At 42.4% G+C, this 57,671-nt stretch carries 44 protein-coding genes and 5 pseudogenes (1 of these 49 running past the window's edge); 36 read left to right on the plus strand and 13 right to left on the minus strand.

Going from position 1 to position 57,671, the window contains the following annotated elements:
* The 6 genes and pseudogenes from AC0L6R_RS06100 to AC0L6R_RS06125 form a co-directional block, all read left to right on the plus strand.
* Positions 1 to 7,060, plus strand: a 7,060-nt coding sequence (locus AC0L6R_RS06100; protein WP_473270395.1) for a DUF7507 domain-containing protein, incomplete at its 5' end; no start/stop codon positions are given.
* 40 nt (positions 7,061 to 7,100) lie between these two features.
* The gene (locus tag AC0L6R_RS06105; RefSeq protein ID WP_473270396.1) at positions 7,101 to 9,158 is read left to right on the plus strand and encodes a DUF7507 domain-containing protein; all 2,058 of its coding nucleotides are present in this window, start codon (positions 7,101 to 7,103) and stop codon (positions 9,156 to 9,158) included.
* On the plus strand, positions 9,145 to 10,053 hold the full coding sequence (locus AC0L6R_RS06110; RefSeq protein ID WP_473270397.1) for a hypothetical protein: 909 nt from the start codon (positions 9,145 to 9,147) through the stop codon (positions 10,051 to 10,053). The genes AC0L6R_RS06105 and AC0L6R_RS06110 overlap by 14 nt, the downstream gene beginning before the upstream one ends.
* Positions 10,034 to 10,702, plus strand: coding sequence for a T9SS type B sorting domain-containing protein (locus AC0L6R_RS06115; protein WP_473270398.1), 669 nt, complete (start codon positions 10,034 to 10,036; stop codon positions 10,700 to 10,702). The genes AC0L6R_RS06110 and AC0L6R_RS06115 overlap by 20 nt, the downstream gene beginning before the upstream one ends.
* Positions 10,703 to 10,790: 88 nt before the next feature.
* Positions 10,791 to 11,767 (plus strand): annotated as a pseudogene (locus AC0L6R_RS06120) (PorP/SprF family type IX secretion system membrane protein).
* 2 nt (positions 11,768 to 11,769) lie between these two features.
* Positions 11,770 to 14,175, plus strand: coding sequence for an OmpA family protein (locus tag AC0L6R_RS06125; protein WP_473270399.1), 2,406 nt, complete (start codon positions 11,770 to 11,772; stop codon positions 14,173 to 14,175).
* Between the two features lie 81 nt (positions 14,176 to 14,256).
* On the opposite strand, the gene AC0L6R_RS06130 is transcribed toward AC0L6R_RS06125, so the two are convergent.
* From AC0L6R_RS06130 to AC0L6R_RS06150, 5 genes are all read right to left on the minus strand, one after another.
* Positions 14,257 to 15,312 (minus strand): transporter family protein, encoded by a 1,056-nt coding sequence (locus AC0L6R_RS06130; RefSeq protein WP_473270400.1) that lies wholly within the window; start codon positions 15,310 to 15,312, stop codon positions 14,257 to 14,259.
* A complete protein-coding gene (locus AC0L6R_RS06135) occupies positions 15,312 to 16,373 on the minus strand; it encodes a cytochrome-c peroxidase (protein WP_473270401.1) in 1,062 nt (353 codons plus the stop codon). The genes AC0L6R_RS06130 and AC0L6R_RS06135 overlap by 1 nt, the downstream gene beginning before the upstream one ends.
* A gap of 36 nt (positions 16,374 to 16,409) precedes the next feature.
* Positions 16,410 to 17,132, minus strand: coding sequence for an MbnP family protein (locus tag AC0L6R_RS06140; protein ID WP_473270402.1), 723 nt, complete (start codon positions 17,130 to 17,132; stop codon positions 16,410 to 16,412).
* Position 17,133: 1 nt separating this feature from the next.
* Complete coding sequence (locus AC0L6R_RS06145) at positions 17,134 to 18,252, minus strand: cytochrome-c peroxidase (protein ID WP_473270403.1); 1,119 nt, start codon at positions 18,250 to 18,252, stop codon at positions 17,134 to 17,136.
* A 196-nt stretch (positions 18,253 to 18,448) separates the two neighbouring features.
* On the minus strand, positions 18,449 to 18,823 hold the full coding sequence (locus AC0L6R_RS06150) for a hypothetical protein (RefSeq protein ID WP_473270404.1): 375 nt from the start codon (positions 18,821 to 18,823) through the stop codon (positions 18,449 to 18,451).
* A 160-nt stretch (positions 18,824 to 18,983) separates the two neighbouring features.
* Between AC0L6R_RS06150 and AC0L6R_RS06155 the strand changes: the two genes are divergently transcribed.
* Positions 18,984 to 19,835: a glycoside hydrolase family 16 protein gene (locus tag AC0L6R_RS06155; RefSeq protein WP_473270405.1), complete on the plus strand. Its 852-nt coding sequence runs from the start codon at positions 18,984 to 18,986 to the stop codon at positions 19,833 to 19,835.
* A gap of 233 nt (positions 19,836 to 20,068) precedes the next feature.
* Here the strand turns inward: AC0L6R_RS06155 and rluF are convergent, their stop codons facing one another.
* Together rluF and AC0L6R_RS06165 are read right to left on the minus strand one after the other, a co-directional pair.
* Complete coding sequence (gene rluF / locus AC0L6R_RS06160) at positions 20,069 to 20,800, minus strand: 23S rRNA pseudouridine(2604) synthase RluF (protein ID WP_473270406.1); 732 nt, start codon at positions 20,798 to 20,800, stop codon at positions 20,069 to 20,071.
* 208 nt (positions 20,801 to 21,008) lie between these two features.
* Positions 21,009 to 22,316 carry a peptidoglycan DD-metalloendopeptidase family protein gene (locus AC0L6R_RS06165; protein ID WP_473270407.1) on the minus strand — a complete coding sequence of 436 codons (1,308 nt, stop codon included), beginning with the start codon at positions 22,314 to 22,316 and terminating at the stop codon, positions 21,009 to 21,011.
* Positions 22,317 to 22,837: 521 nt separating this feature from the next.
* Between AC0L6R_RS06165 and aspS the strand changes: the two genes are divergently transcribed.
* Positions 22,838 to 24,592 (plus strand): aspartate--tRNA ligase, encoded by a 1,755-nt coding sequence (gene aspS / locus AC0L6R_RS06170; RefSeq protein ID WP_473270408.1) that lies wholly within the window; start codon positions 22,838 to 22,840, stop codon positions 24,590 to 24,592.
* 336 nt (positions 24,593 to 24,928) lie between these two features.
* Here aspS and AC0L6R_RS06175 read toward each other — a convergent pair whose 3' ends face one another.
* From AC0L6R_RS06175 to AC0L6R_RS06185, 3 genes are all read right to left on the minus strand, one after another.
* Positions 24,929 to 25,957, minus strand: a complete 1,029-nt coding sequence (locus AC0L6R_RS06175; protein WP_473270409.1) for a hypothetical protein — start codon at positions 25,955 to 25,957, stop codon at positions 24,929 to 24,931.
* 260 nt (positions 25,958 to 26,217) lie between these two features.
* Complete coding sequence (locus AC0L6R_RS06180; RefSeq protein WP_473270410.1) at positions 26,218 to 26,610, minus strand: TlpA disulfide reductase family protein; 393 nt, start codon at positions 26,608 to 26,610, stop codon at positions 26,218 to 26,220.
* A gap of 79 nt (positions 26,611 to 26,689) precedes the next feature.
* Positions 26,690 to 26,908 carry a DUF3820 family protein gene (locus tag AC0L6R_RS06185; RefSeq protein ID WP_283413622.1) on the minus strand — a complete coding sequence of 73 codons (219 nt, stop codon included), beginning with the start codon at positions 26,906 to 26,908 and terminating at the stop codon, positions 26,690 to 26,692.
* 133 nt (positions 26,909 to 27,041) lie between these two features.
* On the opposite strand from AC0L6R_RS06185, the gene AC0L6R_RS06190 reads away from it, so the two are divergent.
* From AC0L6R_RS06190 to AC0L6R_RS06295, 22 genes and pseudogenes are all read left to right on the plus strand, one after another.
* Positions 27,042 to 27,527 carry a hypothetical protein gene (locus tag AC0L6R_RS06190; protein WP_473270411.1) on the plus strand — a complete coding sequence of 162 codons (486 nt, stop codon included), beginning with the start codon at positions 27,042 to 27,044 and terminating at the stop codon, positions 27,525 to 27,527.
* A 161-nt stretch (positions 27,528 to 27,688) separates the two neighbouring features.
* Positions 27,689 to 27,945 (plus strand): annotated as a pseudogene (locus AC0L6R_RS06195) (PH domain-containing protein).
* Positions 27,923 to 28,066, plus strand: a complete 144-nt coding sequence (locus tag AC0L6R_RS06200; protein ID WP_473270476.1) for a PH domain-containing protein — start codon at positions 27,923 to 27,925, stop codon at positions 28,064 to 28,066. Before AC0L6R_RS06195 ends, AC0L6R_RS06200 begins: the two are co-directional and overlap by 23 nt.
* A 1,208-nt stretch (positions 28,067 to 29,274) precedes the next feature.
* Positions 29,275 to 29,544 carry a hypothetical protein gene (locus AC0L6R_RS06205; protein WP_473270412.1) on the plus strand — a complete coding sequence of 90 codons (270 nt, stop codon included), beginning with the start codon at positions 29,275 to 29,277 and terminating at the stop codon, positions 29,542 to 29,544.
* Entirely contained in the window at positions 29,528 to 30,064 is a 537-nt protein-coding gene (locus AC0L6R_RS06210; protein WP_473270413.1) for a hypothetical protein, read from the plus strand. The genes AC0L6R_RS06205 and AC0L6R_RS06210 overlap by 17 nt, the downstream gene beginning before the upstream one ends.
* Before the next feature lie 584 nt (positions 30,065 to 30,648).
* Positions 30,649 to 31,416 (plus strand): hypothetical protein, encoded by a 768-nt coding sequence (locus AC0L6R_RS06215; protein ID WP_473270414.1) that lies wholly within the window; start codon positions 30,649 to 30,651, stop codon positions 31,414 to 31,416.
* A gap of 35 nt (positions 31,417 to 31,451) precedes the next feature.
* Positions 31,452 to 31,694: a hypothetical protein gene (locus AC0L6R_RS06220; protein ID WP_473270415.1), complete on the plus strand. Its 243-nt coding sequence runs from the start codon at positions 31,452 to 31,454 to the stop codon at positions 31,692 to 31,694.
* A 38-nt stretch (positions 31,695 to 31,732) separates the two neighbouring features.
* Entirely contained in the window at positions 31,733 to 32,440 is a 708-nt protein-coding gene (locus AC0L6R_RS06225; RefSeq protein WP_473270416.1) for an outer membrane beta-barrel protein, read from the plus strand.
* 199 nt (positions 32,441 to 32,639) lie between these two features.
* Positions 32,640 to 33,140 (plus strand): hypothetical protein, encoded by a 501-nt coding sequence (locus AC0L6R_RS06230; RefSeq protein ID WP_473270417.1) that lies wholly within the window; start codon positions 32,640 to 32,642, stop codon positions 33,138 to 33,140.
* Between the two features lie 113 nt (positions 33,141 to 33,253).
* The gene (locus AC0L6R_RS06235; protein ID WP_473270418.1) at positions 33,254 to 34,408 is read left to right on the plus strand and encodes a BamA/TamA family outer membrane protein; all 1,155 of its coding nucleotides are present in this window, start codon (positions 33,254 to 33,256) and stop codon (positions 34,406 to 34,408) included.
* Positions 34,409 to 34,625: 217 nt separating this feature from the next.
* Complete coding sequence (locus AC0L6R_RS06240) at positions 34,626 to 35,690, plus strand: HAD family hydrolase (protein WP_473270419.1); 1,065 nt, start codon at positions 34,626 to 34,628, stop codon at positions 35,688 to 35,690.
* A 184-nt stretch (positions 35,691 to 35,874) separates the two neighbouring features.
* The gene (locus AC0L6R_RS06245; protein ID WP_473270420.1) at positions 35,875 to 36,201 is read left to right on the plus strand and encodes a sulfatase-like hydrolase/transferase; all 327 of its coding nucleotides are present in this window, start codon (positions 35,875 to 35,877) and stop codon (positions 36,199 to 36,201) included.
* Entirely contained in the window at positions 36,189 to 37,496 is a 1,308-nt protein-coding gene (locus AC0L6R_RS06250; RefSeq protein ID WP_473270477.1) for a sulfatase-like hydrolase/transferase, read from the plus strand. The genes AC0L6R_RS06245 and AC0L6R_RS06250 overlap by 13 nt, the downstream gene beginning before the upstream one ends.
* 466 nt (positions 37,497 to 37,962) lie before the next feature.
* Positions 37,963 to 39,492, plus strand: a complete 1,530-nt coding sequence (locus AC0L6R_RS06255) for an arylsulfatase (protein WP_473270421.1) — start codon at positions 37,963 to 37,965, stop codon at positions 39,490 to 39,492.
* Positions 39,493 to 39,779: 287 nt separating this feature from the next.
* Positions 39,780 to 39,875: pseudogene (locus AC0L6R_RS06260) on the plus strand (AAA family ATPase); the annotation flags it as partial.
* A pseudogene (locus tag AC0L6R_RS06265) lies at positions 39,852 to 40,707 on the plus strand (AAA family ATPase). The pseudogenes AC0L6R_RS06260 and AC0L6R_RS06265, both read left to right, overlap by 24 nt.
* 98 nt (positions 40,708 to 40,805) lie before the next feature.
* Positions 40,806 to 41,741 carry a DUF58 domain-containing protein gene (locus tag AC0L6R_RS06270; protein WP_473270422.1) on the plus strand — a complete coding sequence of 312 codons (936 nt, stop codon included), beginning with the start codon at positions 40,806 to 40,808 and terminating at the stop codon, positions 41,739 to 41,741.
* A complete protein-coding gene (locus tag AC0L6R_RS06275; RefSeq protein WP_473270423.1) occupies positions 41,738 to 42,232 on the plus strand; it encodes a DUF4381 domain-containing protein in 495 nt (164 codons plus the stop codon). The genes AC0L6R_RS06270 and AC0L6R_RS06275 overlap by 4 nt, the downstream gene beginning before the upstream one ends.
* A complete protein-coding gene (locus tag AC0L6R_RS06280; protein WP_473270424.1) occupies positions 42,222 to 43,235 on the plus strand; it encodes a VWA domain-containing protein in 1,014 nt (337 codons plus the stop codon). Before AC0L6R_RS06275 ends, AC0L6R_RS06280 begins: the two co-directional genes overlap by 11 nt.
* Positions 43,225 to 44,964, plus strand: coding sequence for a vWA domain-containing protein (locus tag AC0L6R_RS06285; RefSeq protein ID WP_473270425.1), 1,740 nt, complete (start codon positions 43,225 to 43,227; stop codon positions 44,962 to 44,964). Before AC0L6R_RS06280 ends, AC0L6R_RS06285 begins: the two co-directional genes overlap by 11 nt.
* Positions 44,948 to 45,706 carry a hypothetical protein gene (locus tag AC0L6R_RS06290; RefSeq protein ID WP_473270426.1) on the plus strand — a complete coding sequence of 253 codons (759 nt, stop codon included), beginning with the start codon at positions 44,948 to 44,950 and terminating at the stop codon, positions 45,704 to 45,706. Before AC0L6R_RS06285 ends, AC0L6R_RS06290 begins: the two co-directional genes overlap by 17 nt.
* Before the next feature lie 88 nt (positions 45,707 to 45,794).
* On the plus strand, positions 45,795 to 46,019 hold the full coding sequence (locus AC0L6R_RS06295; RefSeq protein ID WP_473270427.1) for a hypothetical protein: 225 nt from the start codon (positions 45,795 to 45,797) through the stop codon (positions 46,017 to 46,019).
* 283 nt (positions 46,020 to 46,302) lie between these two features.
* Here the strand turns inward: AC0L6R_RS06295 and AC0L6R_RS06300 are convergent, their stop codons facing one another.
* The 3 genes from AC0L6R_RS06300 to AC0L6R_RS06310 form a co-directional block, all read right to left on the minus strand.
* Complete coding sequence (locus AC0L6R_RS06300) at positions 46,303 to 46,605, minus strand: DUF4235 domain-containing protein (protein ID WP_473270428.1); 303 nt, start codon at positions 46,603 to 46,605, stop codon at positions 46,303 to 46,305.
* Positions 46,606 to 46,702: 97 nt separating this feature from the next.
* Positions 46,703 to 47,446 (minus strand): DUF2490 domain-containing protein, encoded by a 744-nt coding sequence (locus tag AC0L6R_RS06305; RefSeq protein WP_473270429.1) that lies wholly within the window; start codon positions 47,444 to 47,446, stop codon positions 46,703 to 46,705.
* Between the two features lie 158 nt (positions 47,447 to 47,604).
* Positions 47,605 to 48,300, minus strand: coding sequence for a lysoplasmalogenase (locus AC0L6R_RS06310; RefSeq protein WP_283413633.1), 696 nt, complete (start codon positions 48,298 to 48,300; stop codon positions 47,605 to 47,607).
* A gap of 458 nt (positions 48,301 to 48,758) precedes the next feature.
* Here AC0L6R_RS06310 and AC0L6R_RS06315 point away from each other — a divergent pair, with 458 nt between their 5' ends.
* The 6 genes and pseudogenes from AC0L6R_RS06315 to AC0L6R_RS06340 form a co-directional block, all read left to right on the plus strand.
* Positions 48,759 to 49,136, plus strand: coding sequence for a carboxypeptidase-like regulatory domain-containing protein (locus AC0L6R_RS06315; protein WP_473270430.1), 378 nt, complete (start codon positions 48,759 to 48,761; stop codon positions 49,134 to 49,136).
* A 1-nt stretch (position 49,137) separates the two neighbouring features.
* Positions 49,138 to 51,981, plus strand: a complete 2,844-nt coding sequence (locus AC0L6R_RS06320) for an outer membrane beta-barrel protein (RefSeq protein WP_473270431.1) — start codon at positions 49,138 to 49,140, stop codon at positions 51,979 to 51,981.
* A 101-nt stretch (positions 51,982 to 52,082) separates the two neighbouring features.
* Positions 52,083 to 53,153 (plus strand): DUF481 domain-containing protein, encoded by a 1,071-nt coding sequence (locus AC0L6R_RS06325; protein ID WP_473270432.1) that lies wholly within the window; start codon positions 52,083 to 52,085, stop codon positions 53,151 to 53,153.
* 193 nt (positions 53,154 to 53,346) lie between these two features.
* Positions 53,347 to 54,132, plus strand: a complete 786-nt coding sequence (locus tag AC0L6R_RS06330; protein ID WP_283413636.1) for an alpha/beta fold hydrolase — start codon at positions 53,347 to 53,349, stop codon at positions 54,130 to 54,132.
* Between the two features lie 17 nt (positions 54,133 to 54,149).
* Positions 54,150 to 55,232, plus strand: a complete 1,083-nt coding sequence (locus AC0L6R_RS06335) for an efflux RND transporter periplasmic adaptor subunit (RefSeq protein WP_473270433.1) — start codon at positions 54,150 to 54,152, stop codon at positions 55,230 to 55,232.
* Between the two features lies 1 nt (position 55,233).
* Positions 55,234 to 57,671: pseudogene (locus tag AC0L6R_RS06340) on the plus strand (efflux RND transporter permease subunit); it runs 626 nt beyond the window's last position.

Below are 57,671 nucleotides of genomic sequence, written 5' to 3' on the forward strand. Positions count from 1 at the left end.
GCCTGTATTAGTAGTAGCGTCACCAGACCCTATTTGCGGTCCAGCTGATATCGATCTATCTGATGCGATATCTGAGGGCACTTCTCAGGGAGCTGATTTTACTTACTATAAACTTGATGGACAGGCTCCAATTATTTTAGGTAATTCTGAAGTTTCTGAATCAGGCACTTATATCATTAGAGCTACTATCGGTGAGTGTTATGTGGAGGAAGAGGTAGTAGTTGTTATTAATGAATGTGCTATCGCGATCACCAAGACGGTGGCACCGACGAACCCGTCAGATGATTGTGTTGAGGCAGGCGATGAGTTGACCTACACATTTGTAGTAAGAAATACAGGAACAGTGACCTTGGGCAATGTATCAGTGACTGAGAAGAGTTTCAGTGGCACAGGCACTGCACCGGCGATCACATTTGTGAGCAGCGACAATGCAGGCGGAGAAGGCGAACTGGCACCGGGCGAGGAAGCGACGTATACGGCGACGTATGTGGTGACTGCGCAGGATGTTGAGGCTGGTTTGATTACCAACCAGGCGACAGCGAGCGGTAAGTTTGGCCTGAATCCTCCGGTGACGGATGATTCAGGTGAGAGCTTCACGACCAATGGGGTGACCGAGTTTGAGCTATGCCAGACCGAGTCTATCGCGATCACCAAGACGGTGGCACCGACGAACCCGTCAGATGATTGTGTTGAGGCAGGCGATGAGTTGACCTACACATTTGTAGTAAGAAATACAGGAACAGTGACCTTGGGCAATGTATCAGTGACTGAGAAGAGTTTCAGTGGCACAGGTACTGCACCGGCGATCACGTTTGTGAGCAGCGACAATGCAGGCGGAGAAGGCGAACTGGCACCGGGCGAGGAAGCGACGTATACGGCGACGTATGTGGTGACTGCGCAGGATGTTGAGGCTGGTTTGATTACCAACCAGGCGACAGCGAGCGGTAAGTTTGGCCAGAATCCTCCGGTGACGGATGATTCAGGTGAGAGCTTCACGACCAATGGGGTGACCGAGTTTGAGCTATGCCAGACCGAGTCTATCGCGATCACCAAGACGGTGGCACCGACGAACCCGTCAGATGATTGTGTTGAGGCTGGCGATGAGTTGACCTACACATTTGTAGTAAGAAATACAGGAACAGTGACCTTGGGCAATGTATCAGTGACTGAGAAGAGTTTCAGTGGCACAGGTACTGCACCGGCGATCACGTTTGTGAGCAGCGACAATGCAGGCGGAGAAGGCGAACTGGCACCGGGCGAGGAAGCGACGTATACGGCGACGTATGTGGTGACTGCGCAGGATGTTGAGGCTGGTTTGATTACCAACCAGGCAACAGCGAGCGGTAAGTTTGGCCAGAATCCTCCGGTGACGGATGATTCAGGTGAGAGCTTCACGACCAATGGGGTGACCGAGTTTGAGCTATGCCAGACCGAGTCTATCGCGATCACCAAGACGGTGGCACCGACGAACCCGTCAGATGATTGTGTTGAGGCAGGCGATGAGTTGACCTACACATTTGTAGTAAGAAATACAGGAACAGTGACCTTGGGCAATGTATCAGTGACTGAGAAGAGTTTCAGTGGCACAGGTACTGCACCGGCGATCACGTTTGTGAGCAGCGACAATGCAGGCGGAGAAGGCGAACTGGCACCGGGCGAGGAAGCGACGTATACGGCGACGTATGTGGTGACTGCGCAGGATGTTGAGGCTGGTTTGATTACCAACCAGGCGACAGCGAGCGGTAAGTTTGGCCAGAATCCTCCGGTGACGGATGATTCAGGTGAGAGCTTCACGACCAATGGGGTGACCGAGTTTGAGCTATGCCAGACCGAGTCTATCGCGATCACCAAGACGGTGGCACCGACGAACCCGTCAGATGATTGTGTTGAGGCAGGCGATGAGTTGACCTACACATTTGTAGTAAGAAATACAGGAACAGTGACCTTGGGCAATGTATCAGTGACTGAGAAGAGTTTCAGTGGCACAGGTACTGCACCGGCGATCACGTTTGTGAGCAGCGACAATGCAGGCGGAGAAGGCGAACTGGCACCGGGCGAGGAAGCGACGTATACGGCGACGTATGTGGTGACTGCGCAGGATGTTGAGGCTGGTTTGATTACCAACCAGGCGACAGCGAGCGGTAAGTTTGGCCAGAATCCTCCGGTGACGGATGATTCAGGTGAGAGCTTCACGACCAATAGGGTGACCGAGTTTGAGCTATGCCAGACCGAGTCTATCGCGATCACCAAGACGGTGGCACCGACGAACCCGTCAGATGATTGTGTTGAGGCTGGCGATGAGTTGACCTACACATTTGTAGTAAGAAATACAGGAACAGTGACCTTGGGCAATGTATCAGTGACTGAGAAGAGTTTCAGTGGCACAGGTACTGCACCGGCGATCACGTTTGTGAGCAGCGACAATGCAGGCGGAGAAGGCGAACTGGCACCGGGCGAGGAAGCGACGTATACGGCGACGTATGTGGTGACTGCGCAGGATGTTGAGGCTGGTTTGATTACCAACCAGGCAACAGCGAGCGGTAAGTTTGGCCAGAATCCTCCGGTGACGGATGATTCAGGTGAGAGCTTCACGACCAATGGGGTGACCGAGTTTGAGCTATGCCAGACCGAGTCTATCGCGATCACCAAGACGGTGGCACCGACGAACCCGTCAGATGATTGTGTTGAGGCAGGCGATGAGTTGACCTACACATTTGTAGTAAGAAATACAGGAACAGTGACCTTGGGCAATGTATCAGTGACTGAGAAGAGTTTCAGTGGCACAGGTACTGCACCGGCGATCACGTTTGTGAGCAGCGACAATGCAGGCGGAGAAGGCGAACTGGCACCGGGCGAGGAAGCGACGTATACGGCGACGTATGTGGTGACTGCGCAGGATGTTGAGGCTGGTTTGATTACCAACCAGGCGACAGCGAGCGGTAAGTTTGGCCAGAATCCTCCGGTGACGGATGATTCAGGTGAGAGCTTCACGACCAATGGGGTGACCGAGTTTGAGCTATGCCAGACCGAGTCTATCGCGATCACCAAGACGGTGGCACCGACGAACCCGTCAGATGATTGTGTTGAGGCAGGCGATGAGTTGACCTACACATTTGTAGTAAGAAATACAGGAACAGTGACCTTGGGCAATGTATCAGTGACTGAGAAGAGTTTCAGTGGCACAGGTACTGCACCGGCGATCACGTTTGTGAGCAGCGACAATGCAGGCGGAGAAGGCGAACTGGCACCGGGCGAGGAAGCGACGTATACGGCGACGTATGTGGTGACTGCGCAGGATGTTGAGGCTGGTTTGATTACCAACCAGGCAACAGCGAGCGGTAAGTTTGGCCAGAATCCTCCGGTGACGGATGATTCAGGTGAGAGCTTCACGACCAATGGGGTGACCGAGTTTGAGCTATGCCAGACCGAGTCTATCGCGATCACCAAGACGGTGGCACCGACGAACCCGTCAGATGATTGTGTTGAGGCAGGCGATGAGTTGACCTACACATTTGTAGTAAGAAATACAGGAACAGTGACCTTGGGCAATGTATCAGTGACTGAGAAGAGTTTCAGTGGCACAGGTACTGCACCGGCGATCACGTTTGTGAGCAGCGACAATGCAGGCGGAGAAGGCGAACTGGCACCGGGCGAGGAAGCGACGTATACGGCGACGTATGTGGTGACTGCGCAGGATGTTGAGGCTGGTTTGATTACCAACCAGGCGACAGCGAGCGGTAAGTTTGGCCAGAATCCTCCGGTGACGGATGATTCAGGTGAGAGCTTCACGACCAATAGGGTGACCGAGTTTGAGCTATGCCAGACCGAGTCTATCGCGATCACCAAGACGGTGGCACCGACGAACCCGTCAGATGATTGTGTTGAGGCAGGCGATGAGTTGACCTACACATTTGTAGTAAGAAATACAGGAACAGTGACCTTGGGCAATGTATCAGTGACTGAGAAGAGTTTCAGTGGCACAGGTACTGCACCGGCGATCACGTTTGTGAGCAGCGACAATGCAGGCGGAGAAGGCGAACTGGCACCGGGCGAGGAAGCGACGTATACGGCGACGTATGTGGTGACTGCGCAGGATGTTGAGGCTGGTTTGATTACCAACCAGGCGACAGCGAGCGGTAAGTTTGGCCAGAATCCTCCGGTGACGGATGATTCAGGTGAGAGCTTCACGACCAATGGGGTGACCGAGTTTGAGCTATGCCAGACCGAGTCTATCGCGATCACCAAGACGGTGGCACCGACGAACCCGTCAGATGATTGTGTTGAGGCAGGCGATGAGTTGACCTACACATTTGTAGTAAGAAATACAGGAACAGTGACCTTGGGCAATGTATCAGTGACTGAGAAGAGTTTCAGTGGCACAGGTACTGCACCGGCGATCACGTTTGTGAGCAGCGACAATGCAGGCGGAGAAGGCGAACTGGCACCGGGCGAGGAAACGACGTATACGGCGACGTATGTGGTGACTGCGCAGGATGTTGAGGCTGGTTTGATTACCAACCAGGCAACAGCGAGCGGTAAGTTTGGCCAGAATCCTCCGGTGACGGATGATTCAGGTGAGAGCTTCACGACCAATGGGGTGACCGAGTTTGAGCTATGCCAGAAGACAGGCATCAACATCGAGAAGACTGCGGACTTGCTCCCAGGCGAAGGCGAAGAGAACTGTGTTGAGGTGATCGCAGGCGAGACTATGATTACCTACACCTTCACGGTAACAAATACAGGCAATGTATCCTTGAGCGGAGTTGCGGTAAGCGACGAGCTTGAAGGTCTGTCTGACATTACATTCATCGGTGGCGACACAGACGAAGACGGAGAACTGGATGTGACTGAGACCTGGACGTATGAGGCGACTTATACCGTGACTCAGGGAGACATCGAGTCAGGTATGGTTGAGAACACTGCTGTGGTAACAACATCCACCCAGGAACGCGACCAGGATACCTTGACGATAGTGATCTGTCAGGAAAGTGGCATCAACATCGAGAAGACTGCGGACTTGCTCCCAGGCGAAGGCGAAGAGAACTGTGTTGAGGTGATCGCAGGCGAGACTGTAATTACCTACACCTTCACGGTAACAAATACAGGCAATGTATCCTTGAGCGGAGTTGCGGTAAGCGACGAGCTTGAAGGTCTGTCTGACATTACATTCATCGGTGGCGACACAGACGAAGACGGAGAACTGGATGTGACTGAGACCTGGACGTATGAGGCGACTTATACCGTGACTCAGGGAGACATCGAGTCAGGTATGGTTGAGAACACTGCTGTGGTAACAACATCCACCCAGGAACGCGACCAGGATACCTTGACGATAGTGATCTGTCAGGAAAGTGGCATCAACATCGAGAAGACTGCGGACTTGCTCCCAGGCGAAGGCGAAGAGAACTGTGTTGAGGTGATCGCAGGCGAGACTATGATTACCTACACCTTCACGGTAACCAATACAGGCAATGTATCCTTGAGCGGAGTTGCGGTAAGCGACGAGCTTGAAGGTCTGTCTGACATTACATTCATCGGTGGCGACACAGACGAAGACGGAGAACTGGATGTGACTGAGACCTGGACGTATGAGGCGACTTATACCGTGACTCAGGGAGACATCGAGTCAGGTATGGTTGAGAACACTGCTGTGGTAACAACATCCACCCAGGATCGTGATCAGGACAGCTTGACGATAGTGATCTGTCAGGAAAGTGGCATCACAATCACCAAAACAGTAGCATCAAATGATGACAAACTCGAGGGTGAGGTAATCTTCGACATAACCGTGACCAACACAGGTAATGTGACACTCTTCAATATTTATGTAGAAGATGTGACTACGGGTGAAAGCTGGATAGTTGAAGAGCTTGCTCCTCAAGCACAGGATACCCGTCAAGTGATTGTAGAGATTACTCAAGACTTGATCGATGGCGGTTGTTATGAAAACACAGCTATTGCTGAGGTAAGAGAATACTTTGAAGAAGAGCAGTCTCCAAATGACCAAATCGCGGTTGAAGAAGAATATAAGGTAATTCTTGAAGATTCTGCAGATGCAAGAGCATGCTTCACTCAAGACGTAAGTCTATTGATCAACAAGGAAATTGTGGGTACAACTACCTATGAGAAAGTGGGTGATCAGATTGAGTACAAGTACACAGTGACCAATACAGGTAATGTTACTTTAACAGCCCCAATTCAGGTTACTGATGATAAGATTGCCAATATCGCACCGATTCTAGGTGACCTTGGAGTTGGAGAGAGCGTTAGCACGACAGCAACATATAATGTTGTAGCTGGTGATCTTCAATTTGAGAGCGTAACCAATACTGCTTTTGCAACAGCCTTGGCTGGTGGAGAAGAAGTGAAATCTAATGAGGATCAGGAGACCGCACTTTACTTAGGACTTGAGTTAGAAGCTCTTGAAACTTTCTGTTTAAATGACGCTCCGTACATCCGATGGGATTTAAGAGGTATCAACCTTGAGTTACTACCTGAAGATCCTGGACCAAATCCAGTAACCATGATTTGGATTGATAAGAATGGAAACGAGATTGTTAGGTTTGAGAACCTTGGACTCGAAGGAGAGATGTTGTTCCCAGGAGCAGAAGTTGATGAAAATGGCTTTGCAACGCAGTGGCCAGGATGGGATCTTCAGAATGGTCAGTGGGTAGCTGGTGACTTTAGATTTGCAGCAGTACGAGATGGTGCTTCCGTAAGATTCGAAATTAATCCAGAAGTAACTACTGATGTAACTTACCCAGGTGCTAATGCTGAATGTAATCCTAATCCAAATCCACCGCTAGCGGTAGACGACGATATGACTGGAACTCCAGTGGTAGCTGAATTGGGCTTCACAAACATTGTGAATGTATTGGACAATGATCAGTTGAATGGTAATACTGGTTTGACTACCCCAGGTGATGTGACCATCACTTTGGTAACTGAAAGTAATCCAGGTGTATTGACATTGGATGTCAAAACTGGTCTTATATCAGTAACTCCAGGTACACCGAGTGGTATCTATACATTAGAATATAAGAATATGTACAAATCCTAATCCAACAAACTGTGATACTGCAATTGTTACCGTATTGGTAGTGACGCCAAGTATTGAAGTTGAGAAGGATGGAGTGTTTGTAGATGGAAATAATGACGGCTTCGCTCAAGTAGGTGAAACGGTAAGTTATACCTTCAATGTCATCAATACAGGTGATATCGAGCTGACCAATGTTACGATTGAAGATGACAAAGTGGATGTGCAAGGTGGCCCAATCAATTTGGGAGCAGGTCAAAATGACAACAGTACCTTTACAGCATCTTATGTCTTAACTCAGGAGGATATTGACAAAGGCTTAGTTTCTAACATTGCTACGGCAAGAGGTGAAGGCCCAGGAGGATATCCTGTAGAAGATCAATCTTCTGACCCTACTCCAGTAGATCCAGAGATTACGGATCCTGAGTGCGAGGGTGACTGTACGATCACAGAGATTCCACAGAATCCAGAGATTGAGATTTTGAAGGATGGAACTTTCAATGATGAGAATCAGGATGGATTCGGAAATGTAGGAGAGACGATCACCTATACCTTCACCGTGACCAACACAGGAAATGTGACGCTGACAAATGTGATTGTAGAAGATGATAAAGTAGACGTGATGGGCGGTCCAATTGCGAGCATGGCTCCAGGAGCTAGTGACAATTCGACTTTCACCGCGACCTACGTCTTGACTCAGGCAGATCTTGATATGGGACTAGTTTCCAACCTTGCGACAGCAACGGGAACTGATCCTAATGACGAACCTGTAACTGATGACTCTTCTGATCCTACTCCAGTAAGTCCAGAGGTTACAGATCCTGAGTGTGAGGGTGATTGTACAATCACTGAGATTCCTCAGAATCCAATGATCGAGCTGTTGAAAGACGGTGAATTTGTGGATGGCAACGAAGACGGCTTTGCTCAGGTGGGTGAGACTATAGTGTACACCTTCACGGTGAAAAACACTGGAAACGTAACCTTGACGAATGTGACTGTTGAAGATGAGAAAGTAACTGTAGTTGGAGGACCTATAGCAACGTTTGCTCCTGGTGCTGAAGACAACACGACCTTCACTGCAACATACGTCTTGACGCAGAGTGATATAGACAAAGGATTGGTATCTAACGTGGCACTGGCTACGGGTACAACTCCAAAAGGAGATAAGGTAACTGATGATTCATCCGATCCTACTCCTGTAAGTCCAGAGGTAACAGATCCTGAGTGTGAAGGAGACTGTACAATCACTGTGATTCCTCAGAATCCAATGATTCAGATTGTGAAATCAGACAACGGAGCTGAGATAGATGGTGCAGGTGATGTAATCACCTATACATTGACAGTGACGAACACTGGTAATGTAACCTTGACCGATGTGATGGTTACGGATCCATTGACTGGACTTGATCAAAATGTCGGAGTATTGGCTCCTGGAATATCTACTTCTGTAAATACAGACTATGTAGTGACTCAGGCTGATGTGAATAGAGGATCGGTGCTCAATACAGGTATTGTAACTGGGGATGGTCCAGGAGAAGAAGATCCTAAAGATGAGGATGAGGTGACCACACCAATTACCCCTATGCCAATGCTTGAACTTGTGAAAGTTGCAGATAAGCAAACTGTATCAGAAGAGGGAGAAGTGATTACTTATACCTTGACGGTAAAAAATAGTGGAAATGTAAACCTTTCTAACGTTGAGATTTCCGACCCGATGACTGGCTATGAAAATACCATTGAGGTATTAAATCCAGGTGAATCTGAGTCCTTTACTACGACCTACTCTGTGACGATAGAAGATATAGCATCACAGCAGCCGATTGTTAACTTGGCTACAGCGAAAGCGCCTAATCCTATAGAAGGAGGGCCACAGATTGAAGCTGAAGCTATGGAAACGGTAGAAGTTGCCTGTGTTGATGGTACTTTAATAACTGGCATTGTATACAACGACATGACAGGTGAGCCATTGGCTGGTGTGCCAGTTACTTTGGTTCCACAAGAATCTACCCCTGGTGATATCCTGATCTTAGTGACAGGTGCTGATGGTCGCTATACATTTAAAGATTTCGCTCCTGGTCAATACCCTGGTACAAGTACAGGATGCAAACTTGAATGGTGCTAGAGGATTGTATCCAGTAGAAAGTTCCTTGTTCTTCACCTTAATCGAGACTTGTAAGTATCAAACACATGACTTCGGCTACGAAACCTATGACGGAATTGTTCTTGGAGACTTTGTATGGTTTGACTTGAACGGCGACGGAATACAGAACGAATGGTTCGATGCAAATAACGATGATCAGGTAACTAAGAATCCTATAAACAGTACTCCTATCAGTATTAGAGAATGGGAATGGTTTGATCTAAATGGTGATGGTAGATATGACGGTCCTGAGAATGAAGGCGAATTGAATAAAGCTGGATTCGGTAATGATCAAAGTGCAAATATCATTGTCACTGGACCTAACGGCTACACTGATGATGTAATTATCGGTATCCTTGGATACTGGAGATCTAGACCTGAAGCTGGGCTAGGGGACTATACAGCAACTATTGAAGTTGATGAATTCTTAAGTCAGCAAGCTGTATTCATTAGAGATACAGGTTTGATTAAGATCTTACCAGATCCAGGTGCTAGAACACAAGGTATCAATGAAGGTATCAGATTTGAAACTAGATGTGGTGTAACGACTGATAACTCTCATACAAGAACTGCCACTGCATCTGAAGTTGTATTCCTTGATATGGACTTCGGAATCAGATGTCTAGAAGCTGAGGTTAGAATTATCGCTAATGACGATGACTTCGGTACACACTTCTTGAGCTTCGGCGGGCTTCTAGGAAATATTCTTGACAATGATCTGCTTGAAGGTCAGCGTCCTGATCCTGCTGATGTGGACTTTGAATTCACAGAACTTGACGGGATCGTAGGTCTATTGATCGATGAAAATGGAGAGTTGAGCTTGATCCCAGCGAGTGAACGAAGCAAGAGAATATACCTTGAAGTATACTCTTCGTGAAACAGCATTCCCAGATAACCAAGATGATGCCTTAGTTGTATTCAGATTGATGAATGATGAAGTGGATCTTGGAGTAACCAAAACATCCTTTGATGCTGAAATATTTGAAGGTGACGAATTTGAGTATGAGATCGTCATCACCAATGGAGATACGCCTGCGACGAATGTGGTTGTGACAGATAACCTTCCTGCTGGAGTGACTTACATCAGTAACACTGTAACTGCAAATAGTACAAATGCTACGGTTAGTGATAATGTGTCAGGAAGCGTTATTACTTGGACAATCCCTACACTGGAAGCTGGAGCTGCCATTACTATAAGAGTTAAAGTGAAAGCAGAAACGCCTGGTATTATCACAAATACAGTAGTTATAGATTCTGAAGAAGATGACATAGATGAATCTAATAATCAGGATGACGATGTGAATACAATTAAGCCATTCCACATACCAAATGTGATCACTCCTAATAATGACGGAGATAACGATACTTTTGAAATAGAAGGAATTAATATATTTGTAAGCACAGAGATAACTATCATTAATAGATATGGTGACCATGTTCTAGAGCAGAAGAATTATCAAAATGATTGGAACGCTCCAGGTCGAGACAGCGGGTACCTACTTCTACATACTAAAAGGTGTAGATAGAAGTGGTCGAGAACATGAGTACAAAGGTTGGATTCAAGTAATTAAAAACTAATCATTGGTCCGCAGACAGGAAGAAAATAATAAGCATATGAAAACTACTTTTAAAATCATTGGAATGACCTTTCTGGTGGCCATTTTGGCCACCGGGGGGACTTTTGGACAGCAGCTTCCGCAGTTCAGCCAGTATATCTTTAACGGGTTACATATAAACCCAGGGTATGCAGGCTATAAACAGGAGGGCTACATTCAGTCTACTTTACCGCAGCCAGTGGGTTAATTTCCCTGGGGCTCCCGAGACCTTCACAGTTACAGCAGATTTGTCTGCTAACGAAGGGACAATGGGATTCGGGGTATCGTTTCTGAGTGACAACTTAGGACCGACAAAAAACCACAGGCGGCTTGTTGACCTATGCGTATCGTATACAGACAGGAGCTAATAGTCAATTAGGGCTAGGAGTCAGTGCAGGGTTTTCACAATATTCCATTGATGGAAGTATGCTAGATCCTAATGACTATCCTGATAGCGAAATTCCTGATGGAAGAATCAATCTAACCACTCCAAACCTGAATTCAGGCTTGTTTTTCAACACTAAAAAGTTCTATGCAGGTTTTAGTGTTTACAACATGATTGGTAAGAAGTCACTGGAGAAAGAAGATGTTGCCTTAGCCTATCATGATTTTCACTATTATTTAACCGCAGGAGCACTGTTTGATTTGGGCAAAACTGTCAAATTCAAGCCAAGCTTCTTAATTAAGGAAGTCAAAGGAGCTCCTACCAACTATGATATCAATGCGATGTTTTTATTCGCTGAGAGGATTTGGGTAGGAGGGTCTTACAGAAGTAATATCAAGATCTGGAATGATAATTTGCAGGAGAATCTAAACAGTCGAAATGCAGTTGCGGCGATTGTTGAGATCTACGCTACCAAGCGTTTAAGATTAGGTTATGCTTATGACCATAACCTCAATGTGCTTAGCAACTACAGAAATAACTCTCATGAGCTATCTGTAGGTTACTATATCACTCCAAAAACAGCAGTAATGAAAAACCAAAGATGGTTCTGATTATGAAAAAGACATTTACAATACTCAGTATTACCGCAGCCATGATCTTTGGATCAGTTGGAGTTACAGAAGCGCAGAAAAGCAAAATCCGATATGCCGACAAGCAGATGGAGTTGATGAACTACACCCATGCTTTGGAAGTGTATGAGCAGTCCTATGCTAATAAGCCAAATTATGAAACTGCTAAAAAAGTAGCTGGTGCAGAGGATATCATCCGTGATTATGACAAGTCTTATGAGTGGTGGAAGACTACAGTAGGATATGATGAAGCGACTAATTCTGATTATGCACAGTTCCTTAGAGCTGCTCAATTAACAGATAATTTTGAAGAGGCAGTAAGTATCATAGAAGCTAAAGGAGTATCGGCAGATAGTTTGGACGTTGCTAAATTATTGACGCTTCAGAGTAAGAGAAAGGTTAAGTTAGAACCTGCTGAAGGTTTAAATTCTACAGGTTCGGATTTTGATTTGGCTGTAGATTCAAATGGAAATAAATATTTCGTTTCGGATCGAGGAGGAATTTATCCTAGTGAAATGCCAAGCTTAAGGTTTGATGCTAAGAATAAGTACTTCAGTGATGAAAAAAGTGATTATACAGATCGCGAATATTTTTCAGTTTACAAGCAAGATACTACCGGAAATGTAACTGAGCTTGTTTCAAATGTGCCAGGAACATACAACTTCTCTGATCCAAGCTATGATAAGGGACAGGGTATTCTTTTCTACTCTATCACAAGAGATATTAAAAAAATTAAGAAGAGAGATGATATTGTTGTTCAGCCAGAGATTTACTACAGCAAATTGAATGAAGATGGAACGATGGAAGGTTTCTACCCAGTTCCCTTCAACGATTCTATTAAATACGCTGTAATGAACCCCTATGTAGATGAGGAAGCTAAGAGGTTGTATTTCACTTCCGATATGCCAGGTGGTATGGGTGGAACGGATTTGTACTATGCTACCTATGATGCTGACATGACATTTGGAGATCCTGTTAATTTAGGGTCTACCATCAATACTTCGGGTAATGAATCACATGCTTTCAGAAAAGATGATAAGTTTTATTTCAGCTCAACTGGACATCCAGGTGTTGGGGGAATGGATGTGTTTCAGTCTGATTACACTGCTACCCAATTTAGCAATGTGCAAAATATGGGAATGCCTATTAATTCCCTAGCTGATGATTTTGCATATCGTGAAGTGTTAAATGAAAAAGGTAAGGAGGAAGTATATCTTTCTTCTAATAGAAAAGGTGGACAAGGCCTCGATGATATATACACTATCCAAGATGTTTATAAGCAATTCCTAGCAAGAGTAATTGACTGTGAAGGTTTGGTCATCACGGATAGTTACATGGCTACCTTAAGAGATAAAACTCAAAATGGTAATGTGCAGACTACTAGAGGAGCTACTGGTGAGCTTCTAGCCGAACTGGAGCCAGATAGTGACTTTGGAATTGTAATTTCGAAGCCAGGATACTTCAGCGTGACTGACGAGAGTATTACAACGAAGGGTTTTGAAGGAGATACGGTGAAGAGGGAATATACTTTAATCGCTATTCCTTACCAATTGCCAGTATATGTCGATATAGTTTATTATGATTTGGATAAGTTTAAAATTAGAGATGATGCAAAACCAGCTCTTGATAAACTAGGGGAGATGATGAACAAATATCCATTCCTGGATTTACTTGTTGCTTCGCATACTGACTCAAGAGCAAGCGATGAGTATAACATTATCCTTTCTAATAACCGAGCAAAAGCGGTGACTGAGTACATGGCGCAGCATAATATCTCTGCCGATAGAATCAGACTAGAATGGTTCGGTGAGCAGGAATTGGTGAATGATTGTGGAAATGGTAAGCCATGTAATGAGGCTGATCATCAAATGAATAGACGATCAGAGCTTATTTTGGAGGCATTCCCTGATCCAAGCAAAGGATACGAAATTCCTGAGAGCTTTAAAGACCTAAATTTCTGCGATCCAGAAACTCTTTTTGAAGATATACAAAAAGAGCTTGCAGCGATTCCGACAATCTACTTTGACTTTGATAAATCAATGTTGAGATCAGTGCATAAGAAGGAGCTAGAACGTACAGCGATTATGTTGAAGCGTATGCCAAACTTAATGTTATACATAGAAGGGCATACAGATCAAAGAGGTTCTGACGAATACAACAAACCGCTATCAGAGCGTAGAGCCGATGTGGTTAAGAAATATTTAATTCAGAGAGGAATCGAAGACAATAGAATGGAAGAGACATGGTTCGGAGAGACTAAACCAGTCAATGATTGTAATTCTATCAGCTGTACAGAAGCGATGCACCAGTTGAATAGACGCACCGAACTTAGGGTAGGAAAAACCTCCTTCACCTATACAGGGAGGAAGAAGAAAGTTGATACGTTGTAATACGTGATTGATGTGAATAGTAACCTGTAAAAAGAGTCCCGCATTTGTGGGACTCTTTTTTGTTGTACAACTCTATATTGGTTATAGCTTGAAATTCCTGACAATCCCCACACTCAATCTGCTCGAATGCATGATCTGGTTACCATTTAGGTTTTGGGAAATGGGATACTGGTATACTAAATTTAAAGTAGTTTGAATGATATTAAAATCCATTCCGATCTGCGCAAAAGCTACTTTTCCACCTGTAAGATCCTGCTTTACATCATCCCATAGATCTTTTTGCGAAGCCTCATAATATACTCCTGCATTGGGAGCTAAAAGCACTTTTTCACTAGCCTGGAATTGATGGAAATATATCGCGTAAGCATTAAAACTGTTGCCTGCCTGATAGTCCTGAGCTCCCTCGGTACTGAATTGATAGCTTGCTCCCGCATTTACGCCTTGATTGTTTAGAAACCACTGATAATTTAATCGTGGTATAAATGCAAAAGCATTTTTCCCAGGCTGTATGATGGGGTCAAAGTAATCCTGGTTTTCATTATCTGACCGAACCAAAGCCTGTCCTGTTGGTAAATTCATGGCAAATCCTGGGCGAATGGTATGTCTGGATTTTTGATTGTAAACCATCCAAATGTAGTCGCCTGCCAAAGTCAAATCCCCCCATCCTTGAACAAACAAGGTAGTGTCGCGGCTAGGGTTAGGAAGGTCAAGGTAATTTTCATAGTACACCTTGTTGAATTCATAAGGCAATACTACCGTGAAGTTCCATTTATTTTTTACAGTAAAATTCCCTCTCACCTCGACGGTTTGATAGGTTTCAAAGTCTTGTTTTGATTTTTGCACATAAAGATTGTTTCCCTCAGGCTCATGCATGATAATGGGATAATTCCCAGGTAGTAACTTAGTCGATTGCTGCTGTGGATAAGTCAAAACGGCTTGGGTAGCCGGCGTGATGGAAGTATAACTTTTATAGTCATTGAAGCCTCTGTATCTATAGAATACTCCCAAATAACTTTTGTTTTGGAGAAGGCTATACTCGAAGAAATTGCAGCTATCGCAAGCATAGCTTTTTTGCATTCCGAGAAATGAAATGCAGATAAAACTTAGAAGTGTTATTTTCTTGAAGAATGATTTCATCAGTTTGATTTTGGATGATGATTATGAATAAATAGGGAGTCGGTCAGAGTAGCCAAAAATGCAAGCAATGCTTCTCGTTCTTGCTGATTTATTGCAATTCCATTTGTTAATTGTGAAGCCAGCGATTCATTGAGCTGGATGCCATTTTGATAGTGGTCGAGCACCTCTTCCAAAGTCTGGAATCTTCCATCGTGCATATATGGTGCTGTTAGGGCAATATTGCGAAGGGTTGGAGTTTTATATGCTCCCATATCCTGAGGATTTGAGGTGATTCTAAAACGACCTTGGTACAAACCTTCCAGTTCTGGAGGATTGAGATAGGTTTTGTCTAGTCCATTGTTGTGAAAGCTTCGGTCAGTGAAAAGCCCCTCCTGATGGCAACTAGAGCAGTTTTTTTGGTAAAGCTGATATCCTTTGATCTCTAGATCAGTCAAAGATTCTTCCTTCCTTTGCCAGCGGTCATACTTGGAATCTTGGGAAATCAGCGTTCTCACGTATTGACTAATCGCCCGGCTTACTTGTGCACTTTCAATTTGTTCTTCAGGAAAAACTACTTTGAACTGCTTCTTGTATGCAGGATCATGCTCCAGATATGTAATTATTTCGTCAAGATCGGCTCCCATTTCGTCTGGATGAGTCAGTGGACCAAAATTCAAAGACTCCAAATCATGTGCGCCGCCATCCCAGAATAATCCTTCAGTTTGCCAGGCCAGATTGAAAATCGCCGGAGCTGTGCGGTGCAATTTTTCTCCCGAAACACCATGTTCAGCTAGGCTCACTCCGTCGGTAAAAGCCAATTCTGGATTATGGCAGCTGGCGCAGGAAACCTTGCCATTCGCAGATAGATTTGGGTCAAAGAATAACTTTTTACCCAAGTCAACACCCTCTACTGAAATCATATTCCGCTCCGGTTGTGGAAATCCAGCTACCTGAAGGGTAGGAGATAGCTTAGGGACAAAGTAATTGACCGCACTGATTGGCTCTGTAGGATCTACATCCTGGGCGCAGGCGGTTGCCAGGCTTATGGCTGTTAGCAGAAGAAATTTCTGATAGGTTTTCATACTAAAACCCGGGGGATAAAGCCCCCGGGATAGGAATTACTTCACAGTGATAAAACCTTCAGAATAATTCTCAGCAACTTTGGCAGCCATCTCTCCAAACATGATCGTAGTACTCTCCAAATCGCTCAATTGAAGGGTGTTCGGATCTTTGAATAGCTCATCCAGATCAGCAGCAAGGATTAAAGAGGTAGCTTTGCCAGCTCTGACTCCTGTGAGCGGTTGAGTGATAGTTTGGAAATTAGGATTAGTGCCAATATGCATGATAAGTCCTTGTCTTTCAGTGGTGTTTTTGTTTGTGAATTCACCTTCGAGCACCAGAAATTTGTAACCTGTGTTCCAGTTCCAAGCCATGTCGGAGTTAGGATCCAAATCGCCGGTCTGGTCAGTCTTACCATTTGCCACTTCGTCCACGCCTATGGAGAAAGTCAGTTGGTTGTAATTGGCAGAAGGGATCATTCCCAGGTCAATGCTTTTGTTTCCGTCTTCAGAGATGAGGTGGTAGCTATCCATTTCCTCATACATTTCTCCTGTCTGAGTGTTGGTGAGTACTACATTCGAGATGTAGTATTTGAATTTTTTCGGAGTGAAATCTTCACCAGAAGGAAGAGTAAATGACTTTCCATTAAGTTCTAAAGTTTGGCCATCTAGCACGTGCTCCATGGTAATGTCCATCGCCATGGTGGCTGGAATTTCCTCGTCTTTACAGGAAGAAAAGAGAGCCAATGAAGAGAAAAGTGCTATATAAATTAGATTTTTCATTTTAGTTAAAAGGATTAGAGAATTTTGAATTGGTTATAAATTGCTGATCCGTAAGTGTGTGGAGAAAAGCAATAATTGCTTTTTTTTCTTCCTCACTCAGATGCAGCTTCACGGCTTCGGAGCCGTTTGGAAGTTCATTGCTGGCTTCCAAAATCAACACATCCAGCGTACTGCTGTTTTGAATGTGATCATTGTAGTGATCAAGTACTTCTTCCAAAGTTCTGAATCTACCATCATGCATATAGGGAGCTGTCAGGGCTATATTTCGTAAGCTGGGCGTTTTGAACTTTCCCTTATCAAAGGCATTGGATGTGACTTCCATCAGACCTGAAGCTAGGTTTTCTTCCGTATCCAGACCATTATTGTGAAAGCCAGCAATTCCATTTGGATCCCCTGCCGTAAGAAATCCCAGATGACAATCGCTACAATTCCCACCGCGAAGCTGCAGCTTGGGATCAGGATGCGTGAAGAAAAGCTCCAAACCCAATTTTTCTTCAGGGGTAAGTTCTACTTCATTTCTGATCCAGGCATCAAACTTTGAATTGGCAGAAACCAACGTGCGCTCAAACTGAGCCAACGCTTTCCCTATCAGTTCCGGAGTGATTTCCTCCGTGCCAAAAGCACTTTTGAAAAGAATTGGATACTGACCATCAGCTTGTAACCTATTTACAGCCTCTTCTATTGGAAGATTCATTTCCCTTGGATCTTCGATCGGCTGTACCGCCTGTATTTCAAGCGAGGCAGCCCGGCCATTCCAGAAGAATTTATTTTGCCAGTGAAGATTGGAAAGTGACATAGCATTCATATCACCTCTGGAGTTGTTGATGCCAAAGCTGAATTGATTGCCATCAGAAAAGGCTTTTTGCTGCTGGTGGCAAGAGCCACAGGAAACAGTACCATCAGACGAAAGCTTTTTTTCATAGAAAAGCATCCGCCCAAGTTGCACTCCTTCCTCAGTTAGCGGATTGTCGGTGGGCATGGCAATATTCCCCGGAAAATAATCCGGTGCCTCCAAAGAAATCTGAGTGGGCCCATCTATAGGGTTTTCCTCAGTAGTCCCGCAGGAAACTAAGCCACACACGCAGACCAACCCTAGCCAAGCAGGGAATTGAAATCGCATGAGTTGAAATTTTGTGGTTTAAATCCGCTTTTGTCAATGAAATGGGAAGAGTGTCTAGTGTTTGATGGACTTTAGCCTCAGGGCCACTTTGGTCCCCCTTCATTGGTCTTCCGTCTACCAAAGCAAAGAACTAATGCTTCCGGCATCCTTGCGGATAAACATATATTTATAAGAAATCTGTTACTCGATCAAAAAATCACGCCTGGGGCGGATGGTCGATTTCTTTAGTGTTGGTTTGGCCAAACCAGTTTTGGTAAAAAGATTGATGAGCAAAAGGCTCAGTGGAATTTGAAGGATGCTGATAGCTCAAAGCTGAATTTGAAATATACACTCCAAAGTCCTGATTGAAGGTTAAGGCCGGGGTGTTTTCCTGTCTTTCTTGCTCCTCTTTGAGCTTTGTCGCGAGGTAACATTTTCCATCACAGTTCATCATTGGCTTGTCTGTATTGATACAGAAATTGTCTATGATGTATTTCTGATTCATCGTGAAACTCACTTTGATCACCGAATACACCATGCTGTTCATGATTAGAACAGCGCAAAGCCATATGTAAAGTGTGCTTTTAAGCATTTGGCACAAAGGTATATCAGAATCCGTTTTTGTGCTATTAATTATACTTTTTATTGATCAAATGATATTGCTGGCGTGTCCAGTCTAAAATAAATTACCTTTTGTAGAATAGATTTTGGGCTTATCTTGATCGTTCCCTTTTAACCCAAAATCCTTTAAAATGATTAAGCACAAACTTTTCTTTCTAATATTTTCTCTTGGCGTTGCTACTGTAGCTCAAGCGCAATTCGATCCTACAAGTGCTGGCTATAAATTAGTCTGGCAGGAAGAATTTGAAAACTCAGGTCAGGTTAACCCAGAGTTGTGGTCTTTTGAAAATGGTTTCAAGAGAAACAATGAGCTGCAATGGTACCAGGAACCAAATGCAACTGTAAAAGACGGAAAGCTAATCATCACTGGAAAAAGAGAGCAACTCAATAATCCCAATTTTGATCCGGATAGTAAGGATTGGAAGAGAAATCGGAAATTTGCAGAATACACATCATCCAGTATCAATACGCGTGGAAAGTATGAGTTTCAGTACGGAATCATGGAAGTTCGGGCTAAAATCGACACATCTATGGGGATGTGGCCTGCGATATGGACATTAGGGATTTCCAAACCATGGCCATCAAACGGTGAGATCGATGTAATGGAATATTATAGGGTGAAAGGGGAAGCTACCATCTTGGCAAATGCAGCTTGGGCAGACGAAGGGCAATACAATGCAAAATGGGATAACGCTAAAATCCCATTCACCGACTTTTTGCAAAAAGACCCAGATTGGCCAAATAAATTCCATCTCTGGAGAATGGAATGGACTGAACAATCCATCAAAATTTATCTTGATGATGAATTACTCAATGAGGTGGATCTAGCGAGAACTATCAATCCTGATGGTTTTAACCCTTTTCATCAGCCTCATTATATATTGTTAAACCTTGCCATTGGAGGTAACAATGGTGGTGATCCAAGCGCAACCACTTTTCCTAAAGAATATGTAGTGGATTATGTAAGGGTTTATCAGAAATAGTTTCTAGTATTTCGAGTGATGCTGCTTTTCCAGAAGCAGCATTTTTTACGCGGATAAGTGCAGCTTCTGGAGAAGCAGCACAACGAATGACCTGTCAGTTTGAGTACCTATATAGCTCGAGTATAGCTCGAGATCGAGAATTCATAATAACGTGCTTCTGGAAAAGCAGTACAGCAGAAAGAATGAAAACTGCGCCCTCTGCGAGTCCTCCGTGGACTCAGCGGTTAATACCCTCAATCAAAAGTCTTCGAACTATCGGAAATCATATCATTGATTTCTGACATTTCCTTATCAGTCAAATCACGCCATTTTCCAACTGGAATATCCAAGTGCACATTCATTATTCTGATTCGTTTCAGCTGTACTACTTTGAATCCAAAATGCTCGCACATTCTCCGGATCTGCCGATTGAGTCCTTGAGTGAGGGTAATTCTGAACTTGAATTTACTGATGCGTTCTACCTTACAAGGGTCAGTCACTGTGTTTAGTATGGGTACTCCGGCTCCCATCAACCTGATAAACTCATCATTCACCGGTCGATCTACAGTTACTATATATTCCTTTTCATGGTTGTTTTTGGAGCGGAGAATCTTATTTACAATATCTCCTTCACTGGTTAAAAAAATCAATCCTTCACTGTCTTTATCAAGTCGGCCAATTGGAAAAATCCGCTGTGGATGGCCAATGTAGTCAATGATATTGTCCTTTTCACCTTTAGTGTCAGTGGTGCTTACTATTCCTACTGGTTTATTAAAAGCAATATAGGTATGTACTTGTTTTGGCTTTCCTACGGGTTCCCCATCCACAGCTACTACATCGGTCGGGCCTACTTTAGTGCCAAGTTCAGGGGCTTTTCCGTTGATTGTAATTCGACCTTCTTCCAGAAGTTTGTCCGCTCCGCGTCGAGAGCAAAATCCAACTTCACTCAGGTATTTATTGATTCGTATGTATTGATCTTCTGCCACTGGAAATCTAGAATGGATTCTGGCTGCAAGTTACGTAAATGTTATTTACCGCGGTGAACGCAGAGGGTTTCGCAGAGAGTGCTACTGGATAATTTGAATCACTCAAATCCAAATTAGTTGCGTTCTCTGCGAAACCTTTGTATAGTTTGAGGTTAAAAAAAAGCGCAAGACCGAAGACCTGCGCTTTTGAAATGATGTGTTTGAAATTCTATTCGCTTTTACCTGCTACAACTGGCTTTGGAGTCTCGGCCACTAATCGTGCTGGTTCACCTGGAATAATAATAGTTGCTAATCTATCCATATATTCAGCTTTGGTAGATTCAAATGCAAGTTTGTTAGCAGATGAAATAGGTTCGGAAGGTGGAATCTTCTCTCTCAACCAATCTTCCTGTTTGCCATTTTTCCAAAATCTAAAGCAAAGGTGCGGGCCAGTTGCCAAGCCAGTGCTTCCCACATATCCAATTACTTGACCTTGTTTAATTCGCGTTCCAGGCTTTATGCCTTTGGCAATTTTAGACATGTGTAAATATTGGGTAGTGTAGGTACCGTTATGCTTGATCTTTACATAATTACCATTTGCTGAAGTATAACGGGCATCTATTACCGTCCCCTCTCCCACAGAGCGGATTTCCGTGCCAGTTGGGGCAGCGTAATCTGTACCCAAGTGAGCTTTATAGCGTTTTTGAACTGGATGGAATCTTTTCAGGCTATACCTAGAGCTTATTCTCGAGTATTTCAGTGGATCTCTCAAAAATGCTTTCTTGAAGCTGTCTCCGTTTTGATCGAAGAAAGCTACTTCTCCCTTTTGCTCAAAAGGAATCGCATAATAAGGGGTTCCTTTGTGTTCGAAAAAAGCTGTTTGAATGTCTGAAACGCCAACGACTACACCGTCAATTACTTTCTCCTGGTAGGATACTTTAAACTTGTCGCCTTTTTGCAAAGCTCCAAAGTCAATAGACCAACCATATAGATCGGCAAATTGATCAATAATATCATAAGTTATTCCAAGACCAGTCATGTCAGCTGAAAGATTGGAATTGATAATTCCGCCAGCTTCCTTGGTTCTGTATTCTGCGGGTTTCTCTGCTTTATAAATATCTATGGAGTCCAGGTTGAAGACTACATATTCAGCTGGATTTGGCTCGTAAATGAAAAATGCAGCCTGAGCTGAATCAGCAGGAGTAACTACCGTAAATTTCTTGTTTGCTGCTATCCCTCTTACGTCAAAAATCTCCTTTGATTTTTTGGCTATCTGATCGATAATCTGATAGGGGACATTGAAAGGCGCTAGGATAGACCCTAAAGTTTGGTTTTTACTCACGGTTCCTTCTACAATATTCAACCCGGTGACGTTGATTCCGTAAAGAAACACCTGTTTCGCAAGGGAATCAATGAGCGGTGGTTCTACGATCTCAGCTTCCTTTTCTTTCTGAAAAGGCAGGTCGAAAAATTGGAGTGAAGATGCTGCGCCAATGGTGATAACGAGTGCAGCAATTCCTATCCAGATCTTTTTCATTAATCTAATTCTATTTGGGGGAGGTGAAATTTAACTCAATCAAGCAAAAAAGGGCTTTTAATCCAAGTTTTGGGGTATAAACCTTTCGATCGCTCCTTTCCAACTATCATACCAACGATGAATAGTGCCTGAATATTTCATAAAAAAATATTTTCGGCAATTAAAACAATGACTAAGAATTCCCATTAGGCCTCGACTTCGCTCCACCACCGAGATATAATTAGGGTAGATAAGAAGTGGATAGGAGCGGAAAAACTGCACTTCTCCCCTCCATGCTCAAGCACTAGCCAAGCGGACACCGAGCGAAGTCGAACTGGGAGTATTTATCTTGGATATTCATGTAATTTTTGATAGCTACATAAATCACAAGTCTTCATCTTATTTCAATTTTCATAAAGAATAGTCTGGTTTTTCAGGAAAAATGGAAGGAAATCACTGAAATTATTGCTAATCATCCAATGATTCCTGTGTTCTGACTGTCATTTCTTTATCTTTGACATCCCAAAAAAAACTAAATTAACATGCTGAGAACGCATACTTGTGGCGAACTACGCCTGGATCACGTTAATCAAGAAGTTACCCTTGCTGGCTGGGTTCAGCGGGTAAGAAATAAAGGAGGACTCATCTGGGTCGATCTTCGCGACCGTTACGGTTTGACTCAATTGATTTTTGAAGAGGACTCCAGCGAAAAAGCATTGTTGGAAAAAGCTGCAGAACTCGGTCGTGAGTTTGTGGTGCAGGCGACGGGCAAAGTAATCGAGCGGACTTCCAAAAACGATAAAATCCCAACAGGATCTATAGAAATCAAAGTAACTGCACTTGAAGTGTTGAATGCTGCGAAAGTTCCTCCGTTTATCATCGAAGATGAAACTGACGGTGGCGAAGAGCTTCGTATGAAATACAGATACTTGGATCTTCGTAGAAATGTAGTTCGTGAGAAGCTTCAGTTGCGTCATAAAATGATGCAGGAGACTCGTAAATACATGGATGCGCAGGAATTTATTGAGGTGGAAACCCCAGTTTTAATTAAGTCCACTCCAGAGGGTGCACGTGATTTTGTGGTACCAAGCCGTACTAACCCGGGAGAATTTTATGCTTTGCCGCAATCTCCGCAGACCTTCAAGCAATTGCTGATGGTTTCTGGTTTTGACCGATATTTCCAGATCGTAAAATGTTTCCGTGATGAGGATTTGAGAGCGGATCGTCAACCTGAGTTTACTCAGATAGACTGCGAAATGGCTTTCGTAACTCAGGAAGATATTCTAAATACCTTCGAAGGCCTGACTAAGCATTTGTTTAGCAAAGTGAAGGGAGTGGAGTTGGAAGAAGTGAAGCGAATGACTTATGCAGATGCCATGAAATATTATGGTAACGATAAGCCAGATCTTCGTTTTGATATGAAATTCGTAGAGTTAAATGAATTGGCTCAAGGAAAGGGATTTAGCATTTTTGACCAGGCTGAGCTGGTAGTTGGTATCTGTGCGAAAGGAGCTGCAGAGTATACCAGAAAGCAAATTGACGCACTGACTGAGTGGGTAAAACGCCCTCAGATCGGAGCAAAAGGCATGGTCTACGCCAAATACAATGCTGACGGAACCATCAAATCTTCTGTGGATAAATTCTATTCTGCTGACGATCTTCAGGATTGGGCAGATGCATTCGGAGCGACTCAGGGTGACCTGATGTTGATCTTGAGTGGAGATGCAGATAAGGTTCGAAAGCAACTTTCCGAACTACGTCTGAAAATGGGTGAAGAGCTAGGTCTCCGTGATCGCAACGTTTTCAAACCACTTTGGGTAATGGACTTTCCTTTGTTGGAGTGGGATGAGGAGACTAACCGATACCATGCCATGCACCATCCATTTACTTCTCCTAAGACAGAGGATATTCCTTTGCTGGATTCAGATCCAGGAGCGGTGAGAGCAAATGCATATGATTTGGTTATCAATGGTGTGGAAATTGGCGGCGGTTCTATCCGTATTCACGATAGAGCTACTCAGCAATTGATGTTCAAGCATCTTGGATTCTCAGAGGAAGAGGCGCAAAAGCAATTCGGATTCCTGATGGAAGCTTTCGAATATGGAGCCCCACCACATGGAGGGATAGCTTTCGGATTTGATAGATTGTGTGCGATTTTCGGTGGATCAGATTCCATTCGTGATTACATCGCCTTCCCGAAAAATAACTCGGGTCGTGACGTGATGATCGATTCTCCAAGCAGCATTGCGGACGAGCAATTGACTGAGCTATCGATTCAGTTGGCAGTTAAAAAGTAAGACGAATCCACATTCGAATAAATAAAGAATATGTATATCTGCTTTTCTACCAGTAAAGGGGGAAAAGCAATCTAGAATTTGTTCAAAATTATAATTGAGGTCACTTCGGTCTTCGGTCATCGGTCTTCCGACCAGTTAAGCAAAGAATCTAAGGCAACTGGCATCATTGCGGATAATCATAATAAAGAATTATAAAAAGGCTGTTTCAGTGATTGATATGCCCTCAAAAAGTTAAATACTTATTGGGGCTAGTTCAGTAAGGAGACAGCCTTTTGTTTTACTCTATTCGAACATTCTTGTTACGGCCCCAGTTACTCAAAAGCATTTCTAGCCATACTAGCTGACTTTACCTGAGTAATTTCTTCTGAAATTTCCGTCCAGGCTGAAGTAAATTTTTTCCCCAGATACTTCCAATTGTGGAAATCCACTTTTTCGGGCTGCATTCATCTCGGTAATTACCATTGATTTGGTCAAACCTGAATCGGTGACTTTAGCGGCTTTAAGATAAGTCACCTCATTTTCAGTTTCCATCCAAGTGAGGACCGCTGAATGATCATCCAAAAGCGCCACGTCCACTCTACCTAATACAAACTCACCACCTACGTGGATAGGTTTGCTAAAGGTTTCTCCAGAATCACTGGAAAAAGCAATATTTACCTTTGGCTCATCATTCACTCCCGTAAACCAGGCAACCACAACTGTTTTACCTTCTGCATCCACCTTTGGACCATTCACCGGACAGCCGTTAATCTCCCAATTATCAGAATGCACTAGCTGAGGTGAAGTCCAGCTACTATTAGCAAAACGTGTAATCGCGATGTCCCGAACCTCTGAAGCTGATCTATCCCGGTAAACTATGATAGGCCCCTTCTCCGTCATAGCTGTGGAGGTCTGACAGCAATCACATGTTCTCGCATCTAGCATAACTTCATCTGTGATGCTTCCATATAGATTAACAGTAGCTGCTCGTAGAGACATAGCACCGCCGTGGCTACTGTGATCGTGTCCCGCTGGTTCTCCCGTATTTCTTCCATCCAGCCAAGTGACAAAGAATGATTCAGTTCCATAAGGCACAGCAGAAACAAAACCATGTTCTGTAAAAGTAGAGTCAGTATGAAGCGGCAAGCTTGTTTTCCACTCCAAATTGTCCCTCTCCAAAAGATTCAGCTTTACGTCATAGGAATATTTGCCTCCGGAAGATCTTTGAAGAATATGCGTGAGTAAATTCCCGTTGTTTTCAGTGATTGCTGGGAAATCTGCCCAGTTCAAAAACCAGTCTTTTCCTTGAGCTATTGGTTTTGGCTCCTGCCAGACCTCCTCTTCCAACCTGGTATAACGAAGCTGGGCAGTGGAGTCATCTAGCATTTTGACCCAGTGATATTATGGGACCATCAGAGCCTGCAAAAAGATAAGGAAGAGAAGTATGCTTGCTATCAGGAAAAGAAATGAATTCTAGAACTGGCATTTCTGCCGGCGTTTGGGCACATGAAAATAAAGTTGCTAAGATTATTCCCAGTGCGGTATTTTTGAGAAACTTCATTTAGTGAAGGGTTAGTATTTGCTGTATTTCCTGCTCTGAATCCCAGTCTATTCGCCCGGATTTGCTGAAGACCTTTTCACCCTGTTCATTGAAAATAAAGGTGGCAGGAAGTGCATGAATTTTCAAATTCGAAAGAGGATCTGTATACCCTGGCAGCCTCCAAGTAGATTTTCTTTTTTCCTAAATAATAGGTGATTTCTTCAGGTGATTCTTCAGAAACCAGTAGAATCCTAAACTTATTCTTTTCTAAATTATCCTGAGCTCGTACCAATGCCGGCAATTCCTCCAGACAGGGCTTGCACCAAGTTGCCCAAAAATGCACCAGCAATCTTTTATTACCTGAGCCAGACTCCTGAATTGGATTGCCATCCATGTCCTCTAGATTAGCCATCAGCTCTGCGACTTCTTCAGAAGAATTCTTTTGGCAATTTGTAAGAGTCAGAGCTAGGCAGGCAAATATGAATAGGGGACGTAGCAAGATGTTATGATTTGATCGGATGTCTATTCAAGACTAGATATTTTCTTGATGGTTTGCAAGGTTAGAGAGATCCGGTGGATTAAGCATATCGCTTTTTTAGTTCCGCAAGAATTCCTTCCAATCCATTGAGTCGGATTTCATAAAGGGTGTGCAGCCACATACCTAGTTTGCCTTCTGGAAATCCTTGGCCGTACATCCATACCAAGTAGTGTTCTGGTACATCGCATAGTAATCTGCCTTTATACTTTCCATAAGGCATTTTTTTAGTCACCAGATCAATAAGGATTTGTTGGTCCATGGGGCAAAGGTATAAGGAATTTGATCCAGCCTTACTGCTTATTTCTTCTTCTTACATTCTTTTTTCTAGGAATCGCATTTGATTTATTATGAAATTAGTTTAGCTTTTCAGCTTAAATCCAGCTGATTTATTTATGAAAACAAGTTTACTTATTCTTTCTTTTCTAATCCTTTCGTTTACTGCTTCCTTTGGGCAGGTTGCTAAAGATTCCATCACGATTAGGAAAAGTTTTTGGGGGTATAAATTTTATCAGGGAGACACAAGGGTACAACTTGGAGACTTAGTGAATATCATGCAAACAAACCAAGAAGCTTACAAATCAATAAAGTCCGCACAGTCCAACTATACCCTGGCATCAGTCATTGGTTTTGCGGGAGGGTTTATGGTTGGCTGGCCTATAGGAGCAGCTGTGGCAGGCGGTGAGCCAAACTGGGCACTCGCAGGTATAGGCGCAGGATTGCTTGTTGCAACCATCCCAATTACAAATAGCTTTGTCAAAAAATCCAGATTTGCTGTAGATACTTACAATAGAAGAGCTCCTGCAAGTTCCGTCTGGGATAGAACTAAACTAAACCTGTCCTTTTCAGCAACTGGAGTAGGACTTTCGCTCAATTTCTAGATGTGCCAGCTATAAAATCTTTAGCTTACAGCTACCATTTCTAAGAGTGTATTCAAATTATCAGGACTTTGAACAGTAGAGCGGTGAAATTAAGTCTACTGGCCTAAGTGCTTATTATCACAACATTCAATTTGATCAATTAACCAACTCAACTTTAAATCATGGGATTATTCAATAAAATATTAGGCAATGCCAGCGAAGTATCTGTTGAGCAACTGAGCAAGGATTTCGGAAGATTGCTAGCAGAAGGAGAGCAGATTGAACTTGGATTCAAGCTTATTCGGGATACGTTCATGTTTACTGATAAGCGTCTTATTTTGATGATGTGCAGGGACTAACAGGAAGCAAGGTGGAGTACAAGTCCATGCCTTATAAGAGTATTTCCAGGCTTTTCACTGGAAACCGCTGGCACCTTTGATTTGGATGCGGAGCTGAAGATCTGGATTTCGAGTGAAGACACGCCTTCGGTCAGCAAGCGCTTCAATAAAAGCATTGATGTCTATGAAGTGCAACGATATCTGGCTTCAAAAGTGATGTAATGCTCGCAACTGAATGCCCTAGCGTTATTTGAGGTATTCACTTTACCATTTCTTCTTCAAGCCTTTTAGTTATTGAAATCGAAGATCCCGAATTCGTTTGCCCGAGCTGAACCGAATCGGCAGGGAAGCGATTCGGGAACAACCAATTTACTACTTATCTCTTATCTATATCTGGAGCAGGATCGATCACCTTCTCTCTTCAGAGCGAGTCACGAGAATCGGGATGAAGAGGGGCGTAAGGTAGGAAGGCCAATTGCAAATTGGTAAGAATATTAGGGTGGAATTAGAAATCCCACCCAGTCAAAAAGACTATTCGACTACACCCAGACGGGGGAATCCTGTATGCCCGGCTGTCAATCTATCTGGTGTACTCTTGGGTGATCCATCTTATGGTAGTGTTTCATTTATATCAAGCCAGTACTATCTCCCTTGATGCTCCCTTAATCCTCCCTTGCAGTTCCCTTACGTCTCCCAGTGATTTAGGGAAGTTCAAAGGAGAAGCTAGGGCGGAGCAGTGGTGAATGGTAAGCTTTGGTAAGGCTTCAAGTCGACCTTTCTACGATGCTACTCCGATGGTATATCGAAGAAGCTATGTTTTTAAACCCGACATGTTTGAAGTTAAAGTCAAGTTGAAATCCGTAAATGGATGCTATATCTGAGAGTTTAATCTAGCTATTGATATTCTGATATATTACTCTGCTTTCTGTTTTTACTAATAATGAAACGAGGGCCCCTGATATTTTTACAGCATGTTTTTGAGAAGACTGATGGTCAATAGAACAGTAACAATAGTAGCCTTTACCCAGCTTTTCCCGACAGGAATTATTTCCGTTTTCTGTATTATTCAAATAATTTTAAGAGAGGGTGTTCTGTAGACTTGAAACTTGGAGTAAAAAATTGGTGGGGTAACTTTTCAAAGCGCGATTAAATACCAAATAAAAATCAGGGAAGGGGAGATTGGGTAAAAATTTAATTTGATTATCCGCAATGATGCCATTTGCCTTAGATTCTTTGCTTATCTGGTCGGAAGACCGATGACCGAAGACTCCCGCATTGGCGGGACAGGCTGAAGTAACCTCAATTATAATTTTGAACAAATTCTAGATTGCTTTTCCCTCTTTACTGGTAGAAAAGCGGATATACATAAAATTAAATTTTTATTTTGTTAAAATATAGTTAGATCTTTTTTGATACCTAAGAAACAACAGATGAAAAAAACACTACTCTCTGCACTGATTTTTACCTTCGGAATCAGTGCTTCTTTCGCACAAGACGATGCTGCAGAACTTGCCAAGAAACTAGCCAACCCTATCGCGTCCTTGATATCTGTTCCTTTTCAGAACAATACAGATTATGGGATAGGTGATTTCAAAGGCAGCCGCAACACTATGAATATCCAGCCAGTGATACCAATTTCGATGAGTAAGGACTGGAATATGATCACAAGAATAGTGATTCCTGGTGGTCACACAATATAATATCACTTCTCCGGGAGAGAAGCAATCAGGTCTTGGAGACGCAGTGATGTCTGCCTTTTTTTCACCAAAAAACTCTGAAAAATTGACTTGGGGTGTAGGGCCTGCCTTGCTTTTGCCTATAGGAACGAATGATTATCTGACCACCAAGAAATTCGGAATGGGACCAACCGCTATAGCGCTGAAACAGGTAAATGGCTGGACTGTTGGTGGCTTGATCAACCAACTTTGGTCGGTTGCTGGAAAAGAAGATAGGCCTGACGTAAGCCAGATGTTTGTTCAGCCTTTTGTGAATTATAACTGGAAATCCGGCGCAGGAATAGGAGGTAACTTGGAGTGGACGCAAAATTGGAAAGCCTCAACTGCTATAGTATGGTTGAATCCGACCATTTCTGCGGTGACCAGTCTGGGTAAGCAGAAAACTCAATTTGTGGTAGGTCCTAGATTAAATCTGGCCTCTCCTGAGGGGGGCAAAGCTGATTGGGGATGGAGAGCTGTAGTAATCTTTCTGTTTCCAAAGTAATGTGATTAGTATCAGCTATTAAGCGATTGCAGTCATCCCGCTGGCCTTACCCTATTTATCCTTGTCGAATAACTTATTGGACAGCCTCAGAGAGCGGCGTATAGTATGCTTTCATTCGACTTTACGCCAATTTTTTATCGATTCAACTTCGATCTTTCTACGATAGTGTATCGAAGGAGCATCGAAGGAGCATCGAAGAAGCATCGGAGAAGCATCGAATAAGCTACTGATTTGCCGACTTTAAATTCTTACTAAAACCAAGCAGCAAAGGGGATAAGGGAATACCTCTGAGTGCCTTAGATTAGTCGTTATAGGTGTATACTCTTTTGGAAGAAAGTTCAGTTATCAATTAGGGAGTATCTGATAGGATTTTAGATCAAATTGGTTGAGCTAGCTATGCTAAAATCCATATCTAAAATTAGAAAAATCGGAATATTGAGGTAATTCTAGTACATAGTGCCCCGTAGTAAATGCGAATAATCACCCTTTTTTGATTTTAATCGCTTAATTTTTAGTCAGTACTCTGATTTTAATCTAATTTTATCTAGACATTTTCACACCAGCTAGTTACCTAACCTTTGGCTATGAAGAATTTTAAGCTCTACCAACTATCACTTTTACTTTTGCTTTGCGCATATTTTTCTCTCTCCAAGAGTTATGCCCAGGGCGCCCAGAAGATTTTCAATCCCCTTTATGAGGAGTATTTCGACAGTCTGAAGAATATGGATTATCCCTATGTATTTCCTATCCTAGGTGCAGGGGCGGCCAAGCGAGGGTACGATCTTCCTTATGCATGGGGAGCCAGTGCGATCTATTTTACACAGCAACAACAGATTTTGATAGAAAGCACTTCTGTAGGAATCGGAGGCTCTGATCTGGTTGATATCAGTCAATTTATCAAGTTTGGTCCTACCATAGCTACCACAAATGCCTATTCCTTCCGACCGGATGTTTGGGTGCTTCCTTTTCTGAATGTTTATGGAATAATCGGAGGCGGTACTACAAGTACAGAAGTGACACTTCTTGATCCCTTCGGTTTTCAAACCAAGCAGAATTTCGCAGTTAGCAGCTACGGTCTAGGCGCTACATTGACTGCAGCAGCAGGACCAGTCTGGTTTGCCTGGGATAATAATTACAATTTTGCGGATATAGAAGTGGTGGTAGAGCCTGTTCCAGCCTTCAACAGTAGTTTTAGAGTTGGGCATACCATTCCATCCATCTCCAATCCCCAGCGAAATCTGTCCGTGTGGGCCGGAACGTTCTTTCAAGTGATCCAAAATGATACCCAAGGAAGCATCCCTGTCTCGAACTTGGTTCCAGGTGAGGAGACGGGGCAGCAAGAGACAGACTAAATGAGTGGGCTGAGGGACTGCCGCCAGCCCAGCGAGTGGTCGCTAAACAGATTATTGACAAAATTGAAGATGCTGCAGCGGGAATTGATGGGAGTGCCTTGATAGAATATAAGCTGGATAAAAAAGTCGCGGCACCATTTAACCTGATTTTAGGAGCTCAGTATCAATTTGATAAACGATGGATGCTTAGGTCTGAATTAGGAGTTTTTGGGAAAAGAAGCCAGTTTTTGTTGAATCTTAACTATAGATTCCCAGGCTTTTTCAAAAAGAAATCCTAGCATCTATAACTCCTGATTTGTTTTACTAATTATTGCTTATGAAGAAGCGCTTTAAATTTTGTTTGTTTTTTGGACTCTGCATGGCTGTGGCTACGGTCTCACAGGGGCAGGTGATAATGAGTTTGATTTTTGGAGACAAGCTAAATAATGAAGACAATCTCTTTGGGATTCATTTGGACTATAGCTGGAACAACATGTCTATGTCAGGAGCACAGGATCCCTTGAAATCATTTAACCTAGGCTTGTTCTATACGCACAAGTTTGATGAAAATTGGCATCTGAATTTAGATCTCATGGCAAAGTACCAAAGAGGAGCGGCAGGAATAGCGGCTTATGACTTAGAAGACCCAAGCCTCAATGGGTTTTATGCCGATTCGGAAGTGACACGGAAAATTAATTACTTCAGTATTCCTGCTACCATGCGCTATGCGTTTCAGGGAACTTACTTTGTAGAATTAGGCCCACAGATTTCTTTTAGGCTGAAGGCTACGGATGTTTTTGAAGCAGCTCTAACCCAAGGCGATCTGGAGTTGGATGTAGATATCAGAGATCAGGTTCAGAGATTTGATTTTGGGTTTGCCACCGGCATTGGCATGTATATAGGAAAAGACAAGGTCAACGCCTTCGGACTTCGTTATCAGGGAGGTTTATCTGATGCGATGAAAAATCTGGCAGGAAAGCAAAACCATAGTCAGCTCGCGATTTATGCAAATCTTCCGATAGGCAGAGGGAAGACAGATAAGTAAGTTGAGAAATAGGTTTAGATCTACAATAGTTGATTTAGAAAACTAGCCATTAGATTTTAATTTTGCATTTCATTGATTCAGTAAGATTGATTTTTAAAGACTTAAAAGCTATTTGAAATGAAGTCCAACCTGCATGAGGCAGACAAGCAGGCTAAAAGGGACACACATTGGGATGACCTTTGAAACAAACTATAAACACATGAAAAACATCAGAATTTTTACGATGCTACTAGGCATGCTTTTATCTACCACAATTTGTATGGCTCAGGAAGAATTAGCTGAGATAGAACAAGAGGAACTCGAAGAGGCAGAGGGAAAGCATAGTTTGGCTTTTGTATTGTCTCATGCTCGCATAGGTCAAGGACGAGATGCAGAGGGTAACAAGCAATTCACGATGGTGCCGTCTTTTGCCTTAGACTATAATTATTGGATTAGTGAGAAGTTCGCGATGGGACTTCACACGGATTTTTTGAATGAAAATTTCTTTATAGAGACTGAAGATGAGGGTCAGCTAATCGAGCGAGAGCGTCCTATCGCTCCGGCCCTGATGGGGACATATAAACCCGGAGAGCATTGGAGTTTCGGATTGGGATTCGGAGGGGAATTTGCCAAAGGAGGTGAAACGTATTTTGTCACCCGCTTAGGGATAGAATATGGGGTAGAAATCCGTAATGGCTGGGAATGTCCATGGGGTCTTTGACTCATGATTTTCGTGCGAGCGCTTATAATGTCACCTCCATTGGTATTGGAATAGAGAAGCGATTTGGAAAATAAGGTATTGAATAGCTTTTCATTTTGTTTAAATGTATCCTAATGAGAATTAATTGTGTACTCATTTTATTGGTTTTAACGATTTGTTCTGCTCAGGCTCAAGACAAACCCGAAAAAGAGAAATTGAGCATGAAGGTGTTCAAAGACTCTATAGATGGTAAATTGGACTTAAGTGATTTTTTAATCAATTTCCATGGTTTTATACCGGTAGCACAAATTGTGACTGAACCAGCCTTTGGAGGTATTGGTGTGATGCTTACCCCAATTTTTATTAAGCCAAATAAAAATCAGGATTTAGGGAAGTATATCCCTCCAGATATTACCGCCGGCTTTGTAGGCTATACAGGCAATAAGACTTGGGGTGCCGGAGCACTTAGGATAGCCTCCCTCCCAAAGCAACATTTGAAGTATCGGCTTGGTGCTGCTTATGGGGATGTTAACATGGATTTCTTTAGAAATATACCGGTGGTAGGCGAGCAAAAGTTTGCTTTGAACTTTAATACGACCGCTGTCTTTGGCTCCATCCTTCGGCAAATTGGAAAGACTCAACTCTTCCTAGGACTAGAGTACTTATACCTTCATAATCAAGTAAGGCCTGATTTTGACTTTGCGGAGCTTCCGGATTTCTTTGATGACAAAGCGCTGGACAATAATCTGAGTAGTGTGGGGATTGCGATGGAATTTGATAAAAGAGACAATGTGTTTACCCCAAATAAAGGATTGTATATCACATCAGACTTCAGAATGAACGGCAGTTGGACAGGAAGTGACTATACCTATCAAAACTGGAGTATTGCAGCATTTAAATATATTCAATTTGCACCCAAATGGGTAAGTGGTTTACGAGCAGAAGGGAGACTTCAGTTTGACGACGCTCCATTTTACTTGAAGCCTGGGGTAGCATTGCGTGGGGTTCCAATGGCACGCTACCAAGGAGACCAGACTTACGTAGTGGAAACGGAACAACGGTATGATTTCACTAAACGCTGGAGTACAGTAGGATTCGTAGGCGCTGCCAAAGCTGTAACAAAAGAAGTTTCTTTTTCTGATGCAGATTTGGTCTATAACTATGGTACAGGATTCCGCTATCTCATCGCTCGGAAATTTGGAATAAGAACTGGAGTAGATGTGGCCTGGTCAAACGATGATTTTGGCTGGTATATCGTATTTGGTTCTGCATGGAACAATAGAAATTGAGGGCAGCTTCTCGCCTTTGTTAGCGGGCAATAAACCGCAAAATAGAGTTATAGTAACTAAAGTGCCATAATTTTCTCCCTATTTTTTCTAGAATATCAATTAAAAAAGAGTTTTATAAAACTGACCAATTCAAAATCGATACAAAATGTTCAAATTTTTAAATATTGAAGACTCCTCCCGATAGCGGGATGTCCATTGAAAAATAAATTAAAATCATATGAAGACTAACCTTTTATTTTCTGTCAGGCGAGCCAGTTTTGTTATAGCCGCCCCACTTTTCTCCCTTGTGTTTTTCTCCTGTACTGAAGCAACAGAGGAAGGTAAAAGTAATGCTACCGAGCAAGAAGAACTTTCAGGAGCCACCATGAATTTGGCCTCTTGGGAAGAAGCTCCCCGAACTCGCATTCTGGACTGGGTGGATGCCACTACCAAAGAAGGCTCTCCGGATTTTATACCGGTAGCCGATCGAATTGCAGTTTTTGATAACGATGGAACACTATGGTCTGAGCAACCTATGTATTTTCAATTGGCCTTTGCCATCGATGAGGTTAAACGAATGGCTCCTGAACATCCTGAATGGAAAAAGAATGCATCTATCGCCGCGCTGTTAGATGGAGATATGAAAGGATTCCTTTCAGGAGGCGAAAAGGCTTTATTGCAAACGGTGGCCATTACACACTCAGGCATGTCAGCAGAAGAGTTTGATTCTCATGTGAAAAACTGGATGAAAACAGCTACTCATCCCAAGACAGGAAAGCATTACAATGAAATGATCTTCCAACCTATGCTAGAATTGCTGGAATTTCTGCGTGCAAATGATTTCAAAACTTTTATAGTTTCTGGCGGTGGCATAGACTTCATGCGTGCCTGGGCCGAGGAAGCTTATGGAATTCCTCCTTACCAGGTGGTAGGTTCACAATTAGGCCTTTCTTATGTAGATTCTTTACCAGACCCTCAATTGATTAAAACTCCTGAATTATATTTTAACGATGACAAGGGAGGAAAGCCGGTAGGAATCTATAGACACATAGGGAAAAGACCGGTATTCGCTGGAGGCAATAGTGATGGCGATTATCAAATGCTTCAATACACTACCACAGGTGAAGGTTCGCGGTTCGGATTGATCGTGCATCATACAGATTCTGTTCGCGAAGTGGCTTATGACCGCGATTCCCATATTGGACAGCTAAATAAAGGCTTGGATGATGCTTCCAAATACAATTGGTTAGTGGTAGATATGCAGAAGGATTGGAAAGTCATATATCCTTACGAGCTAAAATAATCAGCTCCACTTAGCTTAGAATTATTAATTTAACAAAAGCTTCATAAGCCTGTATATGTAACTGTAAATTAATGTTTTATACTTTAACTCAATCAAGGTAAATGATGAAAAATTGAAGTATTTAAATAATTTACTCTATATTTTAATTTACCTTAGTCGACTGAAACACTTTTAATTAATTCAAATGAAAAACAAATTTTCTCTTTTCAAAACCGCAATTTTGTTTCTGGTGTTTGCACCTTTTTTGGTGGAAGCACAGGACAAGCCAAATATCGTCGTGATATGGGGTGATGATATAGGATACTGGAACGTGGGCGCTTATACTCACGGAATGATGGGGAGAACCCCAAACATTGACGGCATCGCTCGCGATGGTATGTTGTTTACAGATCATTACGGTCAGCCTAGCTGTACTGCAGGTAGAGCAGCATTTATTATGGGACAGTTGCCTATCAGAACAGGTATGACTACTATTGGTATACCTGGTTCACTCAAGGAATTCAAGCAGTAGATCCTACTCTAGCTCAAGTACTTAAAGATCAGGGTTATGCGACTGCCCAGTTTGGTAAAAATCACTTAGGTGACCGCAATGAGTTTTTACCTACCATGCACGGTTTTGATGAGTGGTTTGGTAATCTTTACCATCTAAATGCTGAAGAGGAGCCGGAAGAATTGGACTACCCAGGTCAGAAAAATCCAGCATATAAAGACAAGTTCGGCCCAAGAGGTGTATTGCATACCTACGCTACCGACAAGGATGATCCTACCGTTGATCCGAAATTCGGTAAAGTTGGTAAGCAGCGAATCGTCGATACGGGACCACTTACTCGTAAGCGTATGGAAACTATCGATGTGGAGGTTACTAATGAAACATTGAAATACTTGGATAAAGTAAGCAAAGAAGACAAGCCGTTCTTTGTTTGGTATAATACTACGGCAACACATATCTGGTCTCATAGTACCAATAAATACATCCAAGCTGCAGTGGACGAAGGTCGTGCCGAAGAAGATGTAGTTCGTGCAAAAATGATTGAGCATGATGAATTGATCGGAAAAGTGCTTCAGAAGATCAAAGACATGGGTGAAGAGGATAACACGATAGTTATTTATTCTACAGATAACGGAAATGAATTGATGTATTGGCCTGATGGTGGATATGCTCCATTCCGTGGTGAAAAAGGTACTACCTGGGAAGGTGGTCTAAGAGTACCAATGCTAGTAAAATGGCCTGATGAAATCCCAGCTGGGACTTATTCCAATGGTATTCAAAGTCACGAGGATTTGTATGTTACTCTTGCAGCAGCAGCAGGTGCTCCAAATTTGAAAGAAGAACTTTTGACAGGTAAAAAATTAGGAAATACTACCTTCAAAACGCATTTGGATGGCTATAATAATTTGGATCTATGGACAGGCAAAACTGACAAGTCGGCTCGTAGAGAATTATTCTACTATGATGAATCTGATTTGATGGCTATTAGAGTAGATGCCTGGAAAATGCACATTGGTGTGAAACATGGTGGAAACTGGTTTGACGAGAAGTCCTATCCAAGTATCCCTTACATTGTGAATCTATTGATGGACCCAATGGAGAAGATGACTCCAGATTCTGAAGAATGGGGATATATAGGTAGAAAGTTTGTTGCAGAAAAGCTCTGGGCACCTACCGCTGCAGTTCCATTCTTGGAAGCACACTTGAAATCTCTAGCAGATTACCCACCAAGTCAAGGTGGTGAGTCACTAAGTATGAAAGCATCTATCGAAAGAGCAATGAAAGCGATGGAGCAACCATCTGGTGGAGTCCATTAACAGGTAAGCAGTAAGTGTTTTCGATCTTTTGATTGAAATTCTACAGTATTTTAAAGGCAGACCCTTCTTCGGATTGAGTCTGCCTTTTTTTGCGTACAAATTTGAATGGGACATACCCGTTGTTCTATTCTTTTCTACCATCAAAAAGGGAAAAGCAATCTAGAATTTGTTCAAAATTATATATGAGGTCACTTCAGCCTGTCCCGCCAATGCGGGAGTCTTCGGTCATCGGTCTTCCGACCAGATAAGCAAAGAATCTAAGGCAACTAGCATCATTGCGGATAATCACAAAAAATTATTTTAAAACCCCTTTAAGGTTTATTTCCATCGTTTATGTACTTTTAGATGAATAGACTGTATTTTAACATAGTATTTTTTGTTAAATGGAAGTTTTAATTTAAGTTATATCCATTATTTCGATAGAGAGTAAAATTTTAAATACGAATCACTTTTAAAAATTAATAGTATGAAACACAAACTTACAATTTTCAACTCAGCTGTTCTGTTGCTGTTCTGTTTGCCTTTTTTGGCACAGGCGCAGGATAAGCCCAATATCCTCGTGATTTGGGGTGATGACATCGGGACTTGGAACATCAGTCACAACAACCGAGGTATGATGGGGTACAAGACTCCAAATATTGATAGAATCGCCAGTGAAGGCGTTTCTTTTACAGATTACTACGCGCAACAAAGTTGTACTGCAGGACGTGCTGCCTTCATTAGTGGATCCGTCCCAGTTAGACCAGGAATGACTAAAGTCGGATTACCTGGTGCTGCAGAAGGATGGCAAAAGACTGATGTGACGATGGCTTCTATATTAAAAGCGCAAGGTTATGCTACAGGTCAATTTGGTAAAAACCACCAAGGTGATCGTGATGAGCACCTTCCTACTATGCATGGGTTTGACGAATTCTTAGGTAGCCTTTACCACTTGAATGCTGAGGAAGAGCCAGAGCAACGTGACTATCCAGGTGATATGATCATGGCTAATGGCAAGACATTCAGAGAGACCTATGGTCCTCGTGGCGTATTGCATACCAAAGCTGATGGAGAAGGAGGACAAACTATCGAAAATACAGGACCACTTACCAAAAAAAGAATGGAAACCATCGATGATGAAACTGTAGCAGCGGCTAAAGACTTCATCAAACGTCAAGTTGAAGCTGGAAAGCCTTTCTTCACTTGGTGGAATGGTACCAGAATGCACTTCAGAACACACGTAAAAGAAGAGCATATCGGTATTTCTGGTCAGGATGAGTATTCTGACGGCATGGTAGAGCATGATATGCACGTAGGAGAACTTTTGGCAGTCTTGGACGAATTAGGAATAGCTGACAATACAATCGTAATGTACTCCACTGATAATGGCCCACACTACAACACTTGGCCAGATGCAGGCACAACTCCTTTCCGTTCTGAGAAAAATTCAAACTGGGAGGGTGCTTACAGAGTACCTACTTTTATCAAATGGCCAGGGCATTTCCCTGCAGGTACTACTTTGAATGGTATTGTTTCTCATGAAGATTGGTTGCCTACATTTGCTGCTGCTGCAGGAGATACGAACGTGAAAGAAAGACTTCTAGAAGGCACTACTATCAATGGTAGAAAATACCGTAACCACATAGATGGCTACAACATGCTAGATTACCTATCAGGAAAAACTGAAACTTCTCCAAGAAGAGAATTTTGGTATGTAAATGATGATGGTCAGGTCGTGGCAGCTCGATACGACGATTGGAAAGTGGTATTCCTTGAAAATAGAGGAGAAGCTTTTGGAGTGTGGAGAGAGCCATTCACAGAACTACGTGTTCCTCTATTGTTCAACCTACGTAGAGATCCTTTTGAAAAAGCACAACATAATGCTAACGTGTACGATGACTGGTTCCTAAGCCGTGCATTCGTACTTGTTCCGATCGAAGGTCTTGCAGCGAAATTCTTGATGTCAATGGAAGAATACCCACCAAGCCAAACCCCAGGGCTCTTTCAACCTTTCTAAGATTGAAGAGCAACTAAGAAAGTCTAGCGGTAGCCATTAATCGCAAAGATTTTAAATAAGTAAATAGGATAGACTATAGTCTATCCTATTTTTTTGTGGATCTCGGGAAAAGCAATCCTAAAAACTGAGGTCTACGTATTTTATAACTTTTAAATTAATTGTAATTTAAAGTCCATCGTTATTTTCTGGTTTAATAGTCCTCTTGAGGGACTACTCTGCCATTTTATACATAAACTTTTCTGCTACATATGACTCCCTTCGAAACCATACAAGAATTAAAAGAGCGAATGTCAACTTCCATCATTGGTCAGCAAGATCTGATAGAGCGTTTGATACTGGTGCTTTTGGCGGACGGAAACATGCTATTGGAAGGTCTACCTGGCTTAGCAAAAACCAGAGCGATCAAATCATTAGCTAAGGAATTGGACTGCGGACTAAGCCGGATTCAGTTTACTCCAGATCTACTTCCTTCTGATATCACTGGGACCGGAAATTTATCAGCCGGAATTAGAAGAGAAATTTGTGTTTCAAAAAGGCCCTATTTTCAGCAATTTGATTTTGGCAGATGAGATCAACCGGGCTCCCGCCAAAGTACAATCTGCCCTGCTGGAGGCGATGGAGGAGAGGCAGGTTTCTATCGCTGGAAAAACCTATAAAATGGACCCACTCTTCATGGTGATGGCAACTCAAAATCCCGTGGAGCAAGAAGGAACATATCCACTTCCGGAAGCGCAGATGGATAGATTTCTCATGCATGTAGTGATCAGTTATCCTGATGATGCATCTGAATTGGCTATTCTGAGATTGAATAGAAATGAGCAATCGCATGAACAAACGCAGGAAGAAACCCCGCTTTCGCCAGAAGTAATATTCGAAGCCAGAAAAGAAATCGCTCTGGTGAAAATAGCTGAGAGTATGGAAAAGTATATCGTGGATATAATTTCAGCTACGCGCTTTCCGGATAAATATTCCAAAGAACTGGATAGCTGGATAGATTTCGGTGCCAGTCCACGAGGTAGTATTGCCTTGGACAGAGCAGCAAGAACACATGCTTGGATGAGCGGAAATGATTTTGTGACGCCAGATAATATACGTGCCGTAGTGCATGACTGCTTGAGACACCGCTTGATTCTCAGTTATGAAGCCAATGCTGACGGAATCACTGCTGATCAGGTCTTAGACGAAGTATTGAAAGTAGTCGCAGTAGTCGGGTAGAAGTTCTTCTTTCTTGAACGGTCGGGCGTTTCTCCCGTCTCTCGTCTTCGGTCTTCCGTCCAAACTTCACACGATTCACATTCTAACTCAACAAGTCTATGTCCAACCCGAACTCCTTTCCTAAAGACGTATTCACCTCGCTCAAAGAGCTGCTGGGAATGGAGCGCCTGTCTCAATATTTTTCCTTGATTGCCAGAAAGCAGAAAGTTAAAAGTATTCTAGGAGGTAGACACCAATCCAAACTCCGAGGAAGAGGATTGGATTTTGAAGAGGTGCGACACTATGTGAAAGGCGATGATATCCGAAATATCGATTGGAAAGTCACTGCACGTACAAGAGAGACACATACTCGGGTGTTTTCGGAAGAGAAAGAGAAACCGGCCCTGATTGTGGTAGATCAATCGAACTCCATGTTTTTTGGTTCTCGAAAGCGCACCAAATCTGTGGTAGCGGCTGAATTGGCGGCTGTAGCTGCCTTTAGGGTTTTGAAACAAGGCGACCGGGTAGGTGGAGTTGTCTTTGCTGATAACGGGATTGATGTCATCCAGCCAAAAAGAGATCGAAGAAATATCCTGCGTTTTTTGGAAAAAGTGGTTACTCGGAATCATGAGTTGGTTGATTCCAAGCCAGCAAAATTTGAAGATGCGCTGAATGAGACGATTGCAAAGATTAACAACATTGTCACACACGATTATTTGGTTGTGGTGATTTCTGATTTCCGCAGGTATGACGCTACTGTCATCCGATTTATCCGCCAGATTGCCCAACACAATGATGTGGTTTTGGTGAAAGTAGTTGATCCCCTAGAACGGGAAATTCCTACTATTAAATTTGTGGCGGGAGACAGCGAAACGCAGGTAACCGTGGATGGGAAAAGCTCCAAGGTTAGAAAGAATTTCAAGACTGGCTTTGAGAATGATTACCTGGATTTTCAAACTCAAATGAGCAAGCACCGAATTCCACTTTTTTCAATTGATACAGTGAGGTCGGTAGAAGAACAATTGAAGGATATTTTCAAAAGAAACAGAAAATGATCCAAACAGACAGCACACAGATTGATTCTTTAATTCAGCAGAAGCTTGTGGTAGGCGACATGGGGTCTATTTATGAGCCACCAGCGGTAGGCTTTACTTTTGAAACTGTAGGTTGGGCAATTTTGGGAGCATTAATGATGCTTGGCGTTTTGATCGCCCTATTTTTTCTAGTCAAAAAACACATTGACAATCGCTACAGAAGAGAGGCTCTAATTACCCTGCAAGAAATTCAGTCAGGTCAAAAGGCATTTCCACAGGTTTTTGTGGTGCTAAAGCGCGTGGCAATTCAGGCTTTTGGAAGAGAGAGAGTTGGTAATCTTCACGGTAATTCCTGGCTGAGTTTTCTAGATAAAACAGGAAAAAATGTAGGCTTGCAGAAATATGAGCAGGAGATCAGTGCGGTGATCTATCAGGGCAGAATTCCTGATAGGCAGGTCCAAAAGGAAATTTTATCTCAGGCGCTAAAATGGATAAGGACACATGCCAGCTAACTTTGAAATAGCATATCTCTGGGTCTTTTTATTCCTGCCATTACCCTTTTTTGTGTATTGGATATTGCCTGCCTTACGTATCCGCAGTGCTTCATTGAGATTGCCAACCTATGAAAAAGCCTTGGATTATACTGGGGAAAAGCCCAGAAAATCCGCTTTTGTCAGACGCAGAAGCTTATTCAATTGGATAAGTTTGTTGCTGTTGTGGGGTTTAATTTTGGCTACGCTTTCTTCTCCACAGTTAGTAGGCGAACCTGAAATGAAGGTGAAAACATCCCGAAATTTTTTGATTGTCGTAGATATTTCTTTTAGCATGGCTGAAAGAGACTGGGAAATGGACGGGAAGAAGGTGAGGCGTTGGGATGCTGTGAAAGCATTAATGCATGAGTTTATCGAAAAGCGGGAAGGTGATCGTATGGGCTTGATATTTTTTGCAAGTAGCGCATACATTCAGGCACCTTTTACTTCAGATTTGGCAACAGTAGATCAGCTTTTGGAAGAGGCAGATGTGGGGATGGCTGGACAGCAGACGTTTATTGGAAAAGCTATTACAAAAGGAGTTGAGCTTTTTGAGAGGGATACGATTGAAACTAAAGTGATGCTCCTGCTGACCGACGGAGTGGATGCGGGGACAGATATTTTGCCAATGGATGCTGCTGAACTTGCACAGAAGGACTCGATTTTGATTTATACGCTTGGAATTGGAAATCCATCGGGGGCTGGTTTGGATTTGGATGAGCAAACTCTCCAGGACATAGCTGTGATGACAGGTGGGCAATATTTTTTGGCGGATGATGAGAAAAAACTGGAAGAGGTTTACACCGAACTCGATAAACTTGAACCTATAGAATATGAAGAGGAAGAAAATCGTCCAACGACCTTGTTGTATTATTATCCACTTGGAGCTGCTCTAGGATTATTGTTGCTTTTAATGTTCTTTCAGAGCGTTTTTCAGTTGATTCGAAATTCACGACAAAATAGAAAGGAGGAGTATGTTAGATGATTTATTTCCAATAGACTGGAAAGAATTCCACTTCTTAAGACCTATGTTTTTGTGGGGATTTGCCCCTGTGCTTTTGATATTGGTTACAGGCTTGCTGAGTATTCGGCAGGAAGTGACTTGGAAGGAAATGATCGCTCCACATTTGCGGGCTTTTGTGATTCAGAAGGGTAATGAGCGGGTGAAAGTATATATGCAACTTATAGGGTTTTTCGCTTTAAGTTTTGGAGTGCTAGGTTTGGCTGGGCCTACTTGGAAGAAAGTGGAAGAGCCAGGCCAAAAGTTGGAAACGCCCTTTGTGGTTATTTTGGATTTGTCTCAGAGTATGTTGGCTACCGATCTTCAGCCGAATCGTTTGGAACGCGCCAAATTCAAAATCTCCGACCTCATCGCACAAAATCCTCAGGCTAGAATGGCACTTATTGGCTTTGCCGGAACGGCACATACCATCGTGCCATTGACAAAAGACTATGCCATCATCAAAAGTCATATCGATGGACTTAATCCTGATGTGATGCCTTTTGCTGGATCTAATCTAGGAGAAGCCTTGACTCTAGCGGATACATTAATGTCCGTGACTGATGCTCCTGGAACTGTTTTAATCCTTTCTGACGATATAGAAAATGCAGAGTTTGACCTGATCCGGGATTTTGTACAAAATTCTCAGAACAGAGTGGAGCTTTTGCCTATCAATACGCTGACAGGTGCAGAGGTTCCAAATATAAATGGACGCGGAGTGATGAAAGATGAAAGCGGGAAAATAGTTGTTTCAGCCCTGAATGAAGCGATTTTGACTCAATTAAATGCTTTAGAAAGAGTCTCCGTAAATAGTTTGACACTGGATACTAGCGATGTGGAATTGATCAGCAATGCGGTGAAAAAGAATTTGATTTTCACTGACAAACCTGAAGAAAAGAAAGATGATTGGCGGGATGCGGGCTTATTTTTTATCCTCCCGATGGCGGTATTTTTACTTCTTTGGTTCAGAAAAGGATGGGTAGTTTATGGGGTGGTTTTGATGGTTTTCACTTCATGTTCTAACGTGCACACGTTTGAAGATCTCTGGTACACCAAGGATTACCAAGGCCAGAAGCTGAGTGACAAAGGCGACTTTGAAGCTGCGGCTGAGCGATTTGAAGATCCGCTTCGCAAAGGAGTTGCTTATTATAAAGCTGGTGATTATGAGGCTGCTATTCAGCAATTTAGAATTGATACTTCCGCCTATGGGGCTTATAATCTAGGATTGGCATATCTCAAAAATGGTGACATTGAGGCTGCCCGATGGGCATTTGGGGAAGCGATGGAAATGGATTCAACGATGGCTGAAGCTGCCGAAAGCCAAAAGGAGATGGATAAAATCTCCAGTGGTCAGGATGAATTGGATCTGGAGGATGCCAAGGAGGCAGAAGATGATGGGCAAGAGGAAAAGCAAGGCGATGATATAAAAAATTCGGGAGAGGAAGGTCAAGAGGAGCAAACCGTAGGCAGTAAAGAACCCACCGAAGAAGATATGGAGGCGGAAGACATTGAACAATCCGAAAACTCAAATGCCACAATGGCTAGAGAGCTTGAAGAAGTTCCTGAGGATACCGATCCTGCCGTTCAGAAAGATAACAGTAAGATGCTGATGCGTAAAGTAGATGATGATCCATCGCTGTTTTTGAAAAGGAAATTTGCCTACCAAGTGAAGAAGGATAGCATAAAACCAAAGGCGCATGAAAGGAATTGGTAACTATAGGCAGCTTTTCTTGATATTCTTACTTGCCTTCATTTCTGTTGAAGTGCAGGCTCAAAAGCTTTGGGCAGAGCTTCATATAAATCCAAGCAATCCCTATTTGGGGCAGCCTGTGGAGGTGAATATATTTATCTACTCTTCCACCTGGTTTACTACAGCTCCAGACTTGGGCAATATCAAAGTTCCGGGAGCTTTCTCCTACTATTTAAGGTCGGTTTCGGTGTCCAAACAAGAAGGAAGTCAGACCTTTGCAGGTGTCTGCAAGTTGATTTACAATATATTTCCTTACACGGACAAAGATGTAGTTTTTCCTGATTTGAATATAGCGCTGGAGTCCCCCGAGGTCGGAGATTATATAGGGAAAAAGCATGTCATCAAGGCTAAAGGGAAAACCATCAAAGTAAAGCCAATTCCATCAAAATTCTCAGAGAATGAGTGGCTCGTGGCTAATGGACTGAGTGTCTCTGAGCGTTGGTCGGGAAATAGGGCTAAGGTCAAAGTAGGTGATGTGGTGGAGCGAACAATTTCCAGAACTGTATCCGGTACAGTCTCTGAATTAATTCCCCCGATAGAATGGGATAGCATGGCAAATGTTAGCTTGTATCCTTCGCGTAGTGAGGTGTCGAATAATCCAACAAAGACTTCTATTTCTGCGTATCCAGAACAGAAAAGATGCGCTACCTCTTCGAGAAAGAAGGGGAGGTCGTCTTGCCCGAAATGGTGCTTCCACCTGGTATAAATGCCTACAGAAATCAATTGTACAAGCGAACCCTGAAAGAAGTGAAAATTCAGGTCGAAGCAAATCGCAGGTTTGGGAGTATTGGCTAGTGTTAAGGGATTCCTTGGCGATGATTCAGGAAGAGATTGGATCTGAAGAAGCTGAAGATCAGCCCTTGACAATTTTGGGGATGAGCCTTGAGAAATTTGCAGGAGTGGTTGTTATAGGAATACTAGTATTGATTTTACTTTTCAAAGCGCTTCGCAAATTCGTCATCTTTTTGAAAGAGAGAAGAGCGGCATATTTGCATTTCGGAGGAATATTATTTCCATGAATTTAAAAAAGCGGCTCATGGGAAAGACAAAAAAACTACTACGGTCAAGCTTTATCGATGGATCGATGCCCTTGATCTGAAGGAGCCTAGTGCCGCATTTTTTGCTGAGATGTATGGTTCTGAAAGTTTGCAGAGGCAGGTAGCAACAATGGAAGCTAGATGGGGAAATGGAAATCAGTTTTCAGGTCTGGCGATCAAAGAATGGGAATTCGCACAGGCATAACTCATCTGAACCGTGGTGTGGTGGTAGATTCGGGATGGATTAATCCTTAGCCAATAAACTTTAGCGAAGATGCTTTGGTACTTGGCCATCCATTTCTTTCCACTTTTTGGTGAAAAATTTCCGCACTAATAGTTTGGCACTTATACCTACTGCCGCCGTTATCGCAGTATAAAGAACTACTTTTCCGAAGGATGCTTGATCTGTTTCTGGGTTTTTAGGCGCAGGATCTCCTGTAACAGCTTCGTATCTGTTGTCTATGGCAGCTTTTGCTAATGCAGCCACTCCTAGAGATAAGGCTGCGGATAAAATTGTGAATTTATTCTCTGATAAGTTCCATATCTCCTTTTTTCTAAAAATCTGCAAACTCTGTGCGCAAACAGTTATAGAATAATATGATTATCCGCAATGATACCAGCCACCTTAACTTTTTTGCTTGTCAGGTTGGATCACCTACGAAGACTTAGTCCACATCGTTGCTCACCATATCAAACGTCTCTCTTACTTTAGGCTGAAAGTTCCACTTCAAGGCTACGGTTGGCCCGTAATACACGTCAAATTGAGTTCCGCTGCTGCGAAGTTGCATTTGAGCAATGATCCCAGTTAATACAGTTAAGTTTTTAGTAAGTCCTGCGGAGTAATAAACCGATTGCCTTAAGATGTCAAAATGGTCTTTTGCATAATCCTTTGGAGCAAATTTGAACATGACCTCAGTGTAATAGGAAATATTGTGCGACTGGAAGATTGGATTCTCACCTTGATTCAAGTAGTGGTTTACTCCGAATCTTCCTCTTATTCTAGGGATTGTTCGCTTGATGCCATTCTTATCTTCAAAGAATTTGGTTTCAAATCTAACTTGCTCGAAAATACTTCCTTTGGGCATTTTTTGCATGTAAGTTCCCATGAGGATCAGTCGCCTTTCGAGAATTTCAGGGTTACCGGCCTCTACTATTTCATATTTCTTATTTCGGGCGTAACCCACATAAAATTTCATATGCTTGAATCCTGAATAGATCAACCAAGGTCTAACCACAAAACGCTGCACATATGCATAAGGATTTGAATTGGAATACGCGCCCTGTGATACCAATTGAAGGTCTACTTGTCCAGATATTTTCCATTTCTCCAAAAGTGGGAATGCAACATCAATCTCTGAAATTGAGGCAGGGATAAAACCTACTTCATAACCGGGCTCTGATTGAGCCATTAAGTTATTAGACAAGAAAAATTGAAGTAAAAACAAGCAGCAAGTAGTAAATACTTTGCGGACTTTCGGTTTGGTCGAGTAACTCCAGGTTTGTATCATTTTCTATTGAGAGGGAGTGTTTAGTATGCCTAGTTCTTAAATGGTAGCTATTTTTAAATCTAGGATAAAGTTGGTTTAATTAGATGTGATCGAATACCCATCACTATCATCAGCTGGGCGATAGCATAAGTGCCCATAATGATGATACCTGCATCAGGAATGGGGAGGTAAAATTTATCCAGAGCAATAACTCCATCAGAAATAAAGAAGAGAATAGCTCCAATGAATACTTGCCAAAATGAAGCTGGATTACATTTCCCATAGCGCTCTCTTGCAGTGGTTACCATACTTACTATCACTATAATGTAGATAATCACGGGGATTTTCAGTGCGCCAAGATTCGGGTTGATCATGTAAAAAGTAAAGGCCGCCAAAAAATAAACCGGGAGATTGATAAAGAAAGTCTTTACAAAGTTCACATTAAGGAGGGATTCCGGAGCTTTTTGAGCTACCTTAAATCCTATGATATAACAGACATGGGCTAGAAGGAAGGCGCCAATTCCATATATAAAAAGGTGATCCCACAAAAGTAGAATATCTCCAAGCAGGGAAAAAATTAAAGCACCTAAAATAGATTTGGATAGTAAAGTAGAGGAAATTGGTTTAGTAATTTGGTAGAAATATCCAATCAACCCCAATATAATCAGAGGTTTGGAAAAAAATCTTAGCTCTAATTTTTGCTCCAGAATAAAAGCTAAATCAATTAAAGTCGCGAATAAAAACAGGTAGAGCCAAAGGATATTTTTCTTTTTCAAATGATGGATAATTTTGAGTAATTTTTAAGAGACATAATTTTTAAATAGGGAGTTCCATATTTTCAGAATAAAATACTGTTAATATTGAGAATTTCAATTCCTAGGTGATTGAGGTTCTTCTGAAATTTTATTCTAAAATAAGTCTACTTTTCTAGGTAAAAGGAATGTGTAACAAAACTTTTTGGCCTTTTGGCAGAATATTATTCACCTTTCTATGTTAAGAAATAGTTAAAATTAGTGAAATTTGTAACGCAAAACTTAACGTTATGTACCCATAGATCATCGCGGGTGAATTTACCTTTGCAGGGAATAATTTCAAACCAGTTTATATCAAAACGTACAAATTATGAGGAAAAATTTACTTAAAATTTTGGTTTCACTCGTATTGGTAGTAATTGCCACTATTGGTGTATCCCAAGCACAAGTAACTACCAGTTCTATTGTAGGACTAGTGGTTGATGCACAAGGGGAGACACTTCCTGGAGCTGAACGTTGTCGCAACACACGTACCTTCTGGTACGCGTTATGGTGCTGTCACTAACTTAGACGGCCGATTTACCATTCCTAACATGAGAATTGGTGGTCCTTACACTATTCAAGTTAGCTTTATTGGATACCAAGCTGCTTCCTACAGCAATGTGGTTCTGAGACTAGGCGAACCTTATGCGCTTTCAGTTACGCTAAACGATGATAGTACAGAACTTGGCGAGGTGATCGTTTCTGCATCAAAATCTTCGGAATTTGATTCTAACAAAACAGGTACTTCTACAAGTATTTCTACCAAGCAGTTGACTGACCTTCCTCAGAATCAACAGATCTGTTACAGAATTTACTAGATTGACTCCTCAGGCGAATGGTACTTCTTTCGCTGGTCGTGATTCCAGATATAACAATCTTCAAGTAGATGGAGCAAACTTCAACAACGGTTTTGGATTGAGCAGTAACCCACTTCCAGGTGGAAATTCTCAACCTATTTCTTTGGATGCGATCGAGCAAATCTCTGTGAATATCGCTCCTTTTGATGTAACTCAATCTGGTTTTACTGGTGCAGGTATCAATGCTGTAACACGTAGCGGTACAAATACATTTACTGGTTCTGCTTATTTCTTCACTAAAAACCAGGACTTGCAAGGCAAGAAAATTGGTGATATTGAGCTGGAAGCAACGGATGCTGCTACAAATAACTTCGGTTTTAGACTAGGTGGTCCAATCATCAAAAACAAATTATTCTTCTTCGTCAACGCTGAAAGAGAAGTGAACACTGGAGCAAATGCTTCTGGAGCTAACCTTTGGAGAGCTTCAACAGACGGAGTTGCTGATCCAGATAATAACATTGCAAGAACTACTGTAGCTGATCTTGAAGCAGTACAAAGCCACCTGATCAATCAGTGGGGATATGATCCAGGTAGATACCAAGGATTTGCGAATGAAGCAGAACAGTTTAGCACCAAATTTTTGGCTAGAATTGACTGGAACATCAGTGACAAGCATAAGCTAGCTGTACGATACAACCAAGTAGTAGGTACTTCTCCTCAGATTACTAACGGATCTTCAGGTCCAAGACCTAGAACCCCGGGTTCTGCACAAAGAGTTAGTCAAAACTCTATGGCTTTTGAAAACGCAGCTTATGGCTTCGAAAATACAGTAAGGTCTGTTACTGCTGAATTGAACTCATATTTCAGCCCTAAGATCTCTAATCAGTTCCTAGCAACTTATTCTAAAATCCAAGATACCAGAACTACTCCAGGAGCTGAGTTCCCTATGGTGGATATCTGGGATGGCGGCGGAAGAGGTGATGGCGATGCCAATTACATGAGCTTTGGTACGGAGCTATTCTCCTATAACAACGATGTGATAAATGATAACTTCTCTTTTATCAACAACTTGACTTATACTGAAGGTCGTCATACGGTCACTGCAGGTGCAGCATTTGAGATCCAAAAATTTGGTAACTCTTTTGTAAGAATGGGTACTTCCTACTACAGATATGCTTCTGTTGAAGATTTCTTGACTACTGGTACGCCAAATGAAGTCGCACCAATTATGTTCGGTTTGACTTACCCATATGAAGGACAAGAGACTTACGCTAGAGTGAACTTTGGCTTGGCTTCTCTATACGCTCAGGACAAATTCGCTGTAAACGATCAATTGACCTTGACTCTAGGTTTAAGAGCTGAGTTACCAATTTATTTGAATGATCTTACTCCAAACGAAGCGATCAATGATCTTACTTTATTGGATACAGATTATCAGCCGAAGAATTACGATTCAGGAAGCTGGCCTAAATCCCGCGTAATGCTGTCTCCACGATTTGGATTCAACTATGACGTAATGGGTGATAGAAGCCTAATCATTAGAGGTGGTACAGGTATCTTCTCTGGTAGAGTTCCTTTCGTATGGTTGACAAATATGCCAACTGGAGCAGGTGTTTTGCAAAACACTGTTGAGCCTGGTAGTTATGGTGAGGTTGCTGGATGGATTGGAAATGTGTCTTTCCAGCCTGAGAAATACTATTACGTAGAGAACCCGCCTGCAGGTGGAGAAAATGTTTTCATCAAGAATCCTACTCAAGGTGCACCAAACTCATTTGCTTTGGTTGATACAGACTTTAGAATGCCAATGGTATGGAGATCTAGTTTAGGAGCTGATTACCAGTTGGGTGATTCTCCATTTATGTTAACTGCTGATCTCTTGTATACCAAAGACATCAATGGGGTATTCCAATTCGGAGCGAACAGAGCTATTTCTCCAAACAAAATGAATAGTGCTGGAGATGACAGAGAGGTAGTTTTACCAGGTACTAGCGTAGCTTATAACTCAGCAATGGGTGCTAATAATGCAACTATCTTGACTAACACTGAGGTGAAAGGTCATGCTGTAAGTGCAACAATCGGCCTGTCAGTTCCAGAATACAACGGCTTCTCAGGAAGTGTATTCTATACTTACTCTGCAGCAAAAGAGGTCAGCTCCAATTCCGGATCTAGTGCAAGTTCTGCATGGGGAGCTTCTCCAAACATTAACTCTCCAAATGATCAGCGTCTGAATATTTCTGACTTCGCTTTACCAAATAGGATTGTGGGTAACATGAGCTATAAAATAGAATATACAGCCACAACTATAGGCGTGTATTATACTGGTGGAAACCAAGGTAGATTGTCTTATACTTATGGAAATGATTTAAATGGAGATGGTATCAATGCTGATCTTCTATTTATTCCTGAAAACACCGCTGATTTCAACTTTGTGGATATCGTATCTAATGGTAATGTAGTTTATACTGCTCAGCAGCAAAGAGCTGCTTTTGACCAGTATGTGGCGGAAAATGACCTTGAGCAATATAGAGGTGGATATGTACCAAGAAATGCAATCATTCAGCCATGGTTGAGTAGATTTGATGTAAGAGTTCTACAGGATCTTTTCACCAATTATGGTGAGAAAAAGCACAAGGTTCAGGTGAGTTTAGATGTGGTAAACTTCGGTAACTTATTAAATAAAGACTGGGGGATTTCGCAAAGAACAAACGGAGCTCAGAACCTTCTTTCTCGCTCAGGATCTGTTAGTGCAAATCCTAATTACGTGATGAACCAAGTTTCAGGTCAATTGCCAACTTCACCGTATCAGAATGTAAGTAACTTCTCTACTACCTGGAGCATGCAGTTAGGCTTGAGATATATCTTCTAAATACAAAAAATCCATAAGTCTAAAAGCACCTCAGTCTTGGGGTGCTTTTTTTGTTTATTCTAGCTGTATTTCTTTATTTTAAGGGTTTAAATTTTACGACTATGAAAAAAGGGTTACTGTTTTTAGTATTTGTTTTAGCATTCTTTTTTGAGTCCTCTGGGCAGACAGATTCACTTTTGCTAAGTAATGGCAATCTGATTGTGGGTGAGATAAAAAGTATGGACAAAGGTGTTTTGACTATTGAGACGGATTATTCAGATTCAGATTTCAAAGTCACTTGGGGAGAAATTAGAGAAATAGCTTCCAAGACTAAATACCTTATTACACTTTCCAACGGCAAACGTTACAACGGTACGCTCAACAGCATAGATAGTCTCCGGGCTGAGATAGACACCTATGACCCGGAAAGTATACTCAGGAGTATAAGAGGTAAAAGAACGGAGACAGAGCAACCAATTGGTGGCAAAGAGCTTGTAAACCTATCGGAAATAGTCTATCTCAATGCGTTGGATGAAGGCTTCTGGAGCAGACTATCCGCTAATATTGATTTGGGATGGAGTATAACGAAAGCAAATAACCTAACTCAATTCAATATTAGATCAGGCTTAGGATACCTAGCAGATAGATGGAAAGCCAGTTCGTCCTATAATTCCCTTAGATCCACCCAAGATGAAGTAGCGGATGTCAAACGAACGGATGGAAGCTTCGCATTCAACTATTTCTTGCCCAAAGATTGGTTCTTGTTATACAACTTCACTTACCTGTCTAATACCGAGCAACTTATCAAAAGTCGAGTAGGTAATCAGATCGGTTTGGGAAAATATTTGATCCATACCAATAAAACTTACTTCGGGTTTCAGACAGGTATCAACTTAAACTCTGAATCCTATTTCGATGAAACCCCATCCAGAAATTCTGGGGAAGCTATGATAGGTGCGGAGTTGAACTTGTACGACATAGGAGACCTGACCTTACTCACCAACTTGATGGCCTATCCCAGTTTGACGGAGTCAAATCGATTCAGAACGGATTTTAAGCTTGACGTCAAATACGATTTCTTGGATGATTTCTATGTGAAGGTAGGTACCACAATGAACTTTGATAATCAGCCGATTGAAGGAGCTACAAAACTGGATTACATTTTCCAGACTACTGTAGGTTGGGAGCTTTAGACTTGACTTCTGTTCGTGTATTAAAAATGCCTGATTTCATTACTGATTTCGGGCATTTTTGAGTTGAGTATCCTGTATTTTTTCCATTGATGGCAAAGATTTGCCTTCAGTATGTTTTGTTACTTTTTCCTGTATTTACTGAGTTATTTTTGTATTCTGACAACCTTAAGAATGATCCCGAGGTTAACCTACCATGTTGTATTATAAGATATTTTCTCATTCGGTGAGTAAAGAATGGGTCGTGTTTATACATGGTGCAGGGGGATCCTCTGCGGTATGGTTTAAGCAGCTGAAGGATTTCAGGGAAAAGTATAATCTGCTACTGATAGATCTTCGGGGGCACGGCAAGTCAGCCGATCTGCCTCAGCAGATTTACAATGAGGAATATACCTTCACCGGAGTCACGAATGACGTTATTGAAGTGCTGGATCACCTGAATATTCCACCGGCTCATTTTATGGGGGTTTCTCTGGGTACAATCATAGTCAGACAGCTAGCTGAGCTAGAAAAATGGCGAGTTAAATCACTAGTATTGGCTGGCGCAGTGACTCGATTGACCGTTCAGTCCAGAATTCTGGTTACACTAGGGAGTACATTCAAGCGAGTGATTCCTTACATGTGGCTGTACAGGTTATTTGCCTTTGTGATCTTACCGAGGAAGCAGCATGCCGAATCGAGAAACTTGTTTGTCCAAGAAGCCCAAAAACTATGTCAGAAGGAATTTATTCGCTGGTTTCAGTTGACTAAAGATATAAATCCGCTTCTGAACTATTTTAAGGAATCCGATCTAGGAATCCCCACACTTTATGTAATGGGCGATCAGGATGTCATGTTTTTGGAGCCAGTCAAAAAAATTATAAAAACGCATAAAAGCTCAGTATTGAATATTTTGAAGAAATGTGGACATGTAGTGAATGTTGAAAGACCCGATGAGTTCAACAAACTTTCGCTCGCATTTATCCAAAATCAACACATTTAAGCATATTATTTTTCTCAATGAAAAAGCAAACTAAAGTCCTATTGATCATTGCAGTTATTGTGATTGCTGCTGTTGCATATTTCTACCCAAGAATGGACACCCGTAATAGTAATGATACAGGCGTCGTTTCGGTGGGTGCAGGCCCCGGTGCCCCATCTGATTTGCAGGTGAAAGTCGTAAAACTAAAGCGTGAAACCTTGAGGAATCAGCTTTCCATTACCGGTACTATTTTGCCAAATGAGTCAGTGGATCTGCGTACTGAGATTACTGGTTTGGTTACTAAGATTTCCTTTAAAGAAGGTCAATATGTAAGTAAAGGAACACCTTTACTTTACCTAAACGACGATGAGCTACAGGCTCAATTCCAACGTCTTCAGTTTACTCAAAAGCTCTTCGAAACCCAAGAAAATAGACAAAAGCAGTTGTTAGCACGTGAAGCGATTAGTCAGGAAGAGTATGATATCGTGCTCAATGAATATAATACCACACTTTCTGATTTGAAATTGGTAGAAGCTCAGCTTTCTAAAACGATCATTAGAGCTCCTTTTAATGGGATCCTGGGTTTGAGGCAGGTGAGTGAAGGCTCAGTGATAGGTACTAATGATGTGATTGCAAATTTTGTAAGCATAGACCCAATCAAAATTGAGTTTTCTGTTCCGGAGCGCTATGCCAATCAGGTTACTCTAGGCTCTCAAATTTACTTCACTAATGAATCTTCCCCAGAGGAGGAGGTAGGAAAAGTCTATGCTTTTGAGCCACAGATAGATGCTGCTACTCGTACCTTGAAATTAAGAGCAGAAAGTCCAAACAAGGATCGCAGGTATTTACCTGGAATGTTCGTAAGAATTCGTTTTGTACTGGGAGAAACTGAAGATGCGCTGATGGTGCCATCAGAATCAGTGGTTCCGGAATTGCAAGGCTATAAAGTTTTCGTAGTTGGTGCCGATAACAAAGCCGAGGAACGCTCGGTAGAAATAGGTACTCGTACAGATACGCATGTTCAAATCACTAGTGGGTTGGACGTGGGAGATCTGGTACTCACCACTGGTGTATTGCAAGCAAGGACGGGAACCCCTGTTGAATTCACACAAATCAACTAACATGTCGAGCTTATCAAATGTAAGTATCAACAGGCCAGTTTTGGCCATCGTGATGTCTCTAGTCATCATGCTTTTTGGTGCCATAGGTATTACACTTTTGGGAATAAGGGAATTTCCAAGTGTTGATCCTCCAGTTATAAATGTGCGGACAACCTACGTAGGAGCTAATGCAGATGTCATTGAAGCTCAGATCACTGAGCCGCTAGAGGAGGCAATTAACGGTATCCAGGGAATTAAATCGCTGACATCGACGAGTAATGATGGCGGAAGTAGCATCACGGTAGAATTTGACGTGGGAGCTGATCTGGAAGCTGCAGCCAATGATGTGCGTGACAAAGTTTCGGGTGCTCAGCGAAATCTTCCTCCTGATGCGGAACCTCCAGTAGTTTCCAAAGCTGATGCTGATTCGGAGCCTATCGTTTTCTTGAATGTTAAAAGCGATGAAAGAAGTCTTTTGGATCTCTCAGATATTGCAGAGAATATTTTCAAAGAAAGACTTCAGACCATACCGGGCGTGAGCCGGATTCAGATTTGGGGTGAAAAAGAATATGCGATACGTCTGAGGATGGACCCGCTAAAGATGGCTTCTTATGGAGTTACTCCACTAGATGTGCTTTCCAAAGTGCAAAGTGAGAACGTCGAATTGCCCTCCGGGAAAATTGAAGGAGAGACGATTGAGCTGTCTGTTCGAACAAAAAGTAGATTGAGTAGCCCTCAGGAATTCAATGATCTGATCATAAAAGAGGATCAAAACAACATCGTGCGTTTTCAGGATGTAGGGGAAGCAGAGTTGGCTGCCCTAAATGAACGCAGTATTTTGAAGCGTGACGGTGTACCTATGGTGGGTATAGTGTTGGTGCCACTTCCTGGATCTAACAGTATAGAAATTGCTGATGAATTCTATAGGAGATTGGAATTTATCAAAAAAGATTTGCCATCTGATGTTGGGTTAGAAATTGGATTTGATAAGACTAACTTTATACGAAGCTCCATATCCGAAGTAAAGGAGACGATTATTACAGCCTTCGTACTTGTTGTAGCCATCATCTTCCTGTTCTCTGAGAGATTGGCGAACTACTTTTATTCCAGTTCTGACAATACCGATCTCTCTAATTGGAGTATTCTTTGTCATGTACCTGATGGACTTTTCTATCAATGTACTTACGCTCTTGGGGATTGTACTTTCGATTGGACTCGTGGTCGATGATGCGATCGTAGTATTAGAGAATATTTACTCCCGTATTGAAAAAGGAGAAAATCCACAACAAGCAGCCGAAAAAGGCTCTGAGGAGATTTTCTTTGCGGTAATTGCTACTACAGTGGCGTTAGCAGCAGTATTTCTTCCAGTGATCTTCTTAACGGGTACAACTGGCCGACTTTTTAGAGAATTCGGTGTAGTAGTTGCCGGCGCCGTGATCATCTCTTCTTTTGTGGCGTTGACGATGACTCCCATGTTGAGTTCAAAACTTCTCAAGAAAAGAGAGAAGCATAATGCCTTTTACAATTTTACCGAACCCGGCTTTGTGTGGATAAATGACAAATATGATCGAGCACTCGCCTGGTTTATGCAATTTCGTTGGGTGTCATTTTTATTGGTAGGTTTTATGGGATTTGGCATTTATTGGCTCTTTAACGAGATTCCAACCGAACTTGCACCTACAGAAGATAGAGGTGAAATCGTAATCAGAATGTCAGGTCCAGAGGGGGCTACTTTTGGATATATGGATCGTGTAATTGACCAAATGGTAGCTGATTTTGGCGAGGATTACCCTAAAGACGAGGTGAGAGGCATGGTGTCAGTTACCTCTCCCGGTTTTGGGTCTTCAAGTACAAATTCAGGTTTCATGCGATTTATTTTAACAGACGCTGAAGACAGAGAAAAAACCCAAGGTGAATATTTCAATGAAATAAATCAAAAGCTTAAACAGTATACCGGAGTAAGAGCTTTTGCTTCTCAAGCACAATCCATCGGGAATAGCCGTGGAGGTCTTCCTGTTCAGTATGTTTTGCAGGCGCCAACACTTGATAAATTGAAGGAAGTGATACCTACTTTCATGGAAGAGGTAGGCAAAAGCCCTGTGTTTATTTTCTCTGATATCAACTTGAAGTTTACCAAACCTGAGCTTGAAATCGAGATAGATAGAGAGAAATCAAGAAATATTGGCGTGTCAATTCAAGAAATCGCCAGGACATTACAGCTATCTTATTCAGGACAAAGATTCGCCTATTTTATCAAAAATGGTAAGCAATACCAGGTAGTTGGAGAGATGAGGTTGGAAGATAGAAATGAACCTATAAATCTAAGAATGTTATATGTCCGCGCAGAGAATGGCTCGTTGGTTCAGCTGGACAACCTAGTCACTGTCACAGAGAAAAGCACTCCGCCTCAATTGTATAGATTTAATAGATTTGTTGCGGGTACTGTTTCTGCCAATTTAG

This window comes from Algoriphagus sp. 10J20-15, assembly GCF_055809615.1.

Bases quoted from the DNA above. Each gene is read 5' to 3' on its own strand.
- AC0L6R_RS06245 (WP_473270420.1), top strand. From the start codon at position 35,875: ATGAAAAACAAATTTTCTCTTTTCAAAACCGCAATTTTGTTTCTGGTG.
- AC0L6R_RS06330 (WP_283413636.1), top strand. From the start codon at position 53,347: ATGTTGTATTATAAGATATTTTCTCATTCGGTGAGTAAAGAATGGGTC.
- AC0L6R_RS06285 (WP_473270425.1), top strand. From the start codon at position 43,225: ATGTTAGATGATTTATTTCCAATAGACTGGAAAGAATTCCACTTCTTA.
- AC0L6R_RS06215 (WP_473270414.1), top strand. From the start codon at position 30,649: ATGAAGAATTTTAAGCTCTACCAACTATCACTTTTACTTTTGCTTTGC.
- AC0L6R_RS06185 (WP_283413622.1), bottom strand. From the start codon at position 26,908: ATGGACCAACAAATCCTTATTGATCTGGTGACTAAAAAAATGCCTTAT.
- AC0L6R_RS06335 (WP_473270433.1), top strand. From the start codon at position 54,150: ATGAAAAAGCAAACTAAAGTCCTATTGATCATTGCAGTTATTGTGATT.
- AC0L6R_RS06205 (WP_473270412.1), top strand. From the start codon at position 29,275: ATGAAAAAAACACTACTCTCTGCACTGATTTTTACCTTCGGAATCAGT.
- AC0L6R_RS06230 (WP_473270417.1), top strand. From the start codon at position 32,640: ATGAAAAACATCAGAATTTTTACGATGCTACTAGGCATGCTTTTATCT.
- AC0L6R_RS06255 (WP_473270421.1), top strand. From the start codon at position 37,963: ATGAAACACAAACTTACAATTTTCAACTCAGCTGTTCTGTTGCTGTTC.
- AC0L6R_RS06165 (WP_473270407.1), bottom strand. From the start codon at position 22,316: ATGAAAAAGATCTGGATAGGAATTGCTGCACTCGTTATCACCATTGGC.
- AC0L6R_RS06125 (WP_473270399.1), top strand. From the start codon at position 11,770: ATGAAAAAGACATTTACAATACTCAGTATTACCGCAGCCATGATCTTT.
- AC0L6R_RS06225 (WP_473270416.1), top strand. From the start codon at position 31,733: ATGAAGAAGCGCTTTAAATTTTGTTTGTTTTTTGGACTCTGCATGGCT.
- aspS (WP_473270408.1), top strand. From the start codon at position 22,838: ATGCTGAGAACGCATACTTGTGGCGAACTACGCCTGGATCACGTTAAT.
- AC0L6R_RS06305 (WP_473270429.1), bottom strand. From the start codon at position 47,446: ATGGCTCAATCAGAGCCCGGTTATGAAGTAGGTTTTATCCCTGCCTCA.
- AC0L6R_RS06290 (WP_473270426.1), top strand. From the start codon at position 44,948: ATGAAAGGAATTGGTAACTATAGGCAGCTTTTCTTGATATTCTTACTT.
- AC0L6R_RS06130 (WP_473270400.1), bottom strand. From the start codon at position 15,312: ATGAAATCATTCTTCAAGAAAATAACACTTCTAAGTTTTATCTGCATT.
- AC0L6R_RS06140 (WP_473270402.1), bottom strand. From the start codon at position 17,132: ATGAAAAATCTAATTTATATAGCACTTTTCTCTTCATTGGCTCTCTTT.
- AC0L6R_RS06280 (WP_473270424.1), top strand. From the start codon at position 42,222: ATGCCAGCTAACTTTGAAATAGCATATCTCTGGGTCTTTTTATTCCTG.
- AC0L6R_RS06150 (WP_473270404.1), bottom strand. From the start codon at position 18,823: ATGCTTAAAAGCACACTTTACATATGGCTTTGCGCTGTTCTAATCATG.
- AC0L6R_RS06135 (WP_473270401.1), bottom strand. From the start codon at position 16,373: ATGAAAACCTATCAGAAATTTCTTCTGCTAACAGCCATAAGCCTGGCA.
- AC0L6R_RS06145 (WP_473270403.1), bottom strand. From the start codon at position 18,252: ATGCGATTTCAATTCCCTGCTTGGCTAGGGTTGGTCTGCGTGTGTGGC.
- AC0L6R_RS06315 (WP_473270430.1), top strand. From the start codon at position 48,759: ATGCACAAGGGGAGACACTTCCTGGAGCTGAACGTTGTCGCAACACAC.
- AC0L6R_RS06175 (WP_473270409.1), bottom strand. From the start codon at position 25,957: ATGCTAGATGACTCCACTGCCCAGCTTCGTTATACCAGGTTGGAAGAG.
- AC0L6R_RS06240 (WP_473270419.1), top strand. From the start codon at position 34,626: ATGAAGACTAACCTTTTATTTTCTGTCAGGCGAGCCAGTTTTGTTATA.
- AC0L6R_RS06270 (WP_473270422.1), top strand. From the start codon at position 40,806: ATGTCCAACCCGAACTCCTTTCCTAAAGACGTATTCACCTCGCTCAAA.
- AC0L6R_RS06275 (WP_473270423.1), top strand. From the start codon at position 41,738: ATGATCCAAACAGACAGCACACAGATTGATTCTTTAATTCAGCAGAAG.
- AC0L6R_RS06155 (WP_473270405.1), top strand. From the start codon at position 18,984: ATGATTAAGCACAAACTTTTCTTTCTAATATTTTCTCTTGGCGTTGCT.
- AC0L6R_RS06190 (WP_473270411.1), top strand. From the start codon at position 27,042: ATGAAAACAAGTTTACTTATTCTTTCTTTTCTAATCCTTTCGTTTACT.
- AC0L6R_RS06325 (WP_473270432.1), top strand. From the start codon at position 52,083: ATGAAAAAAGGGTTACTGTTTTTAGTATTTGTTTTAGCATTCTTTTTT.
- AC0L6R_RS06235 (WP_473270418.1), top strand. From the start codon at position 33,254: ATGAGAATTAATTGTGTACTCATTTTATTGGTTTTAACGATTTGTTCT.